This is a genomic window from Methylosinus sp. R-45379, assembly GCF_001644125.1.
Classification (GTDB): Bacteria; Pseudomonadota; Alphaproteobacteria; order Rhizobiales; family Beijerinckiaceae; genus Methylosinus.
The window spans coordinates 1-57671 of the sequence record NZ_LUUM01000269.1 but is presented as its reverse complement, the minus strand read 5'-3'; the positions used below and the strand labels follow the sequence as shown (position 1 = coordinate 57671).

27 protein-coding genes (1 of these 27 running past the window's edge) are annotated in these 57671 nt (G+C 66.4%); 12 read left to right on the top strand and 15 right to left on the bottom strand.

Translation table 11 applies throughout. From position 1 onward, the window contains the following. Together tssG and tssH are read left to right on the top strand one after the other, a co-directional pair. Window positions 1–533: the final stretch of a type VI secretion system baseplate subunit TssG gene (tssG, locus tag A1351_RS16480; RefSeq protein WP_245291671.1), read on the top strand. Its footprint begins 565 nt before the window's first position; only the last 533 of its 1098 coding nucleotides appear in the window; its start codon lies beyond the left edge, outside the window; the stop codon is at window positions 531–533. Window positions 534–552: 19 nt separating this feature from the next. Beyond that, window positions 553–3177, top strand: coding sequence for a type VI secretion system ATPase TssH (gene tssH / locus A1351_RS16475; RefSeq protein ID WP_064033514.1), 2625 nt, complete (start codon window positions 553–555; stop codon window positions 3175–3177). 61 nt (window positions 3178–3238) lie between these two features. On the opposite strand, the gene A1351_RS24075 is transcribed toward tssH, so the two are convergent. Next, window positions 3239–10768: a hybrid non-ribosomal peptide synthetase/type I polyketide synthase gene (locus A1351_RS24075; protein ID WP_083967379.1), complete on the bottom strand. Its 7530-nt coding sequence runs from the start codon at window positions 10766–10768 to the stop codon at window positions 3239–3241. Window positions 10769–10784: 16 nt separating this feature from the next. Continuing rightward, a complete protein-coding gene (locus A1351_RS16465; protein WP_024882187.1) occupies window positions 10785–11573 on the bottom strand; it encodes a thioesterase II family protein in 789 nt (262 codons plus the stop codon). Between the two features lie 404 nt (window positions 11574–11977). Here A1351_RS16465 and A1351_RS16460 point away from each other — a divergent pair, with 404 nt between their 5' ends. The 5 genes from A1351_RS16460 (at window position 11978) to A1351_RS16440 (ending at window position 28537) form a co-directional block, all read left to right on the top strand. Then, on the top strand, window positions 11978–13132 hold the full coding sequence (locus A1351_RS16460; RefSeq protein ID WP_024882188.1) for a Rieske 2Fe-2S domain-containing protein: 1155 nt from the start codon (window positions 11978–11980) through the stop codon (window positions 13130–13132). 99 nt (window positions 13133–13231) lie between these two features. After that, window positions 13232–13558 carry an SCP2 sterol-binding domain-containing protein gene (locus tag A1351_RS16455; protein ID WP_198162443.1) on the top strand — a complete coding sequence of 109 codons (327 nt, stop codon included), beginning with the start codon at window positions 13232–13234 and terminating at the stop codon, window positions 13556–13558. Window positions 13559–13704: 146 nt separating this feature from the next. Beyond that, window positions 13705–15849 carry an AMP-binding protein gene (locus A1351_RS16450; RefSeq protein ID WP_198162442.1) on the top strand — a complete coding sequence of 715 codons (2145 nt, stop codon included), beginning with the start codon at window positions 13705–13707 and terminating at the stop codon, window positions 15847–15849. Next, entirely contained in the window at window positions 15846–26921 is an 11076-nt protein-coding gene (locus tag A1351_RS16445; RefSeq protein ID WP_245291670.1) for a type I polyketide synthase, read from the top strand. Before A1351_RS16450 ends, A1351_RS16445 begins: the two co-directional genes overlap by 4 nt. A 218-nt stretch (window positions 26922–27139) precedes the next feature. Beyond that, window positions 27140–28537 carry a TolC family outer membrane protein gene (locus A1351_RS16440; RefSeq protein WP_064033504.1) on the top strand — a complete coding sequence of 466 codons (1398 nt, stop codon included), beginning with the start codon at window positions 27140–27142 and terminating at the stop codon, window positions 28535–28537. 40 nt (window positions 28538–28577) lie between these two features. Here A1351_RS16440 and A1351_RS16435 read toward each other — a convergent pair whose 3' ends face one another. The 6 genes from A1351_RS16435 to A1351_RS16410 form a co-directional block, all read right to left on the bottom strand. Next, window positions 28578–29630, bottom strand: coding sequence for an HlyD family secretion protein (locus tag A1351_RS16435; RefSeq protein WP_024882193.1), 1053 nt, complete (start codon window positions 29628–29630; stop codon window positions 28578–28580). Beyond that, window positions 29627–30349: an ABC transporter ATP-binding protein gene (locus tag A1351_RS16430; protein ID WP_064033503.1), complete on the bottom strand. Its 723-nt coding sequence runs from the start codon at window positions 30347–30349 to the stop codon at window positions 29627–29629. The genes A1351_RS16435 and A1351_RS16430 overlap by 4 nt, the downstream gene beginning before the upstream one ends. Next, a complete protein-coding gene (locus A1351_RS16425) occupies window positions 30346–31476 on the bottom strand; it encodes an ABC transporter permease (RefSeq protein WP_024882195.1) in 1131 nt (376 codons plus the stop codon). Before A1351_RS16425 ends, A1351_RS16430 begins: the two co-directional genes overlap by 4 nt. A 139-nt stretch (window positions 31477–31615) precedes the next feature. Continuing rightward, window positions 31616–33340 carry a 4'-phosphopantetheinyl transferase superfamily protein gene (locus A1351_RS16420; RefSeq protein ID WP_064033502.1) on the bottom strand — a complete coding sequence of 575 codons (1725 nt, stop codon included), beginning with the start codon at window positions 33338–33340 and terminating at the stop codon, window positions 31616–31618. An 11-nt stretch (window positions 33341–33351) separates the two neighbouring features. Further along, on the bottom strand, window positions 33352–34605 hold the full coding sequence (locus A1351_RS16415) for a 3-oxoacyl-[acyl-carrier-protein] synthase III C-terminal domain-containing protein (protein ID WP_051592327.1): 1254 nt from the start codon (window positions 34603–34605) through the stop codon (window positions 33352–33354). A gap of 37 nt (window positions 34606–34642) precedes the next feature. After that, a complete protein-coding gene (locus A1351_RS16410) occupies window positions 34643–42115 on the bottom strand; it encodes a type I polyketide synthase (protein ID WP_064033501.1) in 7473 nt (2490 codons plus the stop codon). A gap of 565 nt (window positions 42116–42680) precedes the next feature. Here A1351_RS16410 and A1351_RS16405 point away from each other — a divergent pair. From A1351_RS16405 to A1351_RS16395, 3 genes are all read left to right on the top strand, one after another. Further along, window positions 42681–44036, top strand: a complete 1356-nt coding sequence (locus A1351_RS16405) for a glycosyltransferase family 4 protein (RefSeq protein ID WP_064033500.1) — start codon at window positions 42681–42683, stop codon at window positions 44034–44036. Window positions 44037–44121: 85 nt separating this feature from the next. Then, the gene (locus A1351_RS16400) at window positions 44122–44472 is read left to right on the top strand and encodes an antitoxin Xre/MbcA/ParS toxin-binding domain-containing protein (RefSeq protein ID WP_024882200.1); all 351 of its coding nucleotides are present in this window, start codon (window positions 44122–44124) and stop codon (window positions 44470–44472) included. A gap of 8 nt (window positions 44473–44480) precedes the next feature. Further along, window positions 44481–44978, top strand: a complete 498-nt coding sequence (locus A1351_RS16395) for an RES family NAD+ phosphorylase (protein WP_024882201.1) — start codon at window positions 44481–44483, stop codon at window positions 44976–44978. 17 nt (window positions 44979–44995) lie between these two features. Here A1351_RS16395 and A1351_RS16390 read toward each other — a convergent pair whose 3' ends face one another. Further along, a complete protein-coding gene (locus tag A1351_RS16390; protein ID WP_064033499.1) occupies window positions 44996–47131 on the bottom strand; it encodes a DNA topoisomerase in 2136 nt (711 codons plus the stop codon). Between the two features lie 243 nt (window positions 47132–47374). Between A1351_RS16390 and A1351_RS16385 the strand changes: the two genes are divergently transcribed. Continuing rightward, complete coding sequence (locus A1351_RS16385; RefSeq protein WP_245267497.1) at window positions 47375–48343, top strand: LLM class flavin-dependent oxidoreductase; 969 nt, start codon at window positions 47375–47377, stop codon at window positions 48341–48343. Here A1351_RS16385 and A1351_RS16380 read toward each other — a convergent pair. The 4 genes from A1351_RS16380 to A1351_RS16365 are packed head-to-tail and all read right to left on the bottom strand — an operon-like array spanning window position 48322 to window position 53437. Then, window positions 48322–49104, bottom strand: a complete 783-nt coding sequence (locus A1351_RS16380; RefSeq protein WP_166671866.1) for an ABC transporter ATP-binding protein — start codon at window positions 49102–49104, stop codon at window positions 48322–48324. The two genes, A1351_RS16385 and A1351_RS16380, sit on opposite strands and share 22 nt — an antisense overlap. Beyond that, a complete protein-coding gene (locus A1351_RS16375) occupies window positions 49101–50135 on the bottom strand; it encodes an iron ABC transporter permease (RefSeq protein ID WP_064033498.1) in 1035 nt (344 codons plus the stop codon). Before A1351_RS16375 ends, A1351_RS16380 begins: the two co-directional genes overlap by 4 nt. Then, window positions 50104–51114, bottom strand: coding sequence for an ABC transporter substrate-binding protein (locus A1351_RS16370; RefSeq protein ID WP_064033497.1), 1011 nt, complete (start codon window positions 51112–51114; stop codon window positions 50104–50106). The genes A1351_RS16375 and A1351_RS16370 overlap by 32 nt, the downstream gene beginning before the upstream one ends. Window positions 51115–51136: 22 nt before the next feature. Then, window positions 51137–53437 (bottom strand): TonB-dependent receptor, encoded by a 2301-nt coding sequence (locus tag A1351_RS16365; RefSeq protein ID WP_198162441.1) that lies wholly within the window; start codon window positions 53435–53437, stop codon window positions 51137–51139. Between the two features lie 305 nt (window positions 53438–53742). Here A1351_RS16365 and A1351_RS16360 point away from each other — a divergent pair, with 305 nt between their 5' ends. Next, a complete protein-coding gene (locus tag A1351_RS16360) occupies window positions 53743–54039 on the top strand; it encodes a sensor histidine kinase KdpD (protein WP_083967377.1) in 297 nt (98 codons plus the stop codon). Window positions 54040–54107: 68 nt separating this feature from the next. On the opposite strand, the gene A1351_RS16355 is transcribed toward A1351_RS16360, so the two are convergent. Then, window positions 54108–57371, bottom strand: coding sequence for an efflux RND transporter permease subunit (locus A1351_RS16355; protein ID WP_064033494.1), 3264 nt, complete (start codon window positions 57369–57371; stop codon window positions 54108–54110). Then, window positions 57368–57671: efflux RND transporter permease subunit (locus tag A1351_RS16350; RefSeq protein ID WP_157096348.1), on the bottom strand; the 304-nt coding region annotated here is incomplete at its 5' end. The genes A1351_RS16350 and A1351_RS16355, both read right to left, overlap by 4 nt.

Sequence of the window (57671 nt, the reverse complement as noted above, 5' to 3'; positions counted from 1 at the left end):
TCACCACGATTCCAAAAGGCATTTCCGCCTATGCCGGTCTTTTGGGTTCGCGCACGAAATCTGGCGAGCGCCTGGCGGGCGCTATTCGCGGACTGTTCGCAGTGGAAGTCGAGATCGAGCAGCTCGGCGGCGGCTGGCTCAGGATCGAGGAAGGCGAGCGCAGCAGGCTCGGACGCAGGAACTGCGCCTTGGGCGGCGATCTGATGGTCGGCGCGGCATCCTTCGGTTTCGATCACAAATTCCGCATTCGGATTTTCGTCGAGGATTTGAAGCGCTATCGCGACTTCCTGCCGACAGGTGAGGATTGCCACAGACTGAGCGACCTCCTTTTCTTTTATATCGGCGAGGAAATGGAATGGGACGTCGAAATCTCTCTTCCAGCGACACAGACGACTCCGATTTCGCTCGGGCGAACGGGAGAGCTCGGCTGGACCAGCTGGATGGCGCCGAACCGCGCGAGCGGCGAGCGACGCTGCGACGCCCGCTTCGATCCGGCGAAACATGCGCGCGCCGCTAAGCAGCGGATGCAATGAATTTGAGGAGGACGGAGAAATGACAGAGATCAGCCTGGAAACCGTGACCGGCAAGCTCAATCGCGTCGGCTATGACGCTTTCATGCGCGCCTTGCGGCAGGCGAAGCAGGCCGGGCATCGCAATGTGGAGCTCGCACATTGGCTGATGCATCTTCTGCAGAGCGAGGGGAGCGATCTCGATCTCACGGTCGATCGCTTCGCGCTCGACAGGGCCAGGCTGTCGCGCGATCTGGAACAGCTCATCGGCTCGTTTCGCGTCAATGAGACACAAATGCCCGGCGTCGCCAACAATGTGGTGGACGCGCTGGATCGCGGCTGGCATTTCGCCACTCTGCTCTTTGGCGAGACTCAAATTCGGAGCGGCCATCTGCTGACGGCGCTGCTGAAGACGCCGGAGCTTCGTCGGGCTCTACGATCGATGTCGAGCGAGTTCGACAAGATCGCAGACGAGGCGCTGACGCAGGAGGCCAATCGGATTTGGGCCGGATCACAAGAAGAGAATCTGAGGCCGCTGGACGGCGCCGGGCCTGTCGCCAAAGGCGCGCGCGAGGCGAAGAGCGCACATACGGCGCTCGATCGCTTCGCTCAGGATCTCACGGAAAGGGCGCGCAGCGGCGAGCTCGATCCTGTGCTGGGGCGCGACGATGAAATTCGTCAGGTCATCGATGTGCTCATGCGACGCAGGCAGAATAATCCGATTCTGATCGGCGAGGCGGGCGTCGGCAAGACGGCGATCGCGGAAGGATTTGCACAGCGCATCGTCGCCGGCGCCGTGCCTCCGGCCTTGCGGGACATTCGTCTTCTGTCGCTGGACATCGGCCTTTTGCAGGCCGGCGCCTCGATGAAAGGCGAGTTCGAGCAGCGGCTTCGGTCGGTCATCGACGAGGCGCAGTCTTCGCCGACGCCAGTGATCCTGTTCATCGACGAAGCGCATACGCTGATCGGCGCCGGCGGACAAAACGGCGTCGGCGACGCCGCCGATCTGCTGAAGCCGGCGCTCGCGCGCGGCGCCTTGCGCATGCTGGCGGCGACGACCTTCGCGGAATATCGACGCCATATCGAAAAAGATCCCGCGCTGTCACGGCGGTTTCAGCCGGTCGATGTGGACGAGCCTTCCTTCGAGCGCTGTGTCGAGATGCTGCGCGCCATGGTGAAGCCGATGGAGCGGCATCACAATGTGCGCGTCTCCGAGATGGCGATCAGAACGGCGACGAAGCTGTCGCAGCGCTACATTCCCGCGCGCAAGCTTCCAGACAAGGCGGTCAGCCTACTCGACACGGCCTGCGCGCGCGCGGCGATCTCGCAGAATGCGACGCCTGCGCCCATAGAAGATGCGCGCGCCATGATCGCGGCCTTGGAGAGCGAGCGTGCGGCCATCATGAGCAATAGCGACCTCGAGGCGCTGGACGAGCGCCGCCTGCATGAAGTGGATGTGGAGATTTCGTCCGCGCAGGAAAAGCTCGCCGAGCTCGAATCGCGTTGGACGCGGGAACGCGGCCTCATCGACGATATACATCGATTGCGGGAGGAGGCGGCCTCTGCCGAGCCCGCGCACCGACAGGCTGTCCGCGAGCGGCTCGACGCCAAATCCGAGGCGCTGGAGGCGCTGAGCCCGGAGCAGCGCATGATCTACGCGCATGTCGATGAGCAATGTGTCGCCTCGGTGGTTTCGGATTGGACCGGCATTCCGGTCGGACGAATGGTGACGGATGAGATCGAGACGGTCCTTCATTTGACCGAGATTTTGAACGAGCGCGTCGTCGGCCAGACGCACGGGCTGCGGTCGATCGCAAAGCGCATCGAGACGAGCCGGGCGCGATTGGACAATCCCGACAAGCCGATCGGCGTCTTCATGCTGGTCGGCCCCTCGGGCGTCGGCAAGACGGAAACAGCGCTCGCGCTCGCGGAAGCGCTCTACGGCGGCGAGCAGAATGTCATCACGATCAATATGTCGGAATTTCAGGAGCCGCACAGCGTGGCGACGCTCAAAGGGGCGCCTCCCGGCTATGTCGGCTTCGGCGAGGGCGGCCGCCTCACCGAAGCGGTTCGCCGCAAGCCTTACAGCGTCATTCTGCTCGACGAGATCGAAAAGGCGCATCCCGACGTGCACGAGATTTTCTTTCAAGTCTTCGACAAGGGCCAGATGGAGGATGGCGCAGGCAGGCGCATCGATTTTCGGAACACTCTGATCATTTTGACATCCAATGTCGGAACCGATCTGCTGATGCGGCTCGGCGCCGACCCCACCGTCGCGAATGATGCAGAAGCGCTCGCGCAGGCGCTGCTGCCGGAACTGCTGCGCGTATTTCCGCCGGCGCTTCTCGGCCGCATCGTGACCGTGCCTTACTTCCCGCTCTCGCGGCAAATGCTCGCCGGCATCACGCGGCTGCAATTGGATCGCATCGGCAAGCGGGTGACGGATGGATATCGCGCGACGTTCAGCTATGACGATACGGTGGTGGACCACATCGTCGAGCAATGCCGCGATCCCGACTCGGGCGGCCGGATGATCGATAATATCGTCACCAACACGCTATTGCCGGCTCTATCCCGCGAGTTCTTGAAAAAGGCGCTGGCCAAGCAGGAATTGGCGCGGGTCGCCGTGGGAGTCCAAAATGGCGCGTTCGAATATTCATGCGCATGAGCCGGCCGGCGGCCCGTCTCGTCGCTGATCGAGATAGCGAAGCGCTGACGGAGCGCGCCCGTCAACCCGGCGCGAGCGCGCGAATGACGCGCTCGGCGAGCCCTTCGATCGTGTCGCGCTCGAACAGGCTCGTCGCATAGATGAGGCTGCCCTTGATCTCGCCATCGTCCAAGGAGATGGAGAGAGTGAGCGGGCGGCGCACCGCGACACGGTCGGCGGAAGCGCGCGACAGCGTCAGTCCTGAGAATTGCACATTCTGCGGCGGCGCGTCCTCGATCACCAGCGCCACGTCGCCGAGCCGCTCGGCCTCCGGGCCGTGCTCCTCGCGCAGCGCCGACATGATGTCGCGCCACGGCGCGTTCTGATTGGCGAGCGCCCCGAGCGTCGCCTCGCGTACGCGCGGCAGCAGCTCTTCCAGCGCGTCGCCGGGCCGCTCTATGCGCAGCGGCAGAGCGTTCATGAAGGGTCCGAGCATGCGATGCGTCGCCGCATGATGCCGCAGCGAGACCGGAATCGTCAGAGCGAGCGCATCGTCCGAGGCGCGCTCCGCGAGAGCGGCGGCGAAGGCCGCCGTCAATGTCATGGCGAGAGTCGCCCGCTCTTTCGCCGCGAGCGCCTCGGCGGCGTCGACGGCCGCCTGCGGAAAATCGAAACGGAAGACGGCGCCCTCCGGGACGAGGGCGCCTTCCCCGCGCGGCCGATCGCACCGGATCGGCGCGGGCAGGCCGCTCTCGAACAGCCGGCGGAAATAGGCCGTCTGGCCGCTGCGTAGCTCCGGCGTCAGCCATTGCCGCTCCCACAGAGCGTAATCGGCGTAGGAGAGCGAACGATCGAGGAGCGGAAACAGCTCCATGCCCTCGAGCCCATTGGCGTAGAGCGCGCCGATCTCGCCGAGCAGCATGCGGACTGTCGCGCCATCGGCGATCGAACGATGACAGCGCAGCCGCAGCAGACGCTCGCCATCGCCGATCCGCTGCAGCGAGACGCGGATCGCGGGCCGCCCGTCATCGGCGCGGACCGGCTCTAGAGGATCGGGCGCTTCCTCGGGACCGAGCAGCATCACCTCGGGCGGCGCATCGACGATCCGCTGCATCGCGCCGCCATCGGCCATGGGCTCGAGAATTGTGCGCAGAATGGCGTGACGCCGAAAGGCTTCCGTTATGCTCTCGATCTGGCGCTCTTCGTCGAGCGGGCCGAGAATTTGCACGCCGACGTCGATCCACTGACCCGGCGCACCGGGAGACGCCTGCTCGGCCGCGAGGGCGCCGAGCTGGGCGATCGAGGCCGGCGCGACAGCGCCTGCAGGCGCCGCGACGAATTCCGGCAGGGCGACGGTCGCGCCGCGCCGCGCGCCGTCGAGCCGGGCGGCGAGCGCGGCGAGAGTCTGATCCTCGAAAATCGCGCCGAGCGGCAGCTCCACGCCGAGGCTTTGATGAATGCGCGCGCGCAATTGCGCCGCCAGCATGGAATGACCGCCGAGCAGAAAGAAGCTGTCATCGGCGCCGACACGCTCGAGCTTCAGCAGATCACGCCAGATCTCGGCGAGGCTCTCCTCGTCCTCGGTCCGCGGCGCGACGAAGGCCGAGTCACGAACCGCATCGCGCGGCGGCGCCGGCAAGGCGGCGCGATTGAGCTTGCCATTCGCCGTCAGCGGCATTTCGTCGAGCGTCACAAAGGCGGACGGAATCATATGATCGGGCAGAAGGCGGCGCAGATGATTGCGCAGCGCATGCACATTCGGCGCCGGTCCGTCGAAGGTGAGATAGGCCGCGAGCCGGGCCTCGCCGTCCATGTCATAGGCCGCGACCGCCGCCGCGCGCGTGCGCGGATGGTCGAGCAATGCGCGCTCGATCTCGCCGGGTTCTATGCGGACGCCGCGAATCTTCACCTGCTGGTCGTCGCGGCCGACGAAGGCGAGAACGCCGTCCTCCTCACGCCGCACAATGTCGCCGGTCGCATAGAGACGCTGCGTCGCCTCGCCATCGTCGAAGGCGAAAAAGCGCTCTTGCGTCAGCGCAGCATCGCCGAGATAGCGCAGCGCGAGGCATGGCCCGCCGATGTGCAATTGTCCGGGAACGCCGATTGGCGCGATCCGTTTCTGCGAGTCGAGCACGACCAATCGCACATTGGCGCGCGGCCGTCCGATCGGCACGATCGCCTGCGAATCGGCGAGCGCGCCCGGCCCTACCACATGCAGGCTGACGATGCCGGAGGTCTCGGTCTGCCCATATTGATTCACCCAGCGCAATTCGTCGCCGACGAGGGCGCGCCAATCGCGCACGAGCGACTGACGCAAAGGCTCGCTCGCGGTGAGCTGCAAACGCAGCTCATTATCGAGCAGTGTTGCGCGCGCGGTCTCCGGCAAGCTCGCGAGCGCATCGGCGAGCTGCCGCAGCACGGAGGGCACGAGATCGATGATCGTCGCCTTGGCGGCGCGGATGCGCGCAAGCAGAGCGAAGGGATCGCGCCGCTCGTCGTCGCTGGCGATGACGATACGCGCGCCGGCGGCGAGCGGCGCCAATATCTGCCGCATGGAGGAAGAGAAGGCGCTCGACGCCGTATGCAGAAAGGCGTCGGAGGCGACGACGCCGAGCTCTGCACGAAGAGTCTGCGCATATTCGGCGACGGCGCCATGCGAGATCACCACGCCTTTCGGCCGACCTGTCGAGCCCGAGGTGAAGACGATATAGGCGGGGTCCGAAGGTCTGACCAACGCCTCGAGCGGCGCGTCCGACTGGCGCGCGACATCGGCGTCGAAAGGCGCGGAGACGTCGAGCGCGACATTCGCCTCGGCGAGCATATGCACGATACGTTCCCGCGGATAGGATTCGTCGATCGGCACATAGACGGCGCCGGCCTTCATCACGCCGAGCATTCCGACGATCATATCGACCTTGCGCCCCGTGCGCATAGCGACGGCGTCGCCGGGGTGAATTCCCTTCGCGCGCAGCCAGCGCGCGAGACGCCGCGCGGCCGATTGCAGCTCGGCGTAAGTGAGGCGGCGCTCGTCATCCTCGCAGGCGATATGATCGGCGCGCGCGGCGGCGACGGATTCGAGCAGCTCCGCCACAGTGAGCGGGCCGGGCGACGGCGCCTCCGCGGGCGCGCGGCTCGCGGCGCGCTCTTCCGGCGTCAGCAGCGGCAGCGTGGAAAGGCGCCGCGACGGATCTACGAGAATTCCGTCGAGCCCGGCGAGAAAATGCCGCAGCAGCCGCTCTATGCGCGGCGCGTCGAAGAGATCGGTCGAATATTCGACATGGCCGGCCATCGCAGCGTCGTCGAATATTGTGAAGGTGAGATCGCGCTTGGCCGTCTGCGTGTCGATCTCCTGCACGTCGATCTCGAGGCCGGGCACAACGGGCGGCTGCAACCCGCCCTGCAGCAGCAATTGCACGCGATAGAGCGGATTGCGCGAGCCGTCGCGCTCGCGCTCGACGGCGTTGACCACATGATCGAAGGGCGCGTCCTGATGCGCCATCGCGCCCTGAACGCGCGCGCCGAGGCGGGCGATCAGCGCGCGCATGTCGGGATCCCCGTCGAGGACGACGCGCACCGGCAGAGCATTGACGAAGAGGCCGATCAATCCTTCGATCTCGAGCCGGCCGCGATTGGCGCTCATCGCGCCGACGATGAATTCGTCCTGGCCGCTGTGACGTTGCAGCACGGCGGCGAGCGCAGCGAGCAGCGGCGAGAACAAGGTCACGCCCTCCGCCTGCGCCAATGCGCGCAGCGCCTTTGCGCGCTCGGCGCCGAGCGCGAAGCGCAGACGGCGGCCGCGAAAGCTCGGCGTGCGCGGCGGCGGCCGGTCGGTCGGCAGGGCCAAAGGCGCGGCGCCGGAAAGCTCCGCCTTCCAAAATTCGAGCAGCTCGCCCAGCATCTCGCCGGCGAGCCAGTCGCGCTGCCAGGCGGCGTAATCGGCGTATTGAATCGGCAATTCGGGAAGCGGCCAGGGCTCGCCTGTCGTGAATGCGCGATAAACGGTCGAGAGCTCGCGCAGCAGCACGGCGAAAGACCAGCCGTCGGTGACGATGTGATGCATCGTCGCCAGCAGAATGTGATGCGTGTCATCGAAGCGCAGCAGGCGCGCGCGAAACAGAGGCGCTTGTGCGAGATCGAATGGCGCTCCGGCCTCGCGCCGCGCCCATTCGGCGGCCTCCTCCTCGTCGCGCACGGTCTCGACGGGCAGCGGAACGCGCAGCGAGCCGATGATCTGCGGCTGCGCGACGCCGCGCTCGCTGCGAAACGACGTGCGCAACGACTCGTGCCGCGCGACGATGGCGTCGAGGCTGCGCTGCATCACAGCGGCGTCGAGCGCGCCGCGAATGCGCACGGCGGCGGCGATATTATAGGCGCTGGAGCCCGGCGCCAGCTCATGCAGAAACCACAGCGCCTCCTGATTGAAGGAGAGCGGCAAGGGCGAGCCGTCGCGCGGCCGACGCGTCATCGGCGGCTGGCGCTTTGCGGCGGCGCCGCGCTGCTCCTCCCACCAATCGAGGAGGCGCGTCGCGAGCGTGGCGACATCGGGGCTCTCGATGAAGAGCGCCACCGGAATGGCCGCGCCGAGCGCCGCCTGCAAGCGACTGCGCAGCTCCATCGCGGTCAGCGAATCCATGCCGAGCGCGGCGAAGGCCGCATGCGGATCGATTTCGGCGGCGCTCATGTGCAACGCATGGCCGATCTCGGCCTTCAGACGCTCGACGACGAGACCGCGCCGCTCCTCCTGCGGCGCATCGGCAAGCCAGGAGTCGGGCGCGGCGGCGGCGGGAGTGTCGGCCGGGAGAGCGAGAGAGTCGTCGGAGGCGAGCGCGGCCGCGCGCTCTTCGCCGGACCCCGAGAAGGAATGCGCGTCCCGCCGCACGGCCTGGAACCAGAAGCGCTTGCGCTGAAACGGATATTTGGGAAGATCGACCTTGCTGCGCCGCCACGGCGCATCGACGGCGCGGAAGTCGATGCGGGCGCCGGCCGCATAGAGCTGGCCGAGCGCTTCCTCTATCTGCCGAGCGTCGGACACGTCGCGGCGCAGCGAGGCGACCGCCTGCGGCGTCGGCCGCCCCTCCGGCCAGGCGCGCAGCGACATTGCGGCGAGCACCGGCTGCGGACCGACCTCGAGCAGGACCCGACAACCTAATTCCGCGAGCGTCTGCGCGCTCTGCGCGAAGCGGACCGGCTCGCGCGAATGGCGCCGCCAATATTGCGCATCCAATCGCGTCTGCGCGGCGAGCGGCTTGCCCGTGCGATTGCAGATGAGCGTGCGCGTCGGCGCCTCGAAAGGCGTCTCTCCGGCGAAACGCTCGAAGGCGTCGAGCGCCGGCTCCAGCAGCTCGGAATGAAAGGCGTGCGAGGTCTCGAGCTCTTCCGTGCGGCGGCCTTCGCTACGAAACATTTCCGCCAGCGCGCGCACATCCGGCTGCGGACCGCTGACCACGATATGCGCGCCATTATAGGCCGCGATCGAGACATGCGGGAAAGCGGCGAGCCGCGCCTCGACGGCTTCGGCCTCAGCGAAGATCGCCGCCATCAGCCCACCCGCCGGCAAGGCGCCGAATAATCTCCCGCGCTCGGCGAGCAGACGCGCGCCCTGCTCGAGCGTAAAGACGCCGGCCACACAGGCGGCTGCATATTGCCCGACGCTGTGGCCCAGAACCACATCCGGCGTGACGCCCCAGCTGCGCCACAGCCGCGCGAGACCCATCTCCAGCGCGAACAGCGCCGGCTGCGCGTAAGAGGTGTGATTGATCGCGCCATCCTCGGCGAACATCACTTCGAGCAGCGGGCCGGGAAGCATATCCGCGATCGCCGCGGCGCATTGGTCCAGCGTCTCCTTGAAGAGCGGCTGCGTCTCATAGAGCTCGCGGCCCATGCCGGAATATTGGCCGCCCTGTCCGGTGAAGAGCCAGGCGGTCTTCGGCGGATCGGCCGCGAAGCCGGTGTAGACTCCCGCAGAGGCGCGCTCATCGGCGAACGCCTCCAGCAGACGCGCGGCCTCGGCGCCGTCCTCAGCGACGATCGCCGCGCGATGCTCGAGATGCGAGCGCCCGACGCCGGCCGAATGGCAGACATCGGCGAGCGCGCTCGCCGAGGGCAGCGTCTCGACGCGCTGGATATAGGATCGCGCCAGAGCCTTCAGCGCCGGAACGCTCCGCGCCGACAGCGGCAACATATGCCAGGGACGTTCGGAAAATGACGAAGCTGCGTCCTTCGTCTCGGCCTGGGGCGCCGCCGGCGCCTCCTCGAGGATCACATGCGCATTGGTGCCGGAAAAGCCGAAAGAGCTGACGCCGGCGCGTCGCTTGCGCTCGGCGCGCAGCCAGGGGCGCGCCTCCGAAACGACCTTCAGCGGCAATTGCTTCCACGGAATATGCGGCGACGGGGTGCGGAAATGCAGATGCTCGGGCAGCAGCTCGTTCTCCAGCGCCTGCGTCACCTTGATGACGCCGGCGACGCCCGCGGCTGCTTCGAGATGGCCGATATTCGTCTTCACCGAGCCGATGAGCAGCGGCCTGTCGGGCGCGCGGCCGGGGCCGAGCGCGGCGGCGGCGGCCTGCGCCTCGATCGGATCGCCGAGCGACGTGCCCGTGCCATGGGCCTCGAGATAATCGACATCGGCGGGCGTGAGCCCGGCCTGATCCAGCGCCGCGCGAATGACGCGCTGCTGCGCGCGGCCGCTCGGGACAGTGAGCCCGCCCGAGGAACCGTCCTGATTGACGGCGCCGCCGCGCAGCACCGCGCGGATGCGGTCGCCGTCGCGCAGCGCGTCGGAGAGCCGCTTCAGCACGATGACGCCGCAACCTTCGCCGCGCACATAGCCGTCGGCGGCGGCGTCGAAGGTCTTGCACTTGCCGTCCGGCGCCAGCATGCGCGCGCGCGACATGCTGATCATCAGAGCCGGCGTGAGGATCGCGTTGACGCCGCCGGCCAGCGCGAGGTCGCATTCGCGTAAGCGCAGCGCCTGGCAGGCCTGATGGATCGCCACGAGCGAGGAGCTGCAGGCCGTGTCGACCGTCACCGCAGGCCCCTCGAGCCCGAGTCGATAGCTGATGCGTCCGGCGCCGGCCGCGGGCGAGGTTCCCGTCGCATAATAGGCGTCGATGGTCTCGGGCGTCATATTGTTGACGAGCAGGCCGAGATATTCATGCGTGCTGACGCCTATCCAGACGCCGGCGCGCGCGCCTTCCAGCTCCGAGGCGGCGACGCCTGCATGTTCCAGCGCGCGCCAGCTCGTCTCCAGCAGCAGACGATGCTGCGGATCCATGTAGGAGGCCTCGCGCGGCGCCACGCCGAAGAATTGCGCGTCGAAATCATCGATGCTGTCCAAGAGTCCGGCGCGCCGCGTCAGCGATTTTCCCGGCGCGTCAGGATCGGCGTTATAAACAGCCTCGGCGTCCCAGCGGGAGAGCGACACTTCGCCGACGCCTTCGCGCCCGTCCCGCAGCATCTCCCAAAAGGCTTCGGCGTCCGCGCCGCCGGGAAAGCGCGCCTCATAGCCGATGATCGCGATGGGCTCGCGCGTCGCGCCCTCGAGCTCGGCCACGCGACGGCGCAGGGTCTCCAGAGCGACGATCGCCTTTTTCTTGAATTCGAGCTCGCTCATTTCGGGTCTCGCGCGTTTATTGCGTCGTGGCGGTGAGCGTCTCGCAACAGCGAGCGACGATCTCCATCAGCGCCCGCTGTCCGGTCGCCGGACGAAAGTAGAAATGATCGCCCGCGACGAGGCGCCGCTCGAAGCCGCCGCCCGCATGCTTTTCCCAGGCGTCGAGCTCGGCCGCCGACACGACCGGATCGCCGTCGCCGCCCACGGCCGTCAGCGGGCAAGGGAGGGGCGGACGCTCGGTCCAGCCATAAGTCTCGTTGATGGAGAGATCGGCCTGCAGCGCGCGGCCGATCATCTCGACATAATCGCTCTGCTCGAGCAGAGCGACCGGAATATTGCCGTGCAGCTTCGCGACGCGGAACACGACATCGCGCGGCGGAAGATGCGATACGCGCTCCGCTCGTGAGAGCAGATGCGGCGCGACGCGGCCCGAGGCCAGGAAATGCAGGCGCTCCGGCGCCGCGCGTCCCTCGGCGAGCAGGCGATGGACGATCTCATAGGCGAGCAGAGCGCCGAAGCTGTGCCCGAAAATCAGCAGCGGCCGATCGGCCAGCGCCGCGACCGCCTCGGCGAGCGGCGCCGCGAGCGCGTCCATCCTGCGCGCAGGCTCCTCACGCAGCCGCTGCTCACGTCCCGGAAGCGAGGCGGCGTAGAGATTGGCGCGGCCGCGCAGCGGCGCGATCCAGGGCCAAAATCCCGTCATGCCGCCGCCCGCGGGCGGAAAGCAGATCATCGTCACTAAAGAGTGATCGTCTGCGGACATACGCTTCAGCCAATCGAGCGAGGCAGGGTTCGGCTCGTTCATGCGGCGCCACGCGCGATCGCGATGTGTCGCAGCGCACACCACGCTTCAGCGGCGCCTGCTATGGAAGTAGATATCGAAGAAGTCCGGATAGATTCCGAGAGGTCGATCAATGAAACCACCTGCGCATTCGATTGTAAGCGCAATATTTCGCATCGCAGCGCGACGCCGGCGCGCTTGGCTACCTTTGCTTTTTACGCTACAGTCCAAAGGGATGCAACGCCATCCATCCGTCGCGGACAGCGCCGGGACCGCGCCACTCGCCGGCTGTTACGGTTAACGACCGCATGAACGGCCGATAGGTCGCATGGTCTACTTGCCGTTTTGCGCGCGGATGCGCGACGAGATTATTTTGCATCGAATGACGCTGAGCTTTTTTGTCCAAACTATCTCTAGGAACGAGTAGAATGAACGGATCGACGCATGTCGACTTCGAGCACACCGGCCCCGGACTCCCGGCGGGCGAATTGCTGCGGCGCTATTGGCAGCCCGCCTTCGTCTCCGAAGAGCTTCCGGTGGCGCATCCCAAGCCTCTGAAAATTCTGGGCGAGGAACTCACCCTCTATCGGGGAGAGGACAAGGTGGCGCGCATCATCGACGGACGCTGCCCGCATCGCGGGCTCGTGATGTCGGTCGGCAAGGTGGAAGGCGACAGCATACGTTGCCGCTATCACGGCTGGAAGATCGACCCGACCGGCCAATGCGTCGAGCAGCCCTTCGAGCCCAAGAGCTTCGCCGCCAAGGTGCGCGTGCGCAGCTATCCGGTCGAAGAATATTTCGGCCTGATCTGGGTCTATCTCGGCCCCGCGCCGACGCCGCCGCTGCCGCGTTGGCCCTCGCTGGAGCAATGCGGCTATTTTCACGTCGTCGAATTGCGCAAGTGGAACTATTTCCACGATCTCGAGAACACGGTCGACGATGTGCACCAGCGCTGGGTGCACGCCGAGGGCATTTATCAGGACGCCGCCAACGCCGGGCAGATTCCCGCGGCGACGGCGCTCGAGACCGAATTCGGCCTGATGCAATACACCTCCTTTCCCAACGGCTATCTGCGCAAGCTCGCGCTCTTCATGCCGAACATGCTCTATTTCACCTCCGGCGCCGGCATGCTGCGCGGATTCAAGAGCTTCTTGTGGAATGTGCCGGTCGACGACGTCAGCCACAAAATGTTCTTTCTCCTCGTCGCGGCGCATTTGTCGCCGGAGGACGGCCGCGACGTCGCCGATGGAGTGCGCTCGGGCATGCGCTATGTCGCCTCGTCCCTGCCGCCCGTCGAGCAGGTCATCCAATCCGTGCTCTCCGGCGAGAAGCGCTGGGAAGACATAGAATCGCGACCGGATCTTCTGCTCATCGAGGACGGAATCGTTCTGGTCGGCCAAGGCATTATTCCGGATCGCTCGAAGAACCGGCTCGGCGCCTCCGACGCGGCAATCATTTTGCTGAGGAAGCTCTATACGCGGGAAATGTCTCGAATCGAGAAGGGAGAGCAGCCGTCGGCCTTTCCCGGACCCGACGAGCGGCTGCTCGCGCAGATCGATGAATTTCAGGCCGAGCCCGCGTGAGCGGGAATTCGAAAAAGCGGGAGTCGGCTTTTCGAAGTCCCGCGTTTTCAAATGACTCTGAGCAGCAATTTTGCGCGCGCGCAAATTCGAGGAGAGCGCATGCCCACGGTGAGGGACATATTGGATCGGGCCACCCAGATGATCGACACGCACAGAGACAAGGCGAGCTCTCTGGGCGCCCGCTACAAATTCGTGCTGAAGGGCGATGGCGCCTGCACTTTTGTGCTCAATCTCACAGCGGATGATCCCGGCGTGCGCGAAGGGGAGAGCGAGGCCGATTGCACGATCCGCGTCGCCGCCGCCGATTTCGTCCGCATGGCCGAGGGAGATGTGGACAGCCGCGATCTGTTCTTCGCCGGAAAGCTGAAGGTCGATGGCGATATGGGGCTCGCGTTGAAGCTGAAGAAGATGATCGCTTCGGCGTGAGATGAGGGGCGAGCAGGCTTCGTCGGCCCGGGGGCGACGGGCGAAGCCGCTATGACGAGCAAGGTTCGACACTGCGTCCACGCCGCGGCTGCGGCGTGATCGGACGCGTGCGCGTTGGGGGCGACGAAATGGGCGCGACGAATTCATTGAGCGAAGTCGAGGAGCTGGCGACAGAGCGGCTGCGGCGTCACGCCGTCGAGCATCCGGACCGGCTGGCGGCGGCATTTCTCGACGACGATCTCGAGATCCGCCAATCCTGGAGCTTCGGCGAGCTCGATCGCCGGGCGCGCTCCATGGCGGCCTTTCTCCAGAAGCGCGCCGCGCCCGGCGAGCGCGTGGTGTTGGCTTTTCCGACCTGCCTCGATTTTCTCGCGGCCTTCTATGGATGTCTCCTCGCCGGCATGCCGGCCGTGCCGGCCTCCCTGCCGCTCGCCCATGGCAAGGACCGACGGCTCGAGCTCATCGTCTCCGACAGCGGCGCCAAGCTCGTCCTCACCACCGCCAAGCATGTCGAGCTGCTGCAGCGCCGCCTCGCCGAGGGCGAAGCGGCGGCGACGCCGATCATCGCCGTCGACGGGCTCGCCGATGAGAGCGACGTCTGGCGCGACGTCCCGCGCGCCGCCGGCGATCTGGCCTTCCTTCAATACACATCCGGCTCGACGCGCTCGCCGGCCGGCGTGATGGTCGGCCATGGCAATGTGGCGGCCAATCTGATGGCGCTGCATGACGGGTTCGGCTCCACGCCGGAGTCGGTCTTCGTCAGCTGGCTGCCTCTGTTCCACGATATGGGGCTCATCGCCGGCGCGCTGGCCCCGACATGGGCCGGATGTCCCGTCTATCTCATGAGCCCGGCGAGCTTCGTGCAGAGCCCATTGCGCTGGCCGCGCGCCATCTCGCGCTATCGCGGCACGATCGGCGGCGGCCCCAATTTCGCCTATCAGGCCTGCGTCGAGGCGGCCCGCGCGCATGGAGTCGCGGGGCTCGACCTCTCCTCCTGGACGATCGCCTGGAATGGCGCGGAGCCCGTTCGCGCCTCGACGATCGATGATTTCGCAAAGACTTTCGCGCCCGCCGGCTTCCGTGCGGAGGCGCTGACGCCGGCCTTCGGCCTCGCCGAGGCGACGCTGCTCGTCACCGGCAAGCGCGGTCCCGTCCGGCCGCTCGTTCGCGCGGTCGACGAGTCCGCGCTGCGCCGTGACAGCGTCGCCTTCTGCGACGCCGAGGATGCGCGCGGCAAGCCGCTGGTGAGCTCCGGCGAGCCGGCGCTCGGCGTCGACGTCCGCATCGTCGACCCCGACACGCTCATCGAGGCGTCGCCCTCGCAGGTCGGCGAGATATGGGTGGGCGGCGCCAGCGTCGGCCAGGGCTATTGGAACAAGCCGGAGGAATCGGCGGCGACATTCGGCGCGCGCACGGCGGCGGGCGAAGGCCCCTTCATGCGCACGGGCGATCTCGGCTTTCTGAGCGAGGGCCAGCTCTTCGTCACCGGGCGGCGCAAGGATCTGATCGTCATTCGCGGCGTCAATTATTATCCGCAGGATCTCGAGCAGACGATCGAGGCGAGCCATCCGGCCTTGCAGCCGGCCTCCTGCGCCGTCTTCGGCGTCGAGGAGGGCGACGCGGTGCGCCTCGTCGCCGTGCAGGAGCTGCGCCGCAGCGCCTGGCGCTCCGTCGATGCCGCGGAGGTGTTCATGGCCATGCGGCGCGAGGCGGCCCGCGAGCATCAGCTCGCGCTGCATCGCATCGTGCTGCTCAAATCCTTCGGCCTGCCCAAGACGTCGAGCGGCAAGGTCCAGCGCGCGGCCTGCCGCCAGGCGCTCGAGGACGGAACGCTCGCGGCGCTGCATGAATGGCGCTCGACCATGCAGGTCGCGCCCATCGACTTCACCGGCGAGCCGCTCACCCAGCCCGGCGTGCTGGAGCGCCAGCTCGTCGATTGGCTGCAGCGCGAATGCGGCGTCGAGAACATCAGCTGGAAGACGCCGCTGATGGATCTCGGCATCGACTCTCTGAAAGGCGTCGAGCTCGGCAATGCGCTCTCCGCCGCCTTCCAGCATTCCTTCCCGGTGACGCTGATGATCGAGCATCCGACAGTGGAGGCGCTCGCGCGGCTCATTCGCGAGGAGGCGCTGGGGATGAAGTCCGCCGAGCCGGAGCCGGAGCCTCCGCCGCCCATCGCCTGGGAAGGCGCCTCGCTCGAGCAGGAGATCGACCTGCTCGACGACGACGCTCTGGATGCGCTGCTCGAGGGCAGCATAGACGCGGTTCTCAAAATGGATAGACGCTCGTGAGCGAGGCCGACTTCAAGAAGAAGGCGCTATTGGCCATAGAGACGCTGCGCGCCCGCGTGCGCGAGCTCGAGGACGCACGCGCCGAGCCCATCGCCATCATCGGCTATGCCGCTCGTCTGCCCGGCGCACGCGACGCCGAGGCCTTCTGGCGCCTGCTGAGCGAAGGGCGGGACGGCATCGCTCCCATTCCCGCCGACCGCTGGGACGCCGATGCTTTCTATGATCCCGATCCAGACGCCGCCGGCAAGGTGACGACTCGTCGCGCCGGCTTCGCCGACGACGTCGCCAATTTCGACGCGCAATTTTTCGGCGTGTCGCCGCGCGAGGCGGAATTTCTGGACCCCCAGCATCGTCTGATGCTGGAGACGAGCTGGCACGCGATCGAGCATGCGGGCATAGCTCCCGCCGATCTCGAGGGCAGCCGCACCGGCATGTTCGTCGGCCTCAGCACGCACGACTATCTGACGCTGCTGTCCGGCAAGCTGGGCTATGCGGTCATCGAGGCCTATTTCGGCACCGGCACCTCGCCCGCCGCCTGCGCCGGGCGCGTGAGCTTCCGTTTCGGCTTCGAGGGGCCGGCCGTCACAATCGACACGGCCTGCAGCTCCTCGCTGGTCACGCTGCACGAGGCCGCGCAGGCGCTGCGCGCCGGCGAATGCGAGCTCGCCCTCGCGGGCGGCGTGAACGTCATCTACAATGTCGGCACGATGATCAACTTCTCCCGCGCGCGCATGCTCGCGCCGGACGGGAAGTGCAAGACCTTCGACGCCGCCGCCGACGGCTATGTGCGCGGCGAGGGTTGCGGAATCCTCGTGCTGAAGCGCCTCTCCGGCGCTTTGCGCGACGGCGACACTATTCGCGCGCTGATCCGCGGCAGCGCCGTCAATCAGGACGGCGCCTCGGGCGGTCTCACCGTCCCCAATGGCCGCGCGCAGCAGCGCGTCATTCGCGAGGCGATGAAGCAGGCCAATCTCGTCGCCGGCGAGATCGACTTTCTCGAAGCGCATGGCACCGGCACCTCGCTCGGCGATCCTATAGAGGCCCAGGCCGCGGCCGCCGCGCTCGGCGCAGGCCGCCCGGCGGACAGGCCGCTGCTCATCGGCTCGGCCAAGACCAATATCGGCCATCTCGAGGCCGCGGCCGGCGTCGCCGGCGTGCTGAAAGTGGTCCTCTCGCTCGAGCACGAGCTGCTGCCGAAACATCTCAACTTCCGCACGCCCTCGCCGCATATTCCCTGGAAGCAGCTGCCGCTGAAAGTCGTGTCGGAGCCGCGCGAATGGCCGCGCTCCGAGCGCGCGCGGCGCGCCGGCGTCAGCTCCTTCGGCTTTTCCGGCACCAACGCCCATGTGATTCTCGAGGAGGCGCCCGCGCCTGCCGCTCCGCAGCAGGAGACCGCGCGCATCCCCGAGCGTCCCTGGCGCCTGCTGCCGCTTTCGGCGCGCAACGCTGCGGCGCTGAAGGCGCTGGCGCAGGCCTATGCCGAGCGCATCGAGGCGCTGCCTTCGGTCGCGGCCTTCGCGGATATCTGCTATACGGCGGGCGTCGGCCGCTCGCATCTCGAGCATCGCGCGGCGATCGTGGCGGAAGATCCGGCGAGCGCGGCGCGGCTGCTCACGGCGCTCGCCGAAGAGCGTCCGTCGCCGGGCGTTCACACGGGCGTCTCGGCCGATCCGCCGAAGACGGCCTGGCTCTTCACCGGCCAAGGCGGGCAATATGCCGGCATGGGTCGCGAGCTCTATGAGACGCAGCCGATTTTCCGCGACACGCTGGACGAATGCGCCGCGGCGATAAAAGACATTCTGCCGCGCCCGCTGCTCGAGGCGATGTTCGCCGAGGACGGCGCCATCAACCACACCTCTTACGCGCAGCCGGCGCTGTTCGCGCTCGAAATGGGCCTCGCGCGTCTGTGGCGCAGCTGGGGCGTCTCGCCGGATGTGGTGGTCGGCCACAGCGTCGGCCAATATGCGGCGGCCTGCGTCGCCGGCGCATTTTCGCTGGAGCAGGGCGCGCGTCTCCTCGCCGAGCGCGGACGTCTGTTCGGCGCATTGCCGGCGGGCGGCTCCATGGCGGCGATCTTCGCCGAGGCCGGCGCCGTCGAAGCGCGTCTTTCCGCCTATCCGCATGTTTCGGTCGCCGCCTATAATGGCGCGCATATCGTCATCAGCGGCCCGCAGGCGGATGTTCTGGCGGTGGCGGAGCAATTCCGCGGCGAAGGCAAACGCGCCGAGGCGCTCGAGACCTCGCATGCTTTCCACTCGGAATTGCTGGAGCCGGCGCTCGACGCTTTCGAGGCCTTCGCCGAAAAAATTCCCTTCGAGAATTTGACGCGCACGCTCGTCTGCAATCGCACCGGCAAGGCGCTCGGCGCGCAGACGCGGCTCGACGCGCAATATTGGCGGCGCCATTCGCGCCAGCCCGTGCAATTCGCGCAGAGCGTGCAGACTCTGGCGAGCCTCGGCTGCCGCGTCGTGCTGGAGATCGGCCCGCAGCCGGTGCTCGCGGCGATGGCGCTGCGCGCCTGGCCGGAGGCGACTCCGGCGCCGCAGCCCGTCGCCTCGCTGCGCCGAGATTCTTCCGACGCGCGGCAGATAGAGGAGGCTTTGGGCCAGCTCTATGTCGCCGGCGCGCGCATCGATTTCAAAGCCGTCGAGGCGCCGTGGAAGCGCAACAAGATCGATCTTCCGCTCTATCCGTTCCAGCGCAAGCGCTTCTGGTTCAAGCAGACGCGCGCGCCGGCGCAGGACAAGAAGAGCGCCGACTCGCAAATCCTGCAAATGATCGAGGATGGCCAGCTCGAGGAGCTCGGCGGCCGGCTGCGCCTTGCCGACGACAAAGGCGCGACGCAGCGCGTTCTGCAGGCGCTCTACGATCATTATCAGCGCGAGCGCTTTTCGCAGAACACTGCCGAAAATCTCTATGAGCTCGCCTGGAGCAAGCGCGCCGGCCGCGATTTCGCGCCCCAGGCGAGCGCGCATTCCTGGCTCGTCGCCGCTTGCAGCGAAGCGTCGGCGCGTCCACTCATGGACGAGCTGACGAACGCCGGCCATGCCGCGCGCTTCGTCGATCTCGCCGCCGCCGCGGATTTCCCGCGTCTCGTCGCCGCTGCTCTGCCGACGCGCGTCGCCATTCTCACCGCGATCGATGCGCCCGAGGGCTTCGGCGAAACGTCGCTGAAGCGCTTCGAGCAAATGGTAATGGCCGGCGCCTGCGGCCTCTCGCAGGCTCTCGCGGCGTCCGGCGCCAAGACGCCCGTCTTCCTCGTCACGAGCGGCGCGCAGCCGGTCGCCGAGAGTGACGCTATCGATCCGACGCAGGGCTGCGCCTTCGGCTTCGGCAAGGTGCTGGCGCTCGAGCATCCGGATCTCTGGGGCGGCCTCGTCGATCTTCCCGCTGCCGAAGCGTCGGCCGCCGACTGGCGCGCCTGCGCGAATATTCTGCGCGCGGAGACGCGCGAGAACGAGGACCAATTCGCCATTCGCGGCGGACAGACCTTCATCGTGCGCCTGCGCCGCCGGACGATCGCGGCGGCGCGGCCGCTCGATATCGGGACGGAAAAAACCTATCTCGTGACCGGCGGCCTCGGCGCGCTGGGATTGGAGGCGGCCGCCTATCTCGCAGGGCAGGGCGCGCGTCACATCGCGCTCACCAGCCGGCGCACGCCAGACGATCGCGCGCATCAGCGCCTCGAGGCGCTGCGCGAGCGCTATGAGGGCTGCGAGCTGCGCGTCATTCCGGGAGACGTCTCCTCAGAGGCGGATGTCGCGCGCATTCTGGAGCGCATCGGCGAAACCATGCCGCCGCTCGCCGGCGTCATTCACACCGCCGGCGAGATCGACGCGACGCGCCTCACGGCGCTCGAGCAAAAGCACATAGAGAAAGTCTTCGCCGGCAAGGTCTGGGGCGCCTATCGGCTGACGCGCGCGCTCGAAGGCGCGTCGCTCGACTTTTTCATCTCCTTCTCCTCCATCGCCTCTGTGTGGGGCAGCTTCGGCCAGACGGCCTATGCCGCCGCCAATGGCTTTCTCGACTCGCTCGCCGCCTGGCAGCGCCGCCAGGGAATGCCGGGCGCCAGCGTGAATTTCGGCCCCTGGTCCGCCGGCATGGCGGATGAGGCGGCGCGCGAGCAATTGGCCAAGCGCGGCGTGCTCGAGCTCTCCTCCGAGCTGGCGCTGAACGGCATGAAGGCGGTGCTCGAATCCGCCGATGGCCGCGGCGTCGTGGCGCGCGTCGACTGGGCGCGCTTCCTGCCCGTGTTCCAGCTGCAAGCGCGGCGCGCCTTCATGAAGGAGCTGGAGAAGGAGACGCCCGAGGGCGAGGAGCAGATCATCGGCGGCGGCGCGCTGGCGCAGCGCCTGCTGCTGGCGCCGGCCGAGGGCCGCAAGCGCATGCTGCTCGACCATATGCGGCAGGTGCTGGCCGAGGTGGTGCGCCTCGACCCGGCGCAGATTCGCGAGGAGGCCGGCTTCTTCGATCTCGGCATGGATTCGCTGATGGCGATCGAGCTGCGCAAGCGTCTCGAGAAGGACCTCGGCGAGACGCTGCCGGCGACGATGGCAATCGACCATCCGCGGCTGACCGACGCGGCCGATTTCCTGCTCTCGCGCATCGGATTGCAGAATGAGGCGCAGGCGGAGGCCGCGCCCATCGTCCAGACTTTGCGCGCCGACGAGCCGATCGCCATCGTCGGCCTCGCCTGCCGCCTGCCCGGCGCCGGCGGCGCGGACGCCTATTGGGATCTGCTTTCGCATGGCGTCGACGCCATCCGAGAGGCCCCGTCCGAGCGTTTCGACATAGACGAGCTCTATGATCCCGATCCCGAAGCGGCCGGCAAGGTCTATACGCGCAACGGCGGCTATATGGAGGGGGTCGATCTCTTCGACTCCGAGCTGTTCGGCGTGTCGCCGCGCGAAGCTCTGTGGATGGAGCCGCAGCAGCGCCTCGTGCTGGAGACCGCATGGGAAGCGCTCGAGGACGCAGGGCTCGGGCCGGCGGGGCTGTCGCGCAGCCGAACCGGCGTCTTCGTCGGCGTCGGCGCCAATGAATATTCGCATCTCCTCGCCGGCTCGCCGGAGGAGATTCAGGCCTATTTCATCACCGGCAATGCGCTCAACGTGATCGCCGGCCGCGTCGCCTTCTCGCTCGGGCTCGAAGGTCCGGCGATGGCGATCGACACCGCCTGCTCTTCGTCTCTCGTCGCGCTGCACGAGGGCGCCCAGGCCCTGCGCGCGGGCGAATGCGACATGTCGCTCGCCGCGGGCGTCAATGTGCTGCTCAGCCCAGCGACGATGATCGCCGCCTGCCGCGCGCGCATGCTCTCGCCGGACGGCCGCTGCAAGACCTTCGACGCCTCGGCGGACGGCTATGCGCGCGGCGAAGGCGTCGGCGTGCTGGTGCTGAAACGCTTGTCGGACGCGCAGCGCGACGGCGACCGCATCCGCGCCGTGCTGCGCGGCAGCGCCGTCAATCAGGACGGCGCCTCCAGCGGCCTCACCGTTCCGAACGGCCGCGCGCAGCAGCGCGTCATTCGCGCGGCGCTGGACCAGGCCGGCCTCGCCCCGGCGGATGTCGATTATATCGAAGCCCATGGCACCGGCACCTCGCTCGGCGACCCCATAGAGGCGCAGGCCGCCGCGGCGGCGCTCGGCGCCGGACGGCCGGCCGATCGGCCTTTGCTCATCGGCTCCGCCAAGACGAATATCGGCCATTTGGAAGCCGCGGCGGGCGTCGCCGGCGTCATCAAAGTGGTGCTGTCGCTAGAACATGGGCTGCTGCCCAAGCATCTGCATTTCAAGACGCCTTCGCCGCATATTCCGTGGAAGGAGCTGCCGCTGAAAATCGTCTCGGAGGCGCGCCCCTGGCCGCGCTCCGATCGCAAGCGACGCGCCGGCGTCAGCTCTTTCGGCTTCTCGGGCACCAACGCCCATGTGATCCTCGAGGAAGCGCCGGCTCCCGTCGTCGCGCCGGCCGGCGAGAACGCCGCTCCGGCCGAGCGACTTTGGCATTTGCTGCCACTCTCGGCGCGCAGCGCTCCGGCGCTGCAGGCGCTGGCGCAGGCCTATGTTGCGCGCGTCGAGGCGCTGCCCTCGGTCGCCGCCTTCGCCGATGTCTGCCACACGGCCGGCGTGGCGCGCTCCCATCTCGAGCACAGGGCGGCAATCGTCGCGCAGGATGGCGCCGACGCCGCGCGGCTGCTGGCGGCGCTCGCCGAGGGGCGTCCCGCGCCGGGACTTCACTCGGGCGTTTCGGCGGACCCGCCGAAGACCGCCTGGTTGTTCACGGGGCAGGGCAGTCAATATTCCGGGATGGGCCGCGAGCTCTATGAGACGCAGCCGCTCTTCAAAGAGACGCTGGATCAATGCGCGGCGGCCATCGGCGATATTCTGCCGCGCCCGCTGCTGGAGGTGATGTTCGGCGAGGACGGCGCGATCAATCACACCTCTTACGCGCAGCCGGCCTTGTTCGCGCTGGAGATGGGCCTCGCACGCCTGTGGCGCAGCTGGGGAATGACTCCCGACGTCGTGCTCGGCCATAGCGTCGGCCAATATGCGGCCGCCTGCGTCGCCGGCGCCTTTTCGCTGGAGCAGGGCGCACGTCTGCTCGCCGAGCGCGGACGTCTGTTCGGCGATCTGCCGGCCGGCGGCTCGATGGCGGCGGTCTTCGCCGAGGCCGGCGTCGTCGAGGCGCGGCTCTCGTCCTATCCGCGCGTTTCCGTGGCCGCCTATAATGGCGCGAATATCGTCATCAGTGGCCCGCAGGCGGATGTGCGAGCGCTGGTCGAGGCCTTCCGCGGGGAAGGCCGCCGCACGGAAGAGCTGGAGACCTCGCACGCCTTCCATTCCGAGCTGCTGGAGCCGGCGCTCGACGCTTTCGAGGCCTTCGCCGGAGAAACGCCTTTCGAGACGCTGACGCATACGCTCATCTGCAATCGCACCGGCCGGGCGCTGGACGCGCAGACGCGATTGGACGCGCAATATTGGCGTCGTCATTCGCGCCAGCCGGTGCAATTCGCGCAGAGTGTGCAGACGCTCGCCGATCTGGGCTGCCGCGTGCTGGTGGAGATCGGCCCGCAGCCGGTGCTCGCGGCCATGTCGCTGCGCGCCTGGCCCGAGGGCCGGCAGGCGCCGCAAGCGGTCGCCTCGCTGCGCCGGGATTCCTCCGACGCGCGGCAGATAGAGGAGGCCTTGGGCCAGCTCTATGTCGCGGGCGCGCGGCCGGATTTCGCGGCGATCGACGCGCCGTGGAAGCGCAGCAAGGTCGACATTCCGAAATATCCGTTCCAGCGCAAGAAATATTGGCCGCGCGCCATTGTCGCGCGTGGCGGCGGCGCGGCGGGCGCCGGCGCGCTGCTCGGCTCACTCTGCGATCTCCCCTCGGGCGATACGCTCTATGCGACCTGCTTCAGCGTGAAGCATCTGCCCTGGCTCGAGGACCATGTCATCTATGGCGCCATGGTCGTGCCCGGCGCCACCTACGCCTCCATGGCGCTCGCCGCCGTCGGCGCGCCGGCGCAGCTGCGCGAAGTGTTCTTCTACGAGCCGATCGTCTTCACCGGCGAGGAGCAGCGCGATGTGCAATTGACGCTGCGCGCCAGCGAGGACGCCGCGCCGAGCCTGCGCAAATTCGAGGTGCACAGCCGCCCGCGCAACGATCGCGACGCGAGCTGGTCGCTCAACGCCTCCGGCAGCGTGGAGCTCGAGACCGCAGTCACCGACGAAGCGCCCGAGGCCATCGACACGATCATCGGCAGGCTGTCGCCCATGCCGCCGCAGCGGCTCTTCGACGGTTTCGCGGAAAATGAGCTGCGCTGGGGGCCGAACTGGTCCGGCTCGCTGCGCGCGCTCTGGGCGGAAGGCCCCGAGGCGGTAGGCGAGCTGCAGGCCGGCGAGGAGCTTTCCGAGCATATTTCGAGCGAGCCCATCCATCCGGTGCTGCTCGATCTCTGCACCGGCGTCGCCGGCGCCGTTCTGCTCGCCGCGGCTCCCGAGGCCGCGGCCGACGACGGCAGCCTGTTCCTGCCGCTGCGCTATGAGCGCGTCACTCTGCGCGAGAAGATGCCGCGCCGTTTCTACTGCCATGCGCGCTGGCGCGCCGACGCTGACGAGCGCTCCGAGACGCAGTCCTTCGATCTCGTCTTCGTCGATGGCGAGGGACGCTATCTCGGCGGCATAGACGATTTCGTCGTCAAGCGCGCGCCCCGCCAGGCGCTGCTGCGCGGCCTCGGCGTCGACGCCGGCCGATTGCTGCATCTCTTGAGCTGGCGCGAGCGGCCGCTCGTCGCGGCGCCGGCCGCCGAGGCGGCGCCGTCAGAAATCGCGCTCATCGTCGCCGCGCCCGATCATCCGAGGCTGCCGACTCTGCGCGCCGCGCTCGCCGAGCGCGGACGCCGCATCGTCACGGTCGCCCCGGCCGCGGCCTATGAGCGGCGGGACGACGGCTTCACGCTCGATCCGCGCGACGCCGAACATTGGCGCAGGGCCTTTCTCGCGCTCGCCGAAGCGGGCGAGAGCGCCTTCGCCCTCGTCTTTCTGGCGAGCGGCAACGCCGGCCCGATCGAGGCCGAGCCGAGCGATGCGCTGCTCGCCCGCCTCACCAATGATCTTGACGGAATCATCGGCGCGACGCGCTATCTCGTCGGCCCGGGCGCGACAGCGCCGGCGCGGGGCCTGTGGCTCGTCACCGAGCGCGCCGTCGCCGCCGATCCGAGCGAGGCTGTCGATCCGGCGCAATCGGCGATCTGGGGCCTCGGCCGCACCATTCTCGCCGAACAGTCCGACGCCCATTGCGCGCTCGTCGACACGGATGGAAGCGCCGAAGCGATCCAATCCCTCGCCGATGCGCTGCTCTCCGGCGCGCCGGAGCCAGAATTCGCGCTGCGCCGGAAAAAATGCATGGCTCCGCGGCTGATGCCCTGGGCGCGCAGCGGATTGCTCGCGGCGCCGACGCAGGATTATCGCCTGCAGCCGAGCGAGCGCGGCGCGATCGACAATCTGCGCCTCGCGCCCGAGAGCTTCGCGCCGCCGGGGCCGGGACATGTCCAGCTGCGTTCGCTCGCGGGCGGCTTGAACTTCCGCGACGTTCTGAACGTCCTCGGCCTCTATCCCGGCGATCCGGGCGAGATCGGCGGCGAGCTGGCCGGCGTGGTGACGGCGGTGGGCGAGGGCGTCGAAGGCTTCGCGGTCGGCGATCGCGTGTTCGGCTTCGCGCCGGGCGGCGCTTTCGCCACGGCGGTGAACACGCCCTATCCCTTCCTCGCGCATCAGCCGGCAAGCGTCGGCGCGGCGGAGGCGGCGACGCTGCCGGCGGCCATGCTGACTGTCATGCTCGGCTATGAATGGGCGCTGCCGAAAAAGGGCGAGCGCGTGCTGATCCACGCGGCCTCCGGCGGCGTCGGCCTCGCGGCCGTGCAGCTGGCGCAAAAGGCGGGAGCGATCGTCTACGCCACGGCGAGCGCGCCCAAGCAGCAGACGCTGCGCGATCTCGGCGTCGAATATATCTACGACTCGCGCACGCTCGATTTCGCCGACCAGATATTGGCGGACACCGGCGGCGCCGGCGTCGATATCGTGCTGAACAGCCTGACGAGCGAAGGCTTCGTCGCCGCCACTGTGCGCGCGACGGCGCAGGGAGGCCGCTTCATCGAGATCGCCAAGCGCGACATTTGGACGCCCGAGGCGATGGCCGCGGCCCGGCCCGACATCGCCTATCACATATTGGCGCTGGACGATGTGATGCGGGACGATCTTCCACGCATCAAGCGAATGCTCGATAAGCTCGCCGAGGATCTCGGCCGCGGCGAATTGCAAACACTGCCTTTCATGGCCTATCCGATCACCGAGGCGAAAACGGCCTTCCGCTGCATGCAGCAGGCCCGTCATATCGGCAAGATCGTGCTCACCGTGCCGGAGGCGCCCAAGCCCCGCCGCGACAGAAGCTATCTCGTCACCGGCGGCCTCGGCGCGCTCGGCCTGCGCATGGCGGAATTTCTGGCGCAGCAGGGCGCTGGACGTCTCGTGCTCACGAGCCGCCGGCCGCCGGACGACAGCGCGAAAGAGACAATCGCGGCGATCATGTCGCAATATGATTGCCGGGTCGACGCCATCACGGCCGATGTCGGCGACGAGGCGAGCCTTCGCGCTCTGCTCGAGGGCATTCGGCGCGACGGACCGCCGCTCGGCGGCGTCTTCCATTTGGCCGGCGTGCTGGACGATGCGCTGATCCCGCAGCAGACGCCGGAAAAAGTGCTGAAGACCCTCGCGCCGAAAGCGCTCGGCGCCTGGCTGCTGCATCATTTGACGCTCGACGACGCGCCGGAGCTCTTCGTGATGTTCTCCTCGGCCTCCGCCGTTCTCGGCTCGCCCGGGCAGGCGAATTATGCGGCGGCCAATGCCTTCCTCGACGGCCTCGCGGCGCATCGCCATGCGCTGGGTCTGCCGGCGGCGAGCGTGAATTACGGGCCTTGGGCCGAGGCCGGCATGGCGGCGAGCGAGGCCGCGCGCGTCAATCTCGGAAGGCAAGGGCTGACGCCTTTGAAGCCGGCGATGGCGCTCTCGGCCTTGGCGGAGATGATCCGTCATGGCGCGGCGCAGGCCATCGTCATCGGCGCCCAATGGCAGCGCATCGCCAAGCTGATGGGACCGACCCGCCCGCCCATGCTGGAGCATGTGCTGCCCAAGGCCGCCGCGGCGCAGGCCTTCGACGGCGCCTTTTTGAAGCAGCTCGAAAAAGTGCCGGAGGAGCAGCGCGCGGACTTCCTGACCGAGCATCTGCAAGGGCAATTGCAGCATATTCTCGGTCTCGCGCAGCCGCCCGCGCCGGACAGCCGCTTCCTCGAGCTGGGGATGGATTCGCTGATGGCCGTGGAGCTGCGCAATCGCCTGCTCGGGCAATTCGGCGCCTCGGTCTCCATTCCCTCGACTGTCGTCTTCGATCATCCGACCGTCCGCGCGCTGGCCGAATATCTCGGCAGCCAAACGGCGGAAGGCGGCGCGGTCGAGGCGACCACGACTGATTCGGAAGCTCGAACAGATACGCCCGCAAAATCGGAAAAGGAGCTTGCGGCGCCGCCGTCATGAGCGGCCCCACGCCTCGCATGGCCCACAGCGGCACAGCGCGACAGCGAAGGAGCTTTTATGAGCAATTTTCTGAGCTTGCAGGCAATCGCCGAGACTAGCTTTCCTTGACAGAGCGTGTCTCGAAAGCTAGTACCGTTAACAGGTCGTTAATTCGGCCGCTCCGAGCTTTACGCTCGTGTCATATTTGTAATTCGCGCTCCGAAGGGCGGCTAGCACGGATGAAAATACATGCGTGCATGATCATCGGCCTGACGGCGGTCGGCGCGATACTCGCGCCCGCCCGCGCCGAGACTTTGCCATCGGCTCTGGCGAGCGCCTATGCCTATAATCCCGATCTCAACCAGCAACGCGCCGGCGTGCGCGTGCATGACGAGAGCGTCGCCAAAGCCTGGAGCGGCCTGCGGCCCAACGCCTCGGTGATCGCCGGCCTCGGCGCCATGCGGACCGAATTGCTGGTGCCGACGATTCGGCTGCCCTTCATGCATGAGCGCATCTATCTGCATAATGACCATGACGGCAATCCGCAGGCGGTGACCGTCAATGTCTCGCAGACGCTTTTCGACGGCGGCCGCACGCTCAACAATGTGAAGAAAGCCGAATCCACCGTTCTCTCGGCGCGCGCCAATCTGCGGCTGATCGAGCAGGCGGTCCTTCAGAACGCCGCGACCGCTTATATGGATGTGCTGCGCGACACGGCGATCTTGTCGCTGCGTCAGAACAATATTCGCGTGCTGGAGCTGCAGCTCGCCAACACGCGGGAGAGCGCGGCCGCCGGCTATCTGACCGAGACCGACGTCGCCCAGGCGGAAGCGGCTTTGTCGCAGGCGCGCTCCGATCTCTATGGCGCGCAAGCGCGGCTGAAGAGGAGCGCGGCCAGCTATCATCGCATCGTCGGCGAGGAGCCCAAGCGGCTTCAGCCCGCGGGCTCGGTGGAAAAGCTGCTGCCGCGCAGCGTCGAGGACGCCGTCGTCATCGCCACGGGCGGTCACCCCGGCGTGGAGGCGGCGCATCATCAGGTCGATGCGGCGCAATTCGCCGTCCATGCCGCGGAAGCGGATCTTCTTCCATCCGCCTCGGTGAGCGGCCAGCTCTCGCAGCAGAACGACTTCTTCCTGGGCCTGCCCGGATGGCGGCAATTCAGCTACGGCGTCAATGTGAACTTCCGCGTTCCGCTCTATCAGGGCGGCGCCGATTTCGCCTCGGTGCGCCAGGCGAAGGAGCAGGTGGGCCAGGCCCGCTTCGGCGTGGATATGCAGATGGGCGACGCGCGCGCCAATGTCGTCGGCAGCTACGCCTCGCTGGAGGCCGCCAAGCTGCAGATGAAGTCAGACCACGCCACGGTGAAAGCGGCGGAACTGGCGCTCAACGGCGTGCGCGAGGAGGCGAAGGTCGGCCTGCGCACGACGCTCGACGTTCTCAACGCGCAGCAGAGCCTGCTCCATGCGCGGGTGAATGTCGTCGTCTCACAGCATGACGTCGTCGTCGCCTCCTATGCGGCGCTGGCCTCGATCGGCAGGCTGAACCGGGCGGCGTTGAATCTGGACGTCGAGCATTACGACGCCGAGCAGCACTTCGAGAAAGTGCGTGGCAAATTCTTCGGCGTGGATACGCCCTAAAGAGCCATCGCGAAGAACGTCCCGATTAGGGACGGCTCCCTCAACGAGACGGCTTGGCGGCGACGAGCTCGCCGAAGAGATAGGCGTCCACTCTGAGCCCGACGGGCAGCTTGGCCTCGTCGTCGAGATCGACGAGCACCTGCAGGACCTTTGTATCGATGCGGTCGCCGGGACGTCCGGTCTGCACGATCTTCGAGCCCATTCGGGACGACACCCAGCTCACGCGGCCCTGGAACTTGCGACCAGGATAGGCGTCGCTGACCACTTCGACGCGCTGATCCGGCGTCACCTTGCCGATGTCGGTCTCGTCCACCTCGGCGCGAACCTTGAGGCCGCGCAGATCGCCGACAATGGCGACCGTCGTCGGCGGCACATTGGTGACGGTCTCGCCCACCTCATGGGTGCGGCGCAAGACGGTTCCCGCCACCGGCGATCGAATGAAAGTCTTGTCGAAGATCGCCTTCGCCGAGGCCAGCTCCGCATCGGCGAGCCGCAGCCGCGCGCGCGCGGCGTCGACGTCCTCGGAGCGGGCGCCCGTCTGCAATTGCGCGAGTCGCTGGGCGGCGACGGTGCGGCGCGCCTCGCTGGCGTCGAGATTGGCCTTCGCCTGATCGAGCATCGCCTGCGGCGAGACGCCCCGCTTGGCCAGCGGCTGCCGACGCTCATAGTCGCGACGCGCATATTTGAGCCCGGCGTCGGCTTCCGAGAGAGCGGCCTCGGCCTCGCGCAGCTCCTCGGCGCGCGCGCCATGCAGAATGCGGTCGAGCTCGGCCTGACGGAGCGCGAGCTGCGCCTGAGCGGAGGCGACGCGCGCGCTCTGCTCGGCGTTGTCGATGACGGCGATGACTTGCCCCGCCGTCACCTCGTCATTCTCGTCGACCTTGAATTCCTTGATCACGCCGACGATCTGCGCGGAGATCTCGCGCTCCTTGCTGTTGGGCTCGACGACGCCGGGCGCGGCGGCGACCCGATGTTGCGAGACGAGCTTGGTGCTCGAGGAAAGCGCCTGCTCCGCGCGGCCGCTCATCGTGGACGATACGGCGGCGAGGCCGACGAGAAGAAGAATGGCCGGCGACGGCCGATCGAGTTTCATGACGCGCTCCCTGCGCCGAAGGAATGGGACGACTCTGGAGGCTTATCGACGATGCGGCCGTCCTCCAGATGCAAGACGCGATTCGCGAACTGAAAAATACGAAAGTCATGCGTGACGATGACGACCGCGCGGCGGCTGTTGCGCGCGAGCGCCTGCAGAAGCTCCATCGCCTTCAGACCATTCTCGGAATCGAGCGCCGCCGTCGGCTCGTCGGCGATGAGTATCTCCGGATCGGCGGCGAGCGCGCGCGCGATCGCCACGCGCTGCTTCTGTCCGATGCTGAGCTCCGACGGAAAGGCGTCGATGCGATGACCGAGGCCGACGCTGCCGAGCAGCTCATGCGCCCGGACGCGCGCGACATCCTTCTCGACGCCCATGAGATCGAGCGCGACCATCACATTCTCCGTCGCCGTCAGCATCGGGAACAGATTATGCGCCTGAAAGATGAAGCCGAAATGTTGAAGGCGCAGCTCCGCCAGCCGATCTTCGTCGAGGGTCTCGGTCGACTTGCCGCATATGGTGATCTTGCCGGTGGTCGGGCGCAGCAGATGGCCGAGTATATGGACGAGCGTCGTCTTGCCGCTGCCGGAGGGACCCACGAGAAGCAGGACCTCGCCCGGAAGAATATCGATGTCGATATTCTTCAGAACCTGGACGGCGCTCGGCCCTTCGCCGAAATTGTGAACGAGGCCGCGCGCGCTCAAAATGGGCTGCATCATCGGAACACCTTCACCGGATCGACCGTCATCACCTTGCCGATCGAGCCGATCGAGGCGGCGACGCACATCAGCATCGTCGCCACGACGATTCCGAAGGCGAGCCAGAGCGGAACCTCCGGCGCGGAGCTGAGATGGCGGGTGAAGACGACGACGACCGCAATGACAGCGAGTCCGATCGCCGCGCCGAACACGCCGCCGAGCACGGCCTGCTGCACGATGATGCGATAGAGATAGGAGCGCGGGCCGCCCATGGCGCGAATGACGGCGTATTCCGGCAGGCGATCCATCGTGCTGGCGTAGAGCGTCTGCGCGACGATGACGACGCCGACGAGCAGCGCCAGCAGAGTCGAGCTGACCAGCGTGATGCCAGCGCCCGTGGTCACGAGCCAATAATATTGGCTGCGCCAGGCGAGCTGTCCCGCCGTCAGCACCTCGACCTCCGACATGCGCGCGGCGAGCGCCTCGGCCACGGCCTCGGGCTTATGGCCCTCGGCGACGCGCACCAGCACATAGGCGATGTCATTGTCCGGCGCATAGAAGAAGGATCGCGCCTTGGCCAGCGACATGAAGACATAAGGCGCCTGGGTGAAGGTCCTTATGCCGTCCGTGAAGCCGACCACGCGAATTCTGTGGCTGTTGATCTCGACCGTCTCGCCGAGCGTGCGAATGCCGAGCTTATCGGCGTAGAGGCGATCGATCACCGCGCCGTCCGGCTCCGCCAGCGCCTCTTTCGCGCTCGGCCCCTCGACCATGGCGAAGGGCAGGCCCATCGTCGCGTCAGGATCGATGCCGATGACGATGACAATCTGCCGAACGCCGTCCGGGCGCTTCAAAAAGCCGAAGTGGAGCATATAGGGCTCGGCCGCCGCGACCCCCTCCACCGACATCGCCTGAAAGCGCCGCCGCTCCTGCAGAGGCGTCGCGAGATCGACGCTGGGCACGCCTTCCGCCGTGATCCAGAGATCGGCGCCCGCGTGATCGACGACGGTCGAGATCGTATGGACGAAATTCAGCAGCATGCCGAGCTGAATGCCCATCAATATCGTCGAGAATGCGATGCCGGTGAGGGTGATCGCGAAGCGGATGCGGTCGTGGACGAGATTTCGCCATGCGATGAGCAAAGTCATGCGCGCGCCTTTCGACGCGGCGGCCGAGACGCTCTCAGCCCGACTTTTCAACGCAAATAGGGTATCGCCGGACACATCGACCCTTTCCACCTCGCCGCCAGCCGCCCCTAGGGGACATTGCGGCGCCCTCGGAAAATACTCAAGCCGAGGCGCATTCCTCGCCTCGGGGCGGAAGAGGGGCGTCCTCCGTCGCACAAGCTATTATAAAGCCATCGCTTTCTATAGTCTCGACAGCATAGGCGAACATGGTTTCCCGATCCTGGATTCGAACGCTCCCGTCTGGCGAAAAATCGACCGCTTCGAGCGATTTCAGCCTTCCGTCGACGCCGGAGCCGAGCAGCTTTCCCACCGCCTCCTTCGCTCCCCAGAGCCGGGTGATCCATTCGGCGCGGCGGGCCGCTCCGAGCGCCTTCACCTTCTCGCGCTCGTCAGGGCCGGCGACGGCGGCGAGAAATCCGTCGTCCCGATCGGCGATCCGCTCTATGTCGACGCCGACGCGCCCGCTATGGGCGGCGGCGATCGCCCGATCTTCGCAATGGGCGATGCTGACATGGGGCAGGGCCTCGCGCCCGTCCGCGCCGGCGACATAGGGGCGGCTGGCCGGATCGGATCGGACGAGGATCGCGGCCGGATGCGCCATTTCGGCCCCCGTACGGTTGCTGATCCAGCGCCGGGCGCAATCCTTGGCGACCGCGCGGCCGAGCAGCCATTGGCGCTGGCGCGCCGGAAAACGGGCGTGACTCTCATAGACGGCGGCCTCCTCGAGGCCGAGGCAATCGCGCGCGAGCATTCGCGGATCGAATTTGCCGAGATCGGGCTCGGCGAGGTGGAGGACCAGCGGGCCGTCGGCCGTGTCGCCGACCGGCGCGGGGCGGCCGAGCAGAAATTGTCCGGGCGCGCGGCGGTAATCGACGAGACGCCGCTCCCATTGGAATTTCCAGCAGCGCAGATCCGCGATGCGCATCCAGACGCCGCCTTCGCCATCCTCCGCCTCGACATCGGCGTGAATGGTCTTGCCGTCCGTTTTCCGAAGCTCGATGCGCACGGGGACGAGCGTTCCCGCGGGCGGCGTCGGCCGGTAGAGCTCGAGCTTGCCGAGCCCCACGGGAAAAGCATAGCGATCGCGCTGCATCGCATAGACGCCGACCATTTGGCAGATGGCGTCCAGCACGCAGGGCTGCAGCAGCAGCTGAAGCTCCGCTGTGGAGCGAAACAGGCCGGCTGGCGAGGGGATGCGCAAATGGCCGGCGATGCGCCGATCCTCGACGAAAACCTCGCCGAAGAGGCAGCGGAAGGCCGGGCCATGGAACAAATGCCGCTCGGCGTAGAGGCTCGCGGCGTCGACCCTGAGCGCCGTTCCCGCGTCGAGCGCGCCGAAATCCGGGAACAGCTCCAGCAGATAATGGCGGCCGAACAGCAGAGTCGCCTCGACCGACGGCCCGCTCTGACCTTCCGCGCGAATGGCCGCGCGCACGAAAGTGGCCTCGCGCTGCGGGTCGTAGCGGTCGAGACGGGCTTCGATCGTCAGAATCGTGGCCTCGACATCGACGAGATCGATCCATCTCGTCGCCTTGATCTCCTCGACGCCGATGAGCCCCTGTCCCGGAACGACACAGGCGGCGACCTCCGCCATTACCTCTATGCTCATCATCATCGGCAGCACGGGCAGGCAGGCCGAGAGCGGCTTGACGCCGGGCGCGTGAACAAAGGCGTGGTCGGCGAGATAGAGGTCCTCGTCGAGATGCAGGATGCGCTCGACGAGGACGCTCTCGCCGGGCGTCGCGGCGATGACGCGTCCGACGAAAGGCAGCGCGCCGCGGCGCCTCGACACTGTCCGATCCTGCGCTTCGAGCACGGCGTCCATGCGATCCGCGCTCAGATCTTCTCGAGCACGAGGCCGGTCGCGGTGAGACCGGGGCCGAAGCCCAGCGCCACGACATGCGCGCCGGTGGGAATGGAGCGCTCCTCGACGATCGCCTTCAGAATATGCGGCACGGTGGCCGAGGACATATTGCCATTCTCGAAGAACACATTCTTGCTCATCGCCACCTGATCGTCGTCGAGCTTCAGCTCCGACTGGATATGCTCGACGATCTTGGGTCCGCCCGGATGAATGGCGAAATAGAGCCGGCTGCGCTCGCGCTCGAAATCGAGCCCGGCGCGATGCAGAAGATCCTCGACAAAGCCTTTGACCGCGGCCTTGATGACCACCGGCACCATGATCGACAGGCTCATATGGAAGCGCGTCGGACCCGGCACCCAGGTCATGTCGTCGGCGGAGTCGGGAAGGAGATGCTCGTTATAAGCGAGCACTTTGAGGCCGGAGAGACCTTGGTTCCTCAGATAATCCTCGGTGACGGCGGAGTATTTGATGAAGCCGTCCGCGAACAGCGTCATGGTGATGATGTTCTGCGCGGTGAGCTCCTCGGCGTCGCGATGCGCGGAGAGAATCTCCGTATGCACGATATCGACGCGCTCCTTGGGCGGCGTGACGCCCATATGGGAGGAGGCGAGAAAGCCATGCGCCATGCGTATGGCCGGAAAGGCGCCGTAGCAGCCCATATGATAGCTGTGCGTGACCGTCGTGCGCAGCCAGCCCTTTTTCGCGGTCATGCGCTCGACCGGGCTCGGCGCGAGATAGCCCGAGCAGGTGACATGGATGAGATCGTCCGGCGCCTCGAAAGCGTCGGCGTACATTTTCTCGAGGCAATCATCCGCGACGTGGGCGTAGCTCTCGTGCCGCGCCTTCAAATCCTTCGGATTGAGATCGCGGTAATTGTCGAAGAGCCGCATATATTCTTCTTCCGGCTCGTTGACGGAGAATTCCCCGTCGGCGAAGACGATGTCCTTGAGGCGCGGAAAAAAGACGAGCTGTCGCGCTTTCACGACAGCGGGAGACAGGCCGTAGTTCGAGAATTTCTGCCTGATCTCCTGATGCTTGGCGAAAAACGCCTCTTTGTCGGTAAGGCCGTTGCGCGAGCAGAAGGCGCGCGCGAATCCATAGGCGCTGAGCTCCAGCGTCAGCCCCTGCGGCGTCGGATCGGCCATGCGCACCGGAACGAAATCGGTGAGACAACAAGCATTTTTAACGCTGGCGCGCGTCAAGCGCTCGGTAAGTGCAAAAGACATTTCTCAACCCCCTCTTCGACCCGCCCGCTTCGACGCCTTACTGGCGCAGCGCCAATTGCGCTATTTTCTGCATGCTCGCCGCGACGACGATCTCCGGATTTCCGGTTGCGCCGCGCGCCAGCTCGTCCAGGCATTCCTGCCGCCCCTGCTCGATCTCGAGCGTGCGAATGTCCTTGGACTCGTAGAGCCGGCGCAATTCGTCAGTGACCATGCCGCCGTTCCACGGCCCCCAATTGATCGCGACGACATGCGTTTTCGGCCATTCGAGGCTCAGCCGCGAGGCGAGCTTGTTCAGCACCTCATTGGCCGCGCTATAGTCGCTCTGGCCGGCGTTGCCGAAACGCCCCGCGATCGACGAGAAAAACAGCAGGAAGCGCAGCCCTTCGGGACGCAGCTTCTCGATCAGCGTGAAGGCCGGCGTCGCCTTGGTCGTGAAGACGCGATCGAAGGAGTCGAGCGTCTTGTCGCGAATGAGGCGATCGTCGAGCACGCCGGCGCCATGCAGCACGCCGTCTATGCGGCCGAAGCGCGCATAGACATCGTCGATGAGCCGGCCGAAAGCGTCGGCGTCGGTGATGTCGAGCGAATGATATTCGACGCGCGCGCCGGCAGAAATCATCGCCTCGAGATTGGCGAGGATCTGGCGATCCTTCAGCATGCGCTTCCAGACGCGCTCGATCTCGACGGGTTTGACCTTCGGATTTTCGGCGCGCAGCCTGCCGATCAGAAACTCTTTCAGCTCGCTCGCGGAAAGTCGCCGCGTCTCCTCGGGCTCCGCCGCCGGCGCCGGGCTGCGTCCGACGAGGACGAGTCGCGGACGATAGGCGGAGGCGACCGCTCTCGCTATATCGGCGGTGATGCCATAGGCGCCGCCGGTCGCGAGAACGACGGCCTCGGGATCGAGGCGCAGGCTCTCGATCTCGGCCGCCGCGGCGCTCGCCTGGGCGAGATCGAGCGTCCAGCGCCCGTCCTCGGTGAGACCGATCTCGAGTGGCGAGGCGCGCAGGCCGGCCTCGATCATCAGCTCTCGCGCGATCTTGTCCGCCGCGAGATGCGGATCGACATCGATGCAGCGCACGCGCAAATCCCGCCATTCCTGCGCGGCGGATTTGGCGACGCCGAGCGAGCCCGCCGCCGCGGCGGAAAACCTTTGCTGTCGCCGCAGGCCGAATTGACCGTCGAGCGCCGTCACATTGACGAGCCAGCCGCCGCCGCGGCCCGCGCTGTCCTTCAAATCCCCTTCGAAAGTCTTGAGCAGCTGAAACAGATTGCGCGCGCAGTCGAGCCGGCGCCGATCGTCCACGCCCTCGGCGTCGAGCCCGGCGAGGTTGAACAGCGCGCCGACGCGATGGCGGCCCTCGGCGAGACGCGTCGCCAGCGCCTTCACCCCTTCGGGATCGGCGAAGTCGATCGTCATCGCATCCGTCGCGAGCTGGGCGGTCTCGTCGCCGGGCAGCGCCCGCCAGACCTGATAGCCGCGCGCCTTCAGCGCTGCGTCGAGCGCCTCGGCGACCGGCGTCGCCTCGCCGACGACGAGGATCACGCGCTCGTAAGGATAGCCGTCCATCTCCGACGCCCGCGCGGCGCGCGGCGCGGCGAGGGGGCCGAGCACATAGCGAAGCGTTTCTTCGGAACCCACTGTCTCATTATTGGACTCCACCGTCCCCAGCGGGGACAGAGACGACGGAGCCGGAGATTTTTTTGCCGAGTCGGACCCTTCCGTTTCCGCGCGGCGCGCCTGCAGGCCGTCGTACCATTCGACGACGGCGTTCAATGTCTTGAGGCCGGCGAGCTCGTCGAAGATCGTCTCTTCGTCCTGCCCCTCCATGAAGGGGAAGCGATCCTTGAGCTGATTGAAAATCTCGATCCGCTTGATGGAGTCGACGCCGAGATCGGCCTCCATATGCGCGTCGAAATCCAGCATTTCCGCCGAATAGCCGGTGCGCTCGATCATCGTCGCGAGAAGCTCGGCTCTGAATTGCGCGGTCGGCGGCATTTCGATCGACGCGCCCTCGGCTTTCGGGGCCGCGGCTCCATTGATGCGTGGCGGCGCCTCGGCGATGGGCGCAGCAGAGACGATGGCGGCTCCATTGGCGGCCGCTCCATTGACCGCAGCGAGAACCGCCTCGGGCAGCACGGGCACCGGCACGCTCGGCGTCAGCAGCCGATGCGGCGCGGACGGCGCCGGTTCGGCGTGCTGCGGCGCTTCGAACCGGGCGGGCTCCGGCGCCTGCTCCAACGCCTGCTCGAAGTAAGCGTCGGAGCCGGCGTCGGCGGATAGGAGCCGTTCCTGCAAGGCGATGAAGCGCTGCAGCGTCACTTGCTGCTCGCGCTGCAATTCGATGAGTTGCGTCAACTCGCTGCGCATCCGCGCCATCGTCGGCGGCGAGCCTCGTGGACTCGCCGCGACGGGCGCGGGATCGCCGGATTTCGGCTCGCGGTCGTTCACGGACTCTCTCCTTCGATGCAGGATCGGCGTCGCTGCGACGCCATTCGATTCGATGGGCTTTCGGGGTCCGCTCGCGCCATTGACGGCGACGGGCGCGGGCGGCTTCTCGCTCGGAATGCGGATCGGCTCGGGCGCCGAGTTTTTCTCGGCCGTTGGGGCCGGAGCGCGCCAAGGGACCGCCTTTCCGCCGCTGACGCGCCAGACGGAGGCCGGCGGATCGGCCGCCGCCTCGGCCTTTTCGAACAGCGCTGGTAGACCGATCTCCGCAAAGCCCCGATGACGGAACCATTGCGCCAAATCCACCGGCAGGCCGAGCGTGATCGCCTGGGCGAGCAAATGGCCGAATTGCAGCCATACCGGGCGCTCCGGCGCGTCGACGGCGAGCGTCACATGCTCTCGCTTGCCGAGAATGCGATCGACGAGGCCGCTCAGAACCATTCCCGGCCCCGCCTCGATGAAGACGCGCGCGCCGGCCTCGTAGAGGCGCTCGATCTCCTCGACGAAACGCAACGGCTCGGCGATATGGCGCGCCAGCAGCGCCTCTATCTCCCGCGCCTCGCTCGGATAGGGAGCGGCGGTCGTATTGCTGTAGACGGGCAGCTTCGGCGCCGTGAAGGCGGTTTTCGACAATTGCGCGGCGAGGCGCGCCTGCGCCGGGGCCATGGCGGCGCAATGAAAGGCCGCCGTCACCGGCAGGCGCTTGGCGCGCAGACCCTGCTCGCGGAAAGCTTCGACCGCTCTGTCGATCGCCGCGCCGCCGCCGGCGACGATCGTCTGGTCGGGCGCGTTGAGATTGGCGATCGCGACCTCGAGGCCGAGCGAATGGATCACTTGCGCGACGCGCGCCTCATCGGCGGCGACGGCGGCCATCGTCCCGCCATCCGCCGCGGCGGCCTCGGCCGAAATCAGGCCGCGGATCTGCGACAGACGCAGCAGATCGTCGCGCGAGATCGCGCCGGCGACGCAGAGCGCGACATATTCGCCATAGGAATGGCCGGCGACGAAATCGGGCGCGAGGCCGAATTCGGCGAGAAGATCATAGGCGGTGAGATCGGCGAGTCCGAGCGCCGGCTGCGCGACGCGCGTATCGTCGAGTTCCGCTTTGCGACGCTCGCGCTCCTCCTCGGAAAAGCTCGGGAGCGGGTAGATATATTGCGAGAGCCGCTGCGGCAGCGCGCCCGCGAGAGCCTGATCCGCGTGCTCGAAGACGCCGTAGCTCGACGGGCGCGACATGACGAGATCGCTCAGCATGTCCAGCTTCTGCGAACCCTGTCCGGGAAACAGCATGCAGACGCCGCCGGCCGGCGCCTGCGCGCCGCGATCGTGGAAATAGATCCCTTGCGGCGCTTTGATCGTGCGCTTGCCCTTGCCTTGGCGCAGGAAGAATTCGAGCTTCGATTTCAGATCCTCGACCGAGGTCGCGACGATCGCCAGCCGGCTCACCGGCTCGCCGGCGGGCAGGCGGATCGCCTGCTCGTCGAGATGCAGCGAATAGGCGAGCTGCCCGAGCGCGAGAAGGTCTGGATGGACGAGCCGCTCGAGAAGGCTCTGCGCCGCGCGCTCGACCTCGGCGCCGTCGGCGCGCGTCACCAGGATGATCTCGGCGGCGCGCGGCGTGAAATTCTCGACGTCGCTTTCGCGATAGCCGCCGTCATATTCCTCGAGGATGGCGTGGAAATTGGTGCCGCCGAAACCAAAGGCGCTAACGCCGCAGCGCCGCGGCTCATCGGGCGAGCGCGCGAGCCATGGCCGCGCGCTTGTGTTCACATAGAAGGGCGTCTGCGCGAAATCGACGCGCGAGCTGGGCTTGTCGACGCCGAGCGTCGGCGGCAGCACGCGATGTTTCAACGCCAAGGACGCTTTGATGATCGCCGCGAGGCCGGCCGTCACCTTGGTATGGCCGATCATCGATTTGACCGAGCCGACCGCGCAGGACTGACGCGCCGCGCCATCCTCGCCGAAGACCTGGGTCATCGACTTGATCTCGCATTTGTCGCCGACGGCCGTGCCGGTGCCATGCGCCTCGATGAGCGCGACGCTCGCCGGACTGACGCCGGCTTTCTCATAGGCGCGCTGCAGCGCCAGGGCCTGGCCTCTATTGTCCGGCGCGGTCAGGCTGCGATTGCGGCCGTCGCTCGAGCTGCCTACGCCCTTGACCACCGCATAGATGTGATCGCCGTCCCGCTCCGCGTCGGAGAGGCGTTTCAGCACGATCGCCGCGACGCCTTCGCCGAGCACAATGCCGTCCGCCGCATCCGAGAAGGGGCGGCAGACGCCGGTCGGCGACAGCGCATGGGTCTGGGCGAAGGACATGAAGGCCATGCAGCCATTGGCGCCGTCTATGCCGCCGACCAGGGCCACGTCGGCGTCATGCGACTGCAGCTCGCGAATGCCGGCGTCGAGCGCGGCGAGCGAGGAGGAGCAGGCCGCATCGACGGTGAAATTGGCGCCGCGCAGATCGAGGCGATTGGAGACGCGGCCCGCGGCCACATTGGCCAGAAAGCCGGGGAAGGAGTCCGGCGTCCATTGCGGCAGCTCCTTTCCATGGAGAGAGGAGACGATATGCGCGCGCGTCTCCTCCGAGAGGCCGGCGACCTTCGGCAGATAATGCGAGAGCAGCGTGCGGAAGACGTAGAGCGTTCCGAGCTCGTTCATCGCGCCGCTGGCGAAGATCGTCGCGGTGCGGTCCTTGGGGAAAGGCCGGCGATCGAAGCCGGCGTCCGCCAGCGCTTGCGTCGCGACATGCAGCGCCAGCAGCTGCACCGGCTCTATCGAGGGCAGGCTCGCCGGCGGAATGCCATAGGCGGTCGGATCGAAGGCGATCTCGTCGAGGAAGGCGCCCCATTTCGAATAGACGCGATCCGGCGCGCGGGCCGTGTCGAAGAAATCGCTCGGACGCCAGCGATCCTCGGAGACCTCGCGGAACATGCAGACCGATTGGACGATATTGCGCCAGAAGGCGCGCGCATCCTTCGCGCCGGGCATGACGCAGGCCATGCCGACGATGGCGATGTCCTCGCCCTTTTCTCTCGTGGCGCGCGCGCTCGCCGCCTCGGCCATGGCGCGCCGCTTCGCGAGCAGCTCGGCGGAGCCTTGCGAAACCTCTTCGTGCAACTCGGCGATCGAGAGCGTGTCGCGACGCAGGCGCGCGACCTCGCCCATCATATAGAGGCCTTCGCGCCGCTGCGCCTCGACATCCAGCTCGACATAGCGGCCGGTTTCGTCGAGGCCCTTCTGCTCGCCCTTATGCGCGAGGCCCTTGGATGCGATGCGCAGACGGCCGACATTGAGCAGCTCCAGCGCCACCAATATCTCCTCGTCCGACTTCCCCTCGCGAATGAGCCGCCGGCGCGTCGCGTCGAACTCGTCGCAGAAGGGCGTCGCGGCGCAGCGCGTGTAGAGGCCGACGCCCGATTGCAGAAGCGCCGTCTCCTCGCAGCGCAGCGCGCGATTCTGGAACTCCTCGAGGATCGCGCCGGCGCTCACCGCCTCGCGGGTGAAGAGATAGGCCGTGCCCATCAGCACGCCGATCTTCATGCCGCGCGCCGCGAGCGGCGCAGCGAGGCAGGAGACCATCGCCGCCGATAGGGCGTCATGCACGCCGCCGGCGAAGAGAATCTGCACCGAGCGCGGATCGTCGATCTTGGCGTCGGCAAGAATCTCGATCACGGATTCCCATAGGACGAAGCTCGTGCGCGGGCCGGTATGGCCGCCGCATTCGCCGCCCTCGAAGATGAATTTTCTCGCGCCCTCCTTCAAGAAACCCTGCAGCAGGCCAGGCGAGGGAACATGCAGAAAGGTCGAGACGCCGAGCGCCTCGAGCTCGCGCGCCTGGCTCGGACGTCCGCCGGCGATGATCGCGAAAGGCGGCTTGGTTTCGGAAATGGCTTCGATCTGCTCCTGGCGCAGCTCCAGCGGCGTGAAGCCTAGCATGCCGACGCCCCAGGGCGTCTCGCCCATGAGCGCCTTCGTCTGCGTGAGCAGCGCGCGCGCCTGCGGCCCACGCAGCACCGACAGAGCGAGAAAGGGCAGGCCGCCGCCATCCGCCACGGCGCGCGCGAAAGGCGCGACATCGCTCACCCGCGTCATCGGCCCCTGGGCGATGGGATAGCGCACGCCGAGAAGGGTCGCGAGATCGGAGCCTTCTGCGAAAAGCCCGTCGACGCCCGGCGCGGCTGTCTCCAGCGTCTCGGCGATGGCGGCGACGGCGCGCCCGGTCGAGCCATAGCGGCGCGCGAATCCGCCCGCGAAGGCGATGTCCTGACCCAATGGCAGAACAGGGTCTTCGCCCTGCGACGCCCGGCGCAGCAGCGCCCGCCAATCCTCGCCCTCCGCGACAGCGCGCTCCAGCGCGCGCAGCTTCTCCCTTCCGTGCCGGCTCGAAAGCCGCACCATTGAGGAGCCGTCGCCGATGACGACCGTCTCACCGCCGTCCAGCCGGCTCCATGAAGCGGCGAGAGCCGGCGCCCCATAAGGCCCTTCCTCGGTGAGCCAGAGCTGCTCGGAGAGCACGACGCCCGCCGCGCCGGCGAGCGCCGCCGCCGCGGCGCTGCGCGGCCCTATGCCGCCCTCGACCCAGAAGGGGATGCGAAGCGCGCCGGAAAATTCCTGCAACAGTATGAAAGACGAGGATTTGCCGATCCGGCCGCCGGCCTCCGCGCCCTTGACGACGACGCCGTCATAGCCCGCATCCTGCGCCGCCAGCGCGCTTTCGAGATCATAGGCCTCGAGAGCGACGAAGCGGGCGAATCGCGTCGCGCTCGCACGGATCGCCGCGGCCTCGTCACGCGAGACCCCGGCGACGACGAGAACATCGACGCTTCCGTCCACCAGTCGCTCGAGCTCCGCGACGCTCGCCACGCTCGAGAACTGTGCGTCCCAACGCAGCCCCCATCGTCCGGCAGCCGCCTTGTCGTGAAGGCGCGTGAGCGTCGCGCGGAGCTCGTCGTGATCGGCGTCCGCTCCAATGTCGAGAAGCCCGGAGCCGCCGGCCCTGCTGACCGCGACGATAATTTCGGCGTTTCTGCATCGACTGGGAGAAACAGCCGCTACTCGCTCCATGTCTCAGCCCCACCCATTCGCGCCCGCGGACGCAACAAGCACCATTGCAAAGGCGTTATTTCTTCAAACATCGAAGCTGATAGTTGCGCTTTCCTGGAAAGCAACACCAAATTTGTGCGCCGCACCCAGAAACAGGGCAGTATGCTTAAATATACGGCTTCGAAAAGCCGGAGAGCAAAACTCCCTCCGACCTCATGATCTGCGATCCAATTCGATCTGCGTCGCCCTGATGCAGATCGCGCCGGCTCGTTTCTCGTCGCCGGCACAGTCGCTCATCGATGTCTCCCCAAAAGCAAGCTCTACGCCATCCCTTTACGGCACAGGGCAAAAACGCTCGCCGAAGCCGATCCGAAGATCGATATTCCTTCCGCTGGAGACGTCGAAGCCGACGGGCCGAGCCGGACCATGCGCATATTTGGACGAAGCTGCTGTGACTTGGCGCACATCTTGGTTTCCGATAATGATGATGATGCGGAGCGGACGACGAGTCCGTCGCCTGTTTGCGCGCCGCAGCGAAGCGTCGCCCCGGTCGATTTCAATAATTCATCGAGGAAAGGTCGGCCCCGTGACGTCACGTCCCAAATTCGCGATCGTCACCATAGGAAGCGGCTCCTATCTCGGCTCGACGGTCCATGACGCCACGCTCGCCAATGCGCTCCGCCGCCGCGGTTACGAGGTCGTCGTCTATTGGATGCTCGAAGAGACGCCCGAGCTTCTCGCCGCTGGAGTCGAGCAGAGAATGTTGTGCCACGGCACGCGCTATCAATTCTCGCGCCCTTCGGAATTCATGGATCGCATCATCGGGCGCATCGCCTTTCGACTGCCGCGGAAATTGCGGCGCGCCGTCGCCCAGGGCGTTCCGGGCTTCGTCGAAAATCTCATGCGCAATCTGGTCCGCTCGCTGTTTTGCTACGAGCAGACCGATGTCGCTCTGGCGAAGAGGCTCGCGCGCTTCATCGAGCAGGACGGCGTCACCCATGTCAAAATGGGCTTCGGCTCGATCGGCTCGCTGGCGCTAGAGGCGCAAAAGCACACGCGCAAGCCGTTCGACTATCTGGTGACGTTCCAGGGCGACGAGGAATTCGCGAGCCTCGCGGAGGCCTGCGGCGTGATGGATATTTATCGGCGCCGCGTGGACGAGGCGGTGCGAAACGCGCGCTGGCCGGCGATCGTCCTCAGCCGGCATTATGCGTCCCGCCTCGTCGACGATCTTCGTCTCGACGGCTCTCGTCTCGAGATTCTCTATTGCGGGATCGAGCCGCCGAAGGAAGGGCCGGCTCCCGATTTCTCGGTTCTGACGGAAAGCTTTCCGCGTCTGCGGCGCGATCTTCCGATCCTCGCCTTCGTCGGCCGCCAAGAGAGCGAGAAGGGCATCGACCTTCTTCTCTATGCGGCGAAGATCCTTCTCGCCCGCGGTCTCCGCTTCCAGCTGGTCATCTGCGGCGCAACGGCGAAGGGCCTCGCCTATCGCACCGCGATCCACGACATTGTGACGCATCTCGGCATTGATCTCCACCATTCGGGCGCCGTGTCGACAGCGACGCGCGACGCTCTTTTCGCGCATTGTCGGTGCGCCGTGTGCCCCTCCATCAATGGCGAGCCCTTCGGGCTGGTCGTCGCCGAGGCGATGAGCCTCGGCGCTCCGGCGGTCGTTCCGGATTATGGCGGCGTCGCCGAGGTGGTGGCCGATGGCGGCCGCGCCGGCGGATTGATCTTTCGATGCTGGGACAGCGGCGATCTCGCGCGCCAGCTCGAACGCCTGCTGACCGACGACGCCCTGCATGCCGAGCTCGCCGACAATGCGCCCCGCGTCGCCGCGCGCTTCTCGACCGAGAATATGGTCGACGGATTTCTCGCGCATATCGGCCTGCGAGAGCAGGCCGCGCCGCAAATTCTCCACGAGGACGCGACGAGCCTCTAGAAAGGGCGAAAGCACGCCCATTGAACGCCGCCCATTATGACGCTATATTGCGTCATAATATTCGGCGGCCAGCGGAGGCGGAACCATGAGCCTGGCTCGATATGCGGATGATGGGATTTTCGCGCCCCGCAAGATCGCGGACATGCTCCGCACCTCGAGCGAGGAGATCGCCCGCACCGCCGGCCTGGGCAAGGACGCCGTGCAGCGCGCCAGCCGGCTTCGCTCCGATAAGACGCAGCGTCGCCTGCGGGAGATGGTCGAGGTCCTCAACAAGGTCGAGTCGCGCTTCGGCTCGGCGCTTCTGGCCTATGCCTGGTACCGCTCGGAACCGCTCGCCGGCTTTTCCGGCTTCACCGCCATGCAGCTCGTCAAAAGCGGCCGGGCGGACGAGGTGCTCGATTATATCGACGCCGTCGATGCGGGCGTCCACGCCTGAGCGCGGCCATCACCTATAGGGGCAAGCTCTATCGAGCGCTCAATCCCGTCTATGCGCGCGAGCCGCTCTCGGGCTACGGGGCCGCTCTGCATGGCGGTCGCTTCAATCCCAAAGGCGTTCCCGCGCTGTATTGCTGCCTCTCCATCATGACGGCCATTCGGGAGGCCAATCAGGTCGGCAGTCTGCAGCCCACCACGCTCGTGTCCTACGACGCCGATCTCGAGCGCATTTTCGATGCGCGGGATGCGAAGGCGCTCGCGAGCGAAGGCATGGACGCGACCGCGCTCGCGGCTTCGATCTGGCGCGACGAGATGCGCGCGAGCGGCGAAGCGAGAACACAGAGCTTCGCCCGGCGGCTGATCGGCGCTGGCTATTGCGGGCTGCTGGTTCGCAGCTTCGCCCCGGGAACGAGCGAGGACGATCTCAACCTCGTGCTCTGGTCGTGGGGAAACGCCCCTCCGTCCTATCTGTCGCCGATCGACGACGAGGGTCGGCTGTCGAGGTGACGCGAAAGAAGCTGGCGCTATCTCGCATGCTCGTCGAGAAACTTGCGGCAGGCGTCGAAGTCCTGCCGATAGCCTTCGGGCAATTTCACTTTCTTGGCCCGCGAGAGATTTTGCGCATAGGCGACCATTTTCTCGGTTGGCGCTTTGGCGCGACCGGCGCGCTCTTCGCCGCCGCTCTCCTGCGATGCGGGTGATTTCGCCTTCGACGCACGACGCCGCGGACTCGCGCTCGCGCTCTTTGGCGCCGCGGCGCGAGCGTCGGCCGGTCCGCTGCGACGGCTGCGCCCCGATCGACGCGCCGGCGCCGAGGTCGTCAGCTCGACTTTTCCATTCGATTTTTCGACCAGAGCGTCGATCAGCTCCCGCGCGGCGGTGGCGACGCCATCGATGACAGCGTGATAATCCGCCTTGCCGACGAGAATCTCATCGAGGCGCATCTCCCACAGAGCCGTCGTCGCGGGATCGACCAGCGCGGGCGCGGCGCCACGCAGCAGCTCGAACAATTGCAGCCCGGCGGGCGTCGGCAGCACCAGCTTGCCATCCGCTGTAAACAGATTCTGCCGCTTCAATCCCTTGATGATCTCTGCCCGCGTCGCGGGCGTGCCGATCCCCTTGGCTTCCTTCAGCCGGTCGCGAAGCGCGACATCATCGACGAAGCGCCATGCATTCTGCATCGCATCGACGAGCGTGCCTTCATTGTATCGAGGCGGCGGCTGCGTTCTCTTCGCTTCGACGCGCGGCTCGGACAGGGTCGCGCGCTCGCCGTCGCGGAGCGCGGGCAGCGTCTGCTCGGCCTCGGTCTCGGCGTCCGGCTCGATCGCCTGATAGACCGCCTTCCAGCCGAGCCGCAGCGGAATCCGCCCGACGGCGCGAAATTCGGCCGCGCTTCGGCCCGCGATCGGAACCGCCATTGTAACGATGGTCTGCCGATATTCGTAATCGGGCATGACGGCGGCCAGATAGGAGCGGCAGATGAGCGCGAACAGGCGCTTCTCATCCTCGTCGAGACGCGCCAAGCGGACTTCGAGATCGTCGAGAACATTGACGTTGGGCACGACCGCATGATGCGAGACGCCCTCCAGCGCCTTGTCGCAGAAATGGCCTGACTTGCCGCGCCGGATCACGGGAGCGGCGATCTCGAGCCGCGCGAAGCCGCGCAGGCGCGTCAGCGCGGCGACGATCGCCGGCGCGTCGCCGATCTGATTTTCGCTCAGATAGCGCGCTTCCGCCCGCGGATAGGTGATGAGCTTCTTGCCGTCGCCATCATAGAGCGCCTGCGCTACGGACAGCGTCTTGTCGGCGGTCCATCCCCAGCGCTGGCCGCAGGTCTTCTGCAAGGATGGGAGATCGAAGAGACGCGGCGGCGCCTGCCGCTTTTCATCGACGGCGACGCCGAGAGGCCCCTGATGGCCGCTGGCGGCTCTGGCGATCGTCTCGGCCTCGGCGCGCGTCTTGATCCGCGCCTTGACCGCCGGAGCATGGCGCATCAAAAAGCTGCCGCCTTCGACGGTCGCGGTGGCGACGACCTCGAAATAATCCTCCGGCCGGAAATTGCGGATCTCCAATTCGCGAAGGCAGACGATCGCCAAGGTCGGCGTCTTGACCCTGCCGATTCCGATCACGCCGCGAACGCCGGGAGAGAGCAATGTCTTCGTCGCCGTCCGCGTCAGCGACAGGTTGAAGATCTGATCGGCCTGCTGGCGCGCCACCGCCGCCTCATAGAGCGGGCGCATGTCGGCGTTGGGCTTCAGCCGGGCGAAAGCCTGCTGCAGCGTCTTCGGGTCCTGGGCGGTGAACAGAGCCCGCCGCACACGCCCGCGATAGCCGAGATGGTCGAGGATTTCCTGGCCGATCAGCTGCCCTTCGCGGTCGCAGTCGGTCGCGAGTATCACATCGTCGCAGGCGGAGAGCGCCGTCGCTATGGCCCGGAGCTTCGCGGACTTATTGCCTTGCGAGGCTTCGCGAGTCGGATAGAGCCCGTCCGGCTTGAGGACGACGCAGGACCAGCGCTTCCAGACGGGGTTGATCTCCTCGGGCTCGGCCAAGCGAAGCAAATGGCCCTCGGCCGGCAGAATCTGCCCGAAGCGCGCGCCGAGAGCCGCGCGAAGATCCTTCGCCTGACTGGCCTTTTCCGTGATGATCAGTGTCGCCATGCGCCAATGCCGAATCGAACAGAGTTTCAGCGTAGCGCATATTCGAGAACGAACAAAGAACAAAAGCACATCCGCGCCCATGGATGAGAACGTCCGCAAAATCCGTTGTGGCGTCCGCTCCACCGATATATATCGAGCTGACATAGCGATAGCGAGGGTGCGTCATTGAGCCACGAGGAAAGAGTTCGAGCGCCGAAGCGCTTTCGCATTGGTCTTTCGGGCTGTGGCGGCGGCCTCGAATCCGTGTCGACATCGCAATTGCTCGCGCTCGCCGAACATGTCGATGCGCTCGGCTTCGATGCGATCTGGATCAATGAGGAGCATTTCCAAGGCAGCATCATCGAGGTCGAGGGGCGGCGCTGTCACTCGCCCATCGCGCTCGCCGCCGCGATCCTCGCCCGCACAAAGCGCCTGCGCGTCGGCTTCTCAGTGCTGCTGCTGGCGCTTCACCATCCCATTCGCCTCGCCGAAGAGATTGCGACGCTCGATGTCCTATCGGACGGCCGCGTCGATTTCGGCGTCTCGCGCGGCGGCAATGGCCGATATCTCGACGCCTATGGCGTGCCGGCGGAGAATGTGAACACGCTGTTTCGTGACAATCTCGCGCTCATTCGACGCGCCTGGACCGAGGAGAAGATCACGATCGGCGAAAGCGCGCTCTCCATCGAGCCCAAGCCCGTGCAACATCCGCATCCGCCGATCTATATGGGCACATATACGGATGAGACCGCGGCCTGGGCGGCGCGCGAAGGACATTCGCTCATTCTGCACGGCATCACCAGCATGGCCAATCAGCGTCGTCTGCTGAAGGCCTATGTCGAAGCCGGCGGCGATCCCACGCGCGCGCCTTTCGGACGTTTCGTCTATGTGAGCGAGTCCGACGAAAGCGCGCGGGAAGAGCTGTGGCCGACGATCGAGAGGCTGACGACGCGGCTGCGCGGCTTCGGCCTCTTCAATCGCAAAGGCGTCGTCACCGAGGCGGATCTCGAGCCCGAGAATTTCTATCGCGACATGGTCATCGCCGGCTCGCCGCAGACTTGCGCACGGGCCTTTCTCGCGCTGCACGACGAGCTCGGCGTCACCTATGTGAATGCGCTGAGCGCCTTCTTCGGCTTTCTGCCTCTGCCTCTGCTCGAGAAATCGCTCGCTCTGCTGGCACGCGAAGCGCGGCCTCTGGTCGAGGCGGCGCTTCAGGAGAGGTCCGGCACGTAGCCGACGACGCCTCTGTCCACTGTGTCGGAGAGCCTCAGCAGCGGCGCGCCATAGAGCCGGCTCATCGAGCCGAGATCGCAGACCGCCTCGGCGCGCCCTTCGGCGATCAAGCGGCCATCGCGCAAGAGCGCGACGCGCGCCTTCAGATTGAAGGCTTGGTCGGGCAGATGCGTGGTCATGACGACGCACTTGCCTTCGGCTGCGAGCTTACGCATCAGATCGAGCACGCGGCCTTGATTTCCGAGATCGAGGCTCGAGGTCGGCTCGTCCATGACGATGATCGGCGTGTCCTGCGCGAGGGCGCGCGCGATCAGCGCGAGCTGCCGCTCGCCGCCGGAAATCTGCGTGAAGGGCTTGCTCGCCAAATGCTCGACGCCCGTGTCGGCCAGCGCGCGCCGCACGACCTCGCGGTCGCGGCGCGAGGGCGATCCGGCGCCCTCTATATGCGCGGAGCGGCCCATCAGAACCATCTGCTCCACTGTGAAGGCGAAGGCGCTGTGGCCGGCCTGCGGCACATAGGCGATGCGCTTGGCGATCTCGCGTCTCGCCAGGCGGTCGAGATCCTCGCCCAGCACGCGGACGCTTCCGGCGTGCGGAGCCGCGAGGCCGAGCAGGCAATGAACGAGCGTGCTCTTGCCGGCGCCGTTGGGGCCGAGCAGCACGAGCATCTCGCCGGCATCGAGCGCGAAAGAGATCGCGTCGAGCACGAGCCGCTCCGCGCGGCGGAACGAAAGACTGTCGATCGCGATCGCGGGCGTCACGACCATTGCTCGCTGCGGGCGCGAATGACGAGAAAAAGAAAGAAGGGCGCGCCGATCACCGCAGTCATGACGCCGAGCGGAATCTCGATAATTGAGGCGGAGCGCGCGACATCGTCGACGCCGAGCACGAAGAGCGCGCCCAATGTCGCCGTCGCGACCATGACGCGGCCGGGCTCCATGCCGAACAGCATGCGCGCGATATGCGGCACGAGCAGGCCGACCCATCCGACGATGCCGGCGACGCAGACCGTCGCCGCGGTCATCGCCGTCGCGCAGAGAATCACAATGATGCGTAGCCGCGCCACATCGGCGCCGAGCGCCGCAGCCTCATGGTCGCCGAGCGCGAGAAGGCTGATGCGCCAGCGCAATGCGAACAGGACGGCGCCGCCGAGCACAACCGGCGCCGCCGCCGTCGCCGCATCCGCGCCATTGGCCTTGGCGAGGCTCCCCATCAGCCAGAAGGTGATGGTGGCGAGCGTGTCGACCGGATCGGCGACATATTTCACCAGCGAGATCAGCGCCTGAAACAGAGCCGACATGACCATGCCGCATAGGACCAGCGTGATGAGCGACTGGCTTTTGACTCGGCTCGCCGCGAGATAGGACGCGCCGACCGCGGCGAGGCCGCCGACGAAAGCCGCCGCCTCCACGGCGATCGTCGGGAGATGAAGCAGCAGCGCGAGCGAGGCGCCGAAGCCGGCGCCGGCCGAGACGCCCAGCAGCGAAGGCGAGGCCATGGGATTGCGGAAGACGGTCTGATAGGCCGCGCCGGCGATCGAGAGACCGGCGCCGACCATGACCGCGGTCGCGATGCGCGGAAGACGCACCATGAAAATAATGGTCTGCGCCGTCGCGTCGCTCTCCGAGCCATTGCCACGGCCGATGAGCGTCTCCACAACGGCGCCGAGCGACAGAGGATAGCGGCCGAGCGCGAGGGAAGCGAGAATCAGCGCGCCGAGCGCGAGCGCCGAGACGAGCAGCAGCCCGCGCCCCTCTCCGTCAGCGGCCGGCGGAGCCCGCCAAAATCTCATCGATCTGCTCTTTCGAGAGAGAGACATGAAAAAATCGCTCGTAGAACGCGGACATTTCACTCTCGAGCATGGTCCGCGAAAATTTTTCGGGATGAATGATCGAGGCCGCCCAGAGAACGGTGAGCGGCTGCTCGATCGTTCGATTCGCCCAGAGGTGTGCGCCTGCGGGCGCGACATGCACGCGGCCGCTTCGCACGGCCGAAACGTCGCGCAGACGCGGCTCGGCCGCGACGAGCTCGGCCTCGCCGCGATCGGCGACGATCAGCACTTCCGGATTCCATGCGATCAATTGCTCGAGCGAGAAGGTGACGCTCTCCTCCGAACGTCCATCGGAGGTGACGCTGCGGCCCCCCGCGTGCGGAATCCACCATTCGGCGATTCGATGCGGCTGCGTGAGACGCCGGTAGTTCACATAGAGCACGCGAGGCCGCCTCGTCTCGTCGACGGAGCCGAGCGTCGTTCGGATCCGCGCCAGCGCCTCGTCGAAATAGCGAACATAGTCTTCAGCGGCTTTTTTCTCATCGAGAATAGCCCCCAGCAGCGTCATCAGCGCCTTGATGTCCTCCGGCTCACGCCAATTCAGCAAGACCGCCGGCAGTCCGAGCGCCGAGAGCCTATCCGTCGCGCTGCGATCCATTGTCAGGACGAGATCGGGCCGCAGCCCGACGATGTCCTCGATCGCGAGACCGCTCGAGGAGCTCTGCAGGAGCGGCTTTTTTGCGAGGTCCGGCGCGAAGACGAATTGATATTTCCGCGCCAGCTCACGGGGCAGGCCATTCACGATCGACTGCTGCCGGCCGAAAGCGAAGAGAAAGCCGTTCAGAACCGGCACGGGACCCACCGTGACGATGCGGGCGACTTTCTCCGGCAGAGTCACGCTTCGCCCATCCATGTCGACGATCGTTCGACATTCGCCAGCCGCGACCGACGCCAAAAGCGCCAGAGCGATGCAGAGGATGCGAGCCAGCTGCGACGACATGGGCGCGCCTCCGCTATTGCTTTCAGAAAGACGCCGTGACGCCGGCGAAGATCGTCCGCGGCGCGCCGACATAATAGGAAGTGCTGCTCAGATTGGTCTCATTCACCGAGATCGCGCTGATGTAGCGATGATCGAAGAGATTGGTGACGCCGGCCGAGACGGTCATCGGCGTGAGGCCGAGCTTCGTGCCGAACTCATAGGAGGCGTTGACATCGACGATGGCGTAAGGGCTCACAGCTTGCGAATTATCCGCGAGACCATAGCGCGTGCTGTTGAACCGAACGACAGGCGTGATCTCGAAGCCGTCGCGATGATAGGTCGCCGCGAGCTTGGCCTGATAGCGCGGCGTGTAGGGCGTCTGCTTGCCGCCGATCTGCATCACGGATGAGGAGCCGGCCTGAATATTCGCCACATAAGTCTCTGAGGCGATTGTGGCGCTGCCGGTGAGCGTCAGCCAGTCGGTCGCCTTCCAGCTCGTCTCGAGCTCGAAGCCGCGGCCGACCGTCGCGGCGTTGCTCTGATAATAGTTCTGCCCGACGGCGGGATCATAGACGAGCACTTCCTTCTTATGCGTCCAGAAGCCGAAGAAGGTCGGCGCGATCGTCAAATCGCCGGTCTCGTAGCGCAGGCCGACGTCCACTGCATCGACGGTCGCCGGCCGAATGCGGCCCATGAGCGAGGCAAGCGTGATTCCCTTGGCGAGATAGGCGGCTTCGACGCCGAGGAAGGAGCTCGCCTGCGGCCCCCAATCCGGGCGGGCGACCTTGCGCGAATAGCTCGCATTGGCGCTCCACTCCTCCGAGAGGCGATGCCGCACGCCGAGATTGGGCAGCCATTCGGAATAGGTGACGGCAGGCGCAACGCCATTCGTGTCGGGCGTCGGAAGATAGCTCCAAACGTCCGAATAGGTGACGTCCGGCAGGCCCTTGGCGTTGAAATATTGCAGATGCGGCGTGCTTTCTATGTGCAGGCGCACGCCGCCGGAAACAGTCGTCGCGTCGAAGGTCTGCGTATATTGCGTGTAGGGGCTGAAGAATTGATGCGTGCCGCTCGTCGCGAGCGACGACCAGCTCGAGAAATTCAGGGATCCGATCGGGGTCACTGTATAGAGCTTCTGATGCAATGGCGGCGGCTCCGGCTCCGCCGACTGGCTCCAAAAGCCGAGCGCGAAATCCGCGTCCCAGGGCAGATGCTTCTTATATTCGATCGTGCCGCCCAAATTATAATTGCTAATCGGCCACAGGCGCACGCTCGCTCCCGATGTCGTCTCCTGATATCCTGTGTTGCGCCAATAATAGGGCTTGAGAACGATCGATTGCGTCGGGTCGATGCGATAGGCGATCTCCGCGAATATCGCATTGGTGACGTAACGCGTGCGATTGAAAGCATAATAGCTCGCGTCGATTCCCGACTTTCCGGTGAAGGCCGTATTATAGTCGAAGAAGGCGGTCGCTGCGAGATTCTGCGTCTGGACAAAGGTCAGCGGCAGATAGGCGTTCGCCTTCTGATCATTATGCACGCCATAGACGGAGACCTCGAGCTGGTCGCCCAGCGGTTGCGTGAGACCGAAGGCGACGTTCTTGCGCCGCGCGTCGCCGTCGCCCTTCCATTTCTCGGCGTCGGTAATGGAGCCCGAGACGAAGAAGGAGGTTCCCGTCGGCAGCCGGCCGGAGTCGATGCGCGCGAAGGTGCGGTGGAAACCATTCGAGCCCGCGCCCTGCGAGATGGTTCCGCTCAGCTTCTCCTTGGGCGGCAGCAAATTGAGATCGAGCACGCCGGCGGCGTTGGAGAAGCCGAAGCCCTGATTGGCGGGAATGCTCCCGCGATAGAGATCGACGCGGCCGATATCGTCGAGATCGAACAGATCGGCGCCGCCGACAATGCCCTGGATCGGCAGACCATTGATGGTGCGCGCGAGGAAGAAGTCCGAAACGCCGCGCACGGTGATGCTGCGATTGAAGGAGAGGCCATAGGGATCCGCCGAGTCCTCGATCACGCTCGGCATCATGTCGAGCACTTTATAGGAGCTCGCTTGCGCTGGACCGCCGAGTATCTTGATTCCTTCCATCGACACGGAGCTCTTCGGTGTCGGCGCATTATTGTCGGCGGCCGGACCGCTCAACGCATCGCCGGGATGGGCGGCGCGAAATGGAGCGTCCGCGGCCTTGGCCCGGTCGCTCCGCGGCGCGGCGTCGGCCCCGATCTCGATAGGCGGCAGGGCTTCTTCGCTCTTCGCCGGGACGGCGGAAGCCGCGAGCGCCAACAGCGAAACGCCATATAACCACGATGGCGTCAGCGGACGCGCCAGCATTCCTCGATTCATTATCATATCCCCAGCCTTCGCCTCAGCCCGCACTAGCTATGTATTTATTCTATATATCCAAAATGACGACGGCGTCCACGACGGCGGACATTTTTTCCAAAATTGTGATTTATTTGCAACAGCTTGCCGCTGTTTGAGGCGCTTCGCTCCGTAAAGCGGCGCTTTGCCGAAACAACAATCGGCGACGCTCGAGCTAAATGCATTATCAGCGAAAGCGTGATGAATTCGAATGAAACCACGCCAGATCTCGGATGAGCGGCTTTTGCGGATGACGCCAGGGGTCATCGGGCGACCCGACTCCCTCTGTGACGCAACCGCCAAAGGCGCAGCAAGTTTCAGGCGCCGTCGCGACGGCGCCCCATGTGCTCAGAATTGTCGGCGCCGACGCGGTCGTCAGCGTGATCGATCACGGGGAAGGCGTGCCGCACGAAGATCGCGAGGCGATTTTCGAGCCGTTTTGGCGCAAGAGCGAGACGACGCCCGGCTCCGGCCTCGGCCTCGCCTTAGCGCACGAGCTGATGGAAAAGCTGCGCGGCCGCATTTGGGTGGAGGACACGCCGGACGGCGGCGCGACCTTCCGCCTGCTTTTCCACAAGGCGTAGTGAGACGCCCTACCGCCGAAGCCGACCGCCGGCCACGCCCGACGAAAGCGGCGGACGAGCCGCCATTTTCAAGCTCGCCTTCCGCGCGCCGACAGCAAACGGGCTATCCGGTCACGCAAATCGGCCAACGTCAGATACAGCACCGGCGTCGTGTAGAGCGTCAGCAATTGGCTGAGCAGCAGGCCGCCGACGATCGTGATGCCGAGGGGGCGGCGAATTTCCGCTCCATCGCCGAAGCTCGCCACCAGCGGAATGGCGCCGAACAGCGCCGCCGCGGTCGTCATCATGATCGGACGGAACCGCAGGCGGCAGGCCTCGACGATCGCATCATGATCGCTCCACCCTCTCTGACGCTTGGCGTCGAGCGCGAAGTCGATCATCATGATCGCGTTCTTCTTCACGATGCCGATGAGCAGAAACAGGCCGATCAGCGCGATGACATCGAGCTCCGAGCCGAAGGCGAACAGCGCGAGAAGCGCGCCGACCCCGGCGGATGGCAGAGTCGAAAGGATCGTGATCGGATGCAGATAGCTCTCATAGAGCATGCCCAGCACGATATAGACCGCCGCCAGCGCCATCACGATCAGTAAAGGCATGTCACTCTGAGACGATTGAAAAACGCGAGCGATTCCTTCCATCCCACGATGCACGCTCGCAGGCATGCGGATCTCGGCGCTCACCCGATCGAATTCCGCGACCGCGTCGCTGAGCGACGCGCCGATCGCGAGATTGAAGGAGATCGTCGCCGCGACGAAAGGTCCTTGATGATTGATCGCGAGCGGAGTCGCGCCTCGCTTCATGCGCGTGAAAGCGACGAGCGGCGTCATTGTCTCGACCGCGGTGCTCACCGCCGAGCCGCTCGAGGCGCCGCTGCGGCCGGAATTGGCGATGGCGTTGGTCGATGCGTTGCGGGCCGAGTCGAGCGAAAGATTGGCGGTCGCAGATGACGTCGCCGAGGTGACGGAGCCGGCCGGCAGCACGGAGGAGGCCGTGCCGCTCGCCGGCTTGGCCGCCGTGCTCACATAGATCTCGCGCAGAATCTGCGGGTCCTGCCAATAGCGCGGCGCGACCTCCATCACGACACGATATTGGTTGATCTCGCTGTAGATCGTCGACACTTGCCGCTGCCCGAACGCGTCATTGAGCGTATTGTCGATCTGCGCCGGCGTGAGGCCGAGCCGAGACATGGTGTCCCGGTCGATGTCGATATAAGTCTCGACGCCGTTTTCCTGCTGATCCGTATTCACATCCACGACGACGCTGCTGCCTTGCAGCGCTCGCATCAGCTTCGGCGCCCATTCGGAGAGCTCGGCCGAGCTGTCGGCCAAAAGCGTATATTGATAAAGCGCGCCGCCGGGCCGCCCGCCGGCGCGCAGATCCTGCACCGGCTGGAGAAAGAGCCGCGCGCCCGCGACTTGGCCCAGCTTGGGCCGCAGCCGCTCGGTGACCTGCGCGGAGGTCACGTCGCGTTCGGCGAGCTTCTTCAGCGTGACGAAGACCGAACCGCTGCTCACGGAGCCGGGCGGCCCGCCTCCGCTGCCCGCCCCCGTGTTGCCCGCCACCACCTCCACCGCCGGATCATTTTGGATAATTGCGATGAATTCTTCCAGCTTCTCCTTCATGGATTGAAACGACGCGCTCTGATCCGCCTGAATCGATCCTTGCAGGCGGCCCGTGTCCTGCTCCGGAAAAAAGCCTTTCGGAATGATGACGAATAGAGTGACCGTCATCGCGATCGCGGCGACGAGCGAGAGCATGACGGGGCCGCGATGACGCAGAGCCGCGGCAAGGCTTCTCTCATAGCCGCGCGCGATCAGAGCGAAGGGTCGGCTCGGACGGCGGTCGCGCCGCGGTCCGGCGCGCAATATCACGGAGCAGAGCATTGGAGTCGTTGTCAACGAGACGACGAGCGAGACCAGAATCGTGATCGACAGCGTGACCGAAAATTCTCGAAACAGTCGTCCGAGCAGTCCGCCCATCATCAGCAAGGGCAGAAAGACCGCGATCAGCGACAGGCTGATCGAGAGGACGGTGAAGCCGACCTCGCGCGCGCCGCGCAGCGCGGCCTCGCGCCGCGACAAGCCCGCCTCGAGATGACGCTCGATATTCTCGAGCACGACGATTGCGTCGTCGACGACGAAGCCCGTCGCGATCGTCAAAGCCATCAGCGATAGAATGTCGAGACTGTAGCCGAGAAGATACATGGCCCCGAATGCGCCGGCGATCGACACTGGCACGGCGACGGCCGGCACCAGCGCGGCGCGCCATTCGCCGATGAACAGAAACACGACGACAATGACGAGCGCGACGGCGATGAAAAGCGTGAGCTCGGTGTCTCGCAGAGAGGCGCGGATCGTCGTGCTGCGATCAGAGGTCGGAATAATCTCGACATCGCTCGGCATCGCCGCCGCGAGCTTGGGAAGCTGGGCCTTGATCTGATCGACCGTCTCGAGGATATTCGCCCCCGGCTGGCGGAAAATGCTCAATACGATCGCAGGCTTGCCCAGCACGATCGCCGCGTTGCGCACATCGGCGACCGAATCCGTCACCTCCGCGAGATCGGCGAGGCGCACGGGATTGCCGTTGCGATAGGCGACGATCAGCGGCAGATAGTCATCCGCGCGCGTCGCCTGATCATTCGTGTAGACCTGCCGTCGCGCGCCGCCGCGAATAATATCGCCCTTGGGACTATTGGCGTTGGCGGAAGCGAGAGCCGCTCGCACATCCTCGAGTCCGACGCCATATTTGAACAGCGCCGATGGATTGAGCTCGACACGCACGGCCGGCGAAGCGCCGCCGTTGATCGCGACTTGTCCGACGCCGGGAAATTGCGACAGCCGCTGCTGAAGCACATTGCTCGCTGCGTCATAGAGCTGCGCGCGGGAGAGCGATTTCGACGTAAGGGCGAGAATCAGGATCGGCGCATCGGCGGGGTTGAACTTGCGATAGGTGGGGTTCGACGAGATCCCGGTGGGAAGATCCGCCGCCGCGGCGTTGATCGCCGCCTGAACGTCGCGGGCGGCGCCGTTGATGTCGCGGTCGAGCCCGAATTGCAGCACGATGCTGGTCTGGCCGGTCTTGCTCGTCGAGGTCATCTCGGACACATCGGCGATCGCGCCCAGCCTTCGCTCCAAAGGGCCAGCGAGACTCGTCGCGACCGTTTGCGGAGAGGCGCCCGGCAGCGAGGCGGAGACCGAGAGCGTCGGCATGTCCACCTGCGGCAGCGGCGCCACCGGCAAGCGCACGAAAGCGAGCGCGCCGGCGAGCGTCAAGCCGATCGTCAGCAATATGGTCGCGATCGGCCGCTCGATGAAAGGCGCCGAAATATTCATTCGGTCGCCTCCGCCTGCGCGCGCTCTTCGTCTCCGCCGCCGAGCCGCGCGAAACGAGACGCCAGCCGATCGAAATAGAGATAGACGACCGGCGTCGAGAACAGAGTGAGCATCTGGCTCACGAGCAGGCCGCCGACGATGGAGACGCCGAGTGGCTGACGCAGCTCGGAGCCGACGCCGGAGCCGAGCATGAGCGGGATGGCGCCGAGCATGGCGGCCAGCGTCGTCATCAGGATCGGACGGAAGCGGAGCAGGCACGCCCGATAGATCGCCTCTCGCGGAGCCAGCCCGTCGACGCGC

What these genes read in the sequence shown, in the direction of transcription:
- A1351_RS16455 (WP_198162443.1), top strand. Translation starts at nt 13,232, where the DNA reads ATGCCCACGGTGAGGGACATATTGGATCGGGCCACCCAGATGATCGAC.
- A1351_RS24075 (WP_083967379.1), bottom strand. Translation starts at nt 10,768, where the DNA reads ATGAGCGAGCTCGAATTCAAGAAAAAGGCGATCGTCGCTCTGGAGACC.
- A1351_RS16440 (WP_064033504.1), top strand. Translation starts at nt 27,140, where the DNA reads ATGAAAATACATGCGTGCATGATCATCGGCCTGACGGCGGTCGGCGCG.
- A1351_RS16375 (WP_064033498.1), bottom strand. Translation starts at nt 50,135, where the DNA reads ATGAGATTTTGGCGGGCTCCGCCGGCCGCTGACGGAGAGGGGCGCGGG.
- A1351_RS16465 (WP_024882187.1), bottom strand. Translation starts at nt 11,573, where the DNA reads ATGAACGAGCCGAACCCTGCCTCGCTCGATTGGCTGAAGCGTATGTCC.
- A1351_RS16365 (WP_198162441.1), bottom strand. Translation starts at nt 53,437, where the DNA reads ATGAATCGAGGAATGCTGGCGCGTCCGCTGACGCCATCGTGGTTATAT.
- A1351_RS16400 (WP_024882200.1), top strand. Translation starts at nt 44,122, where the DNA reads ATGAGCCTGGCTCGATATGCGGATGATGGGATTTTCGCGCCCCGCAAG.
- A1351_RS16435 (WP_024882193.1), bottom strand. Translation starts at nt 29,630, where the DNA reads ATGAAACTCGATCGGCCGTCGCCGGCCATTCTTCTTCTCGTCGGCCTC.
- A1351_RS16425 (WP_024882195.1), bottom strand. Translation starts at nt 31,476, where the DNA reads ATGACTTTGCTCATCGCATGGCGAAATCTCGTCCACGACCGCATCCGC.
- A1351_RS16460 (WP_024882188.1), top strand. Translation starts at nt 11,978, where the DNA reads ATGAACGGATCGACGCATGTCGACTTCGAGCACACCGGCCCCGGACTC.
- A1351_RS16390 (WP_064033499.1), bottom strand. Translation starts at nt 47,131, where the DNA reads ATGGCGACACTGATCATCACGGAAAAGGCCAGTCAGGCGAAGGATCTT.
- A1351_RS16415 (WP_051592327.1), bottom strand. Translation starts at nt 34,605, where the DNA reads ATGTCTTTTGCACTTACCGAGCGCTTGACGCGCGCCAGCGTTAAAAAT.
- A1351_RS16420 (WP_064033502.1), bottom strand. Translation starts at nt 33,340, where the DNA reads ATGGACGCCGTGCTCGAAGCGCAGGATCGGACAGTGTCGAGGCGCCGC.
- tssH (WP_064033514.1), top strand. Translation starts at nt 553, where the DNA reads ATGACAGAGATCAGCCTGGAAACCGTGACCGGCAAGCTCAATCGCGTC.
- A1351_RS16410 (WP_064033501.1), bottom strand. Translation starts at nt 42,115, where the DNA reads ATGGAGCGAGTAGCGGCTGTTTCTCCCAGTCGATGCAGAAACGCCGAA.
- A1351_RS16430 (WP_064033503.1), bottom strand. Translation starts at nt 30,349, where the DNA reads ATGATGCAGCCCATTTTGAGCGCGCGCGGCCTCGTTCACAATTTCGGC.
- A1351_RS16370 (WP_064033497.1), bottom strand. Translation starts at nt 51,114, where the DNA reads ATGTCGTCGCAGCTGGCTCGCATCCTCTGCATCGCTCTGGCGCTTTTG.
- A1351_RS16355 (WP_064033494.1), bottom strand. Translation starts at nt 57,371, where the DNA reads ATGAATATTTCGGCGCCTTTCATCGAGCGGCCGATCGCGACCATATTG.